The sequence below is a fragment of the Dolichospermum heterosporum TAC447 genome, assembly GCF_024584745.1.
Classification (GTDB): domain Bacteria; phylum Cyanobacteriota; class Cyanobacteriia; order Cyanobacteriales; family Nostocaceae; genus Dolichospermum; species Dolichospermum heterosporum.
Genome location: NZ_CP099464.1, coordinates 3,767,501 through 3,825,171, shown reverse-complemented (window position 1 = coordinate 3,825,171; position 57,671 = coordinate 3,767,501). Strand labels below are relative to the sequence as shown.

The following is a 57,671-nucleotide window of genomic DNA, read 5'->3' as shown; positions in this document are numbered from 1 at the left end:
ATATTCAACATAGCCGTTGACAAAATATAAGATTAATTAAAAAGACAATCATTAATTATGCGTATTTTATTCCTAATGCCCTATTGCCCTGCTCCTGCTAACTCAGGCAACAAAAATTTGACTTTTAATCTTCTTAAATATGTCACCAATCATGCGAGTTGCGATCTGGTCATGTTAGTTGAAGAGGGAGAAAATCAAGAAACGGTTCGAGCTAAAGTAACTAAGGAGTTTCCTCAAACAGCTAATATTTGGATTTTTTCAAAAGATCATGGTTCTCGTTCCTTATGGAAAAGACTACAAGCAATTCTGCAAGGATATCACCCAGCAATTGGGCGATATAGTAGCCAGAAATTAGAAATTTGGCTAACTCAACATATGGAAAATAATTCTTATGATTTAATTCATATAGATATGTTTTATATGGTTCAATATGTAAAGTTTCTACAATCGCTTCCGACTTTACTAATTAGTTCTGATGCTTACTCTATGGCATCTATTAGTGCTAGATTAGCATCTAAAAACTGGCTGAAAAAGCTTTCTTTTTGGATTCAAGAGATTTTACTAAAAAATTATGAGATAAATGAATATAGTAAAATAGATACAGTTTGCTTAGTTTCAGAAATAGATCGAAAATATCTGTCCGCACTATCACCCAGATTATCTTTAAAAAAGATCGGAATCGCGGTCGGTGAAGAATATACTATAAATAAGCCTCGTTCCTTTCCAATCAGCGATAAATCTCATCCCAATATTCTTTGTGCTGGGGTTATTTCTATTTCACATATTGCGGTAGGATTTGTGGAATTTTTAGACAACTGCTATTCTGAAATTGCTAGTAAATTTCCTGGTATTACTTTTACCATACTTGGTAAAAATCCAGATCGAAAACTTATGGATAGGCTTCAGGAGTTTCCACTTGTAAAATATATCGAATATGTAGAAGATTACGCTTCTTTTTTGCAACAAGATTGGGTCTATATCTATCCGCAAAGATGCGGCTCTGGTTTGCAGACAAAAGTTCAACAAGCTATGGCTGTAGGACTACCAGTTATAGGTTTTCCGCAAGCATTTGGTGGATTTGAAGTTGATAATGGCAAACAAGGCTATGTTTGTCATTCAACGGAGGAAATGACTGAGAGAGTTATTGAACTTTTGTCTGACAGACATTTAAGAGAAACTATCGGTAACGCTGCGGCAGAGTACATTAGAGAATCATTCTCAATCGAAAAAATTGGCAGTGAGATGCTCAATACTTACAGTGAAACTATGAGTCGTCATTCTACACTTGTTCCATTGTGAAAGACTAGTACAGCACGGATTATGAAGTTCTGCCGGAAATATCGGAGACTTTTATTTACATTGCCATGATCCGGCTCATGGTGCGGCGACTGGCATAAATTTTGACCCCTCAAAACTTTTCAAACACCTTCTAACAATGATTAAGCTCTATTCTAATAGAATTAAACAAGATTTTGAAAAAGCACAAGGATATTTTAATCACTTAAATACTCTAGATTTTTCGGCAATATCCAGTATTCAGTTAGCTAAAATTCAATTAGTCTGGGAAGATTGTGTGTCTGACGTTCCTTATTATCGGGAATTAGTCGAAAAAGGTAATGCTCCTCCCAAAATTTACTCATGGGATGATTTTTATGCGATTCCAGTTCTAGATCGTGTGACTATTAAAAATAATCAAGAAAAATTTCATAGATTATCAAAATCTCCAGATTCCTATGTATCAACAACGGGTTCGACTGGTCAACCAGTCCAAATTGGTATATGGAAATCGGAATATGTTCCTCTGCGTATAGCGAAATTAGTACCTTGGATTCAGGTTGGTTATACTCTTAATAGCCCGATTTATTTAATCTGGGGACACGCTCATCTACTGGGTACTGGTTGGCACAGATACTGGAACCATTCAGTGAGGAAGTTAAAAGATTGGTTTTTGAACTATTATCGAGTTGATGCTTATACGTTAGACAAAATCAAAGCCAAACAAATTGCCCAAGACATTATTCGCAGAAAACCAAGTGGAATCATTGGCTATGCAGCCATTCTTGATTTATTATGTCGGTATACTCAAGAGTATCATGATGAACTTCGTCGTGTTGGTTTAAAGTTTGTCATGAGTTGTGCTGAACCACCGCCTCGTGAAGACACATTTGATCTTCTCCGTAGTGTATTTAATTGTTCAATCTTACAAGAGTTTGGTGGTGTTGATTTTGGCCACGTAGGATTTAAAATTAATGATGCTCCTTATACATTATTTCCTGACCTCAATATATTAGAAGCTGAATCAGGAATTGAAGATAATGAAGCTGGTTCGGCACTGGTAACTACTCTATATCGTCGTTATGTGCCATTGATTCGTTACCGTCAAGGAGATATTTTGACAGGAGTAGTTCGTAATCAGAATGGTTTAATTGTGTCGTTTGAAGAACAAATTGGACGCATTAACGATATGTTTTTTTTGTCTGATGGAACTAGCATTCATAGTGTAGCACTTCTGCATTGCTTTAAGGAAGAAAAATCTATTTTTAATGTCCAGTTAATTCTTTCAGATAATGGTCATGAGTTTTCTCTAATTGCCAAGGAGCCGCTTATTCCTCAAATTGAACAAAATATTAGGCAAAAACTGCAACAAATTCATCCAACATTAAAAAATGTTCCGTTTAAATATGTTATGGATTTATCCACCAATCGAGCGGGTAAACGCAGATGGATAGTAGATAAACGAAACTTAACTTCAAATAGTCAGAGTAAAAAATAGGGACAAAGAAGCCCCCGAAGCAAAAAATGTTACCACAATCATATCAAACAATTTTCCGAAAGCATTTGAGTGAACAGCAGTATTTGACATTAGAGATATTGTTGTTATTAATACAGGCTCATCGCCAAGTAAAACTGTCAAAATTGGCCAGCTTGTTTCCCCAACCAATTAAATATGAAAGCAGGAAACGTAATCTACAAAGATTTTTAGGAATAGGTAAACCCTGCGTAAAATTATTATGGTTTCCATTGATAAAATATTGGATTAGACAATCGTTAACACCAAAACAACTGAATCGAGAACAGCGCCGTTATTTTCATAAAAAACAGTATCAAAAATATGGTTATTGGATGGTAGCACTGGATAGAACACAGTGGAAGGAGCGAAATATATTTATGGTGACATTGGTATGGGGTACTCATGCCCTACCACTATATTGGGAAACATTAAATCATGTCGGAAATAGTAATTTACAAACACAGAAAAGATTAATAAAGACGGCAATAAAGTTGTTAAAAAAATGTCGAATTGTGGTGTTAGCAGACAGAGAATTTCATAAGTACCCACGTCAAAGTGATTTTAGCTTTGCTCTCTACGGACAACTATGGATTTATGGTATGGAATTATGGGCTGATTTAGCTCTGAATTTAATCAATCTCAAGCCTCATAAACGCCTCTTTTTTCAACGGGGCTTTCAGGCTCTATCCCTTATGAAACAAGCTCTTTAGCCGCCTTGTCACCCGTTAAGGTTTCCTTATTTAATTATGCCTACAGGAAAACACATTCTGATTAATCTATGAAAATTTTAATTGTTATTCCCGCTTTGGGGAATGTTTATGGTGGACCATCCAAAATTGTTCTTGAATTAGCAGAATCTATTGGTAAATTAGGTGTTAATGTTGATGTCGTAGCTACGAATGCCAACGGAGAAAAAACTTTAGATGTGGATCTTAATCAGTGGATTACACAAAACCATTATAGAGTCAGATATTTTTCCTACTTAGATTTTATAGATTATAAGTTGACTTTATCAATGAGTAAATGGTTATTTAACAATGTATCTAGTTATAATTTAGTGCATACTCATGCTATTTTTTCCTATCCGGTTCTTGTTGCTTATTGGATGTGTCAACTACACAAAATTCCTTATATTGCTACAACTCATGGAATGTTAGAACCTTGGGCTTTAGCTTATAAAAGTTGCAAGAAAAAGCTTTATTTTAATTGGTTAGAAAAACCTGCCTTACAAAAAGCTAGTGCTATACAAATGTCAGCTTCCACAGAAACAGAAGGAATCAAAAACCTCCATTTAAAGCCACCTTTAGTGATTGTTCCCAACGGAATTCATAGAGAAGATTTTGCCTCTCTTCCCGACCCAGAAATTTTTTATCAGCAATTTCCAGAAACTAAAAATAAAAGATTAATTATATTTTTAGGACGCATTGATCCCAAAAAAGGATTAGATTTATTAGCACCAGCCTTTGCCCAAGCACATCAGAAATTTCCTGATACACATTTAATCATTGCAGGTCCCGATAATACCGGATTTTTACCCACTGCACAAAGCTACTTTATCAAAGCAGGTTGTAGCCATGCTGTCACCTTTACGGGAATGTTGACAGGTAATATCAAATATGCAGCCTTAGCAGCAGCTACAATCTATGTTGCCCCTTCCTATTCTGAAGGTTTTAGTATGTCAGTATTAGAAGGAATGGCTGCGGGTTTACCCTGTGTCATTACCACTGGTTGTAATTTTCCCGAAGCGGGTGAAGCTGAAGCTGCTATAATTGTGAACATTGATGTTGGTAGCATAGCTAAGGCTATAATTCAACTTCTAGAAGATGATCAACAGGCCAAGAATCTGGGCGATTCCTACGGAGCGCTTCGCTATCGCGCCCGGCAGTTTATATTAGATAATTATACATGGGATAAAATAGCATTAAAAATGGTTTCCGTGTATGAAGATATACAGCATTTACCGATCTTATGAAGTACAAATATTAATAATAAAACTCTTGTGGTGCGGGCATCTTGCCCGCACAAAGTATACTTCACTCAAGCTCAACTTGCTGTAGTTTTCAGATCCCCGACTTCTTTTTAAACTTGTAAATAAATTAAATGATGAATTAAGACCAAAATTCACCAACAGTGGCAAAATTAAACTTTTTTAAATTTAGTCTATAGATAAAAATGAAAATATTAGTTGTTATTCCAGCTTTAGGAGAAATCTATGGTGGACCATCCAAAAGTGTTCTGAGTTTAACAAAAGCAATTGGCAAAAGTGGAGTTAGTATTGATATCATCACTACTAATGCTAACGGATCTAAAACGCTAGATGTTCCCCTATTGGTTTGGATTCAAGAAGAAAATTATCGCATCCAATATTTTCCTTATTGGAATTTTTTAGATTATAAATTTACTTGGTCTTTAACTAGTTGGTTGTTTCAGAATGTTACTAACTATGATTTAGTGCATACTAATGCTATTTTTTCTTATCCAGTTTTACCCGCCTACTGGTCATGTCAAATGGCGAAAATTCCTTACATTGTAACTCCACGAGGAATGTTAGAACCTTGGGCTTTAGCTTATAAAAGTTGCAAGAAAAAGCTTTATTTTAATTGGTTAGAAAAACCTGCCTTACAAAAAGCTAGTGCTATACAAATGTTAGCTTCCACAGAAGCAGAAGGAATCAAAAACCTCCATTTAAAGCCACCTTTAGTGATTGTTCCCAACGGAATTCATAGAGAAGATTTTGCCTCTCTTCCCGACCCAGAAATTTTTTATCAGCAATTTCCAGAAACTAAAAATAAAAGATTAATTATATTTTTAGGACGCATTGATCCCAAAAAAGGATTAGATTTATTAGCACCAGCCTTTGCCCAAGCACATCAGAAATTTCCTGATACACATTTAATCATTGCAGGTCCCGATAATACCGGATTTTTACCCACTGCACAAAGCTACTTTATCAAAGCAGGTTGTAGCCATGCTGTCACCTTTACGGGAATGTTGACAGGTAATATCAAATATGCAGCCTTAGCAGCAGCTACAATCTATGTTGCCCCTTCCTATTCTGAAGGTTTTAGTATGTCAGTATTAGAAGGAATGGCTGCGGGTTTACCCTGTGTCATTACCACTGGTTGTAATTTTCCCGAAGCGGGTGAAGCTGAAGCTGCTATAATTGTGAACATTGATGTTGGTAGCATAGCTAAGGCTATAATTCAACTTCTAGAAGATGATCAACAGGCCAAGAATCTGGGCGATTCCTACGGAGCGCTTCGCTATCGCGCCCGGCAGTTTATATTAGATAATTATACATGGGATAAAATAGCATTAAAAATGGTTTCCGTGTATGAAGATATACAGCATTTACCGATCTTATGAAGTACAAATATTAATAATAAAACTCTTGTGGTGCGGGCATCTTGCCCGCACAAAGTATACTTCACTCAAGCTCAACTTGCTGTAGTTTTCAGATCCCCGACTTCTTTTTAAACTTGTAAATAAATTAAATGATGAATTAAGACCAAAATTCACCAACAGTGGCAAAATTAAACTTTTTTAAATTTAGTCTATAGATAAAAATGAAAATATTAGTTGTTATTCCAGCTTTAGGAGAAATCTATGGTGGACCATCCAAAAGTGTTCTGAGTTTAACAAAAGCAATTGGCAAAAGTGGAGTTAGTATTGATATCATCACTACTAATGCTAACGGATCTAAAACGCTAGATGTTCCCCTATTGGTTTGGATTCAAGAAGAAAATTATCGCATCCAATATTTTCCTTATTGGAATTTTTTAGATTATAAATTTACTTGGTCTTTAACTAGTTGGTTGTTTCAGAATGTTACTAACTATGATTTAGTGCATACTAATGCTATTTTTTCTTATCCAGTTTTACCCGCCTACTGGTCATGTCAAATGGCGAAAATTCCTTACATTGTAACTCCACGAGGAATGTTAGAACCTTGGGCTTTAGCTTATAAAAGTTGCAAGAAAAAGCTTTATTTTAATTGGTTAGGAAAACCTGCCTTACAAAAAGCTAGTGCTATACAAATGTTAGCTTCCACAGAAGCAGAAGGAATCAAAAACCTCCATTTAAAGCCACCTTTAGTGATTGTTCCCAACGGAATTCATAGAGAAGATTTTGCCTCTCTTCCCGACCCAGAAATTTTTTATCAGCAATTTCCAGAAACTAAAAATAAAAGATTAATTATATTTTTAGGACGCATTGATCCCAAAAAAGGATTAGATTTATTAGCACCAGCCTTTGCCCAAGCACATCAGAAATTTCCTGATACACATTTAATCATTGCAGGTCCCGATAATACCGGATTTTTACCCACTGCACAAAGCTACTTTATCAAAGCAGGTTGTAGCCATGCTGTCACCTTTACGGGAATGTTGACAGGTAATATCAAATATGCAGCCTTAGCAGCAGCTACAATCTATGTTGCCCCTTCCTATTCTGAAGGTTTTAGTATGTCAGTATTAGAAGGAATGGCTGCGGGTTTACCCTGTGTCATTACCACTGGTTGTAATTTTCCCGAAGCGGGTGAAGCTGAAGCTGCTATAATTGTGAACATTGATGTTGGTAGCATAGCTAAGGCTATAATTCAACTTCTAGAAGATGATCAACAGGCCAAGAATCTGGGCGATTCCTACGGAGCGCTTCGCTATCGCGCCCGGCAGTTTTTATTAGATAATTATACATGGGATAAAATATCATTAAAAATGATCTCTGTTTATGAAAATATCATTCAAGGTAATAAACATTTATAGACGAGAATTCCTACATGAGGAACGTCTCTACACCCAAATTCATACTTGGTTTCAGCAACGCCATTAAATGCAGTACAGCTTAAAAAGCGATCGCTCTGGTTTCTCGACTATTGAAAAAACGATTTGGAAAAATAGAGCGATTTCTAGGTCGCGCTTCGCTATCGCAGCTATAATACTATAATAGAGTAAACAATACTTAGGTGCTTTCATGAACACCATTAATGCTCTTTACGAACAAGATTATTTCCTTTGGCTGGAAGAAACCTATAAACTACTAGAAAATAATCGCATTGAGGAATTAGATTTTTTACATTTAAAGGAGGAAATTCTCAGTTTGGGTAATGAACAAAGGCGGAAAGTTGACAGTTACCTGCGTCAATTGCTCATTCACTTATTGTTGTATAAGTATTGGAACTCTGAAAAAGAATACTGTGCCAAAGGTTGGCAAAATGAAATTGATAACTTTCGATTTGAGCTTGAGTTATTGTTAAAGTCTAAAACGTTGTATAACTATTTCTTGCAAGAAATTGCAGAAATTTATGTTAAAGCCAGAAGACAGGCCATCAAAAAAAGTGAATTACCTGCTCATCTTTTTCCTGAAAGTTGTCCGTTTTCTGCCGATGATCTACTCGATCCAGAATTTATTCCCGATTAAAATTAGTGATGTCCCTGTGAAATTTCTATAATAATGCTTCTCAAAAATGGGCGATTCCTACGGATCGCTTCGCTATCGCGCCCGGCAGTTTATATTAATGTAAGTTGCTAGTTAGGTAAATTGTCAGAAATGGCTAACGCCACGCTTCGCTATCAGGATGTCAAGGATTAAAGGATGAACAGGATGAAACCAGAGTTTTTATTACCAATATACCTAGTATATGGAAGGAATTGAATATTAATGACTTAACTATTAAGTAGAGGGAGGCAAGAACAATGACTGTAGCTCTAGACAAAACCATAATCTATCCTGACAGTGATGGTCAGCCCATGGCAGATAACACCAAGCAATTTCGCTGGATTGTCCTGATTAAAGAAAATCTCGACTCCCTCTTTGCCAATGACGAGACCGTTTTTGTGGCAGGAGATTTGCTGTGGTATCCCGTTGAAGGTCGTCCCGATATTCGTGTCGCCCCCGATGTCCTCGTGGCCTTTGGCCGACCCAAAGGCGATCGCGGGTCATACCGACAATGGCAAGAAGAGAATATTGCCCCTCAAGTAGTGTTTGAGATTTTGTCTCCAGGCAATACCCTCAAAGAAATGAGCCGTAAATTGCTATTCTATAACCGCTATGATGTGGAAGAATACTATATATATAACCCAGACTCTAATGAATTGATGGGTTTTACCAGAGCCAACGAAGAACTCATGTCCATTGAAAACATGGATCATTGGCTGAGTCCTCGTTTGGGTATTCGGTTTGAACTAACAGCGTCAACTCTAAATATTTATGATCATCAAGGCAATCTCTTCTTATCTCCGTTAGAACTACGCAAAAGCCTTGAACAGGAAAAATCTAGGGCAGAACAGGAAAAAGCCAGGGCTGATTGTCTAGCCGCCAAGCTGAAAGAATTAGGTATAGATCCTGACACTCTGATACCATAGGAGCAATTCATAAAACCTCGCGGTAAGGTAAGAAGAAGCCAGGGAATTAATTCCCTGTCTAATAGCTGAAGTCGGTTAAAACCGACTGGTTTTGATAGCGTAGCGTGGCGTAATCCATATTTCCGGGCTAATAAGTAAAGTTTACTAAAGTAACCTGGGGATTTTTAGTCATCAAAAGACAACTTTTGCTAAGTAGTGAGACAGAATTAGTTACACAATGTCATTGGGAATGGAACGAAGTGAAATCAAGCAATCGCCAGGGTTGTGATTGCTTCCCTTCGCTCGCAATGACTGTAAATATTTTTGTCCAATTACCTATTAGACTGGGAATTGATTCCCAGGCGGGCTATGGGTTTTACGTTAAGTTGACACCAATGACACCGTAGCCAAAGCATCGGGGGATTAAGAGGGGTAGAAACAGGTAATTTGACGATGGCAATGAAACACAGGAGATAATGAATCATGTATCAAAGTGAAGCACCTCCGCAGAAAAACCTGCCCACCATGTATGATTTACCCAGTGAGGATATTGATGAAGAATTAGACTCCACAATTCATCCCCGTCCACCCTGGGAAACCATGCCCACCATGTATGATTTACCTAGTGAAAATCCAGAGGAGCCAGGTTTGCCAGACGAATTTCATGACTTTCAACCGCAATTATTACGGGAAACCTGTCAATCTCCCGTTTATCCCCAAGAGGAAATGTTCATTGGTACGGATTTAAACTTATACTATGATGGTCGTCATTATTCATGGTATAAAAGACCTGATTGGTTTTTAGTCTTAGGTGTAGCTGCTTCCGAAAAACAAGAAGATATGCGGTTGAGTTATGTAGTTTGGCAGGAAGTAGTAGCTCCATTTTTAATAGTGGAATTATTATCGCCAGGTACAGAAGCAGAAGATTTAGGACAAACATTAAGAAGTGCGAATAAACCACCGACAAAATGGCAAGCCTATGAACAGTATTTGCGATCGCCCTATTATGTGATCTTTGATAGATATGAAAATCGCCTCCGAGTATTTCAATTACGTGGCACAAAATATCAAGCAGTGGAACTGGTAGAACCAAAATTCTGGTTTCCTGAATTGGAATTAGGAGTAGGAGTTTGGTCAGGAAAATATCAGGATACAGAAGGTTTGTGGCTACGTTGGTATAATCAAGATGGTGATTGGATTCCTACTTTTGCGGAAAGAGCAGAACAGGAGAAACAACGAGCAGAACAGGAAAAACAACGAGCAGACAAACTAGCTGAGAAATTGCGGGCTTTGGGGGTGAATTTAGATGAAATTTAAAGAAAATTAACCGAAAAAAGTATTTCTGCTTGGCGATCGCATTCGTCAAATAGGGATATTATGGAAAAAAACACCCTAATTAAGTAATTGGACAAAAATATTTACAGTCATTGCGAGCGAAGGGAAGCAATCACAACCCTGGCGATTGCTTCATTTCACTTCGTTCCATTCCCAATGACATTGTGTAATTAATTCTGTCTGACTACTTATCTTCCAAACCAATGTCAAATATCAATTAGGGGCGATCGCCGCTACAATTGAAAACTTCTTAGATCATCCTCAAGAATCGAAGGAAATGGGCGATTGCGCCCGGCAGTTTATACTAGATAATTATACATGGGATAAAATAGCATCAAAGATGGTCTCTGTTTACGAAAATATCATTCAAAGTTATAATTTATGGGGCATTCCAGGCAATGAAGCACAGGAGATAATGAATCATGTATCAAGGTGAAGCACCTCCCCAGAAAAACCTGCCCACCATGTATGATTTACCCAGTGAGGATATTGATGAAGAATTAGACTCCACAATTCATCCCCGTCCACCCTGGGAAACCATGCCCACCATGTATGATTTACCTAGTGAAAATCCAGAGGAGCCAGGTTTGCCAGACGAATTTCATGACTTTCAACCGCAATTATTACGGGAAACCTGTCAGTCTCCCATTTATCCCAGGGAGGAAATGTTCATTGGTACGGATTTAAACTTATACTATGATGTGCGCCATTTTGCATGGTATAAAAGACCTGATTGGTTTTTAGTCTTAGGTGTGGCTGCTTCCGAAAAACAAGAAGATATGCGGTTGAGTTATGTAATTTGGCAAGAAGGATTAGCTCCATTTTTAATAGTAGAATTATTATCACCAGGTACAGAAGCAGAAGACTTAGGACAAACATTAAGAAGCGCGAATAAACCGCCGACAAAATGGCAAGCTTATGAACAGTATTTGCGATCGCCCTATTATGTGATCTTTGATAGATATGAAAATCGCCTTCGAGTATTTCAATTACGTGGCACAAAATATCAAGCAGTGGAACTGGTAGAACCAAAATTCTGGTTTCCTGAATTGGAATTAGGAGTAGGAGTTTGGTCAGGAAAATATCAGGATACAGAAGGTTTGTGGCTACGTTGGTATAATCAAGATGGTGATTGGATTCCTACTTTTGCGGAAAGAGCAGAACAGGAAAAACAACGAGCAGAACAGGAAAAACAACGAGCAGAACAGGAGAAACAACGGGCAGAACAGGAAAAACAACGAGCAGACAAACTAGCTGAGAAATTGCGGGCTTTGGGGGTGAGTTTAGATGAAATTTAAAGAAAATTAACCGAAAAAAGTATTTCTGCTTGGCGATCGCATTCGTCAAGCAAGAGATTATGGAAAAAAACACCCTAATTAAGTAATTGGACAAAAATATTTACAGTCATTGCGAGCGAAGGGAAGCAATCACAACCCTGGCGATTGCTTCATTTCACTTCGTTCCATTCCCAATGACATTGTGTAATTAATTCTGTCTGACTACTTATCTTCCAAACCGATGTCAAATATCAATTAGGGGCGATCGCCGCTACAATTGAAAACTTCTTAGATCATCCTCAAGAATCGAAGGTTCTTTTTAGGAACTACGGTCGGTCAGAAACGGTAAGTTCTACCGAGATTGTCTGTGGAGCGGGCAAACAAGATTGGAAGTCATTCTAAGACCGCGATGAAGCAGGAAATAAACACTAAGATTATCGCTGTCCAGGTGTGTCTAGACTTTGGTAATTTTGGGTAAGTTTTATAGCCCACATTCCGCAGATGTGACCTAGATTATTGGGATTTTTGAAAAATTTCAGCCAGGAAAATTTTATCTACCTAATTTTCTGGTTGAGTTTAACTTTATTTGCCAAAAAATAGAACATATTAAGTAACTTCATTTTACGAGGTTTTAAAATATATTCTCTCTCTATATTGAATTAGTAATTTCGGGTAAAATAAACATGACAATTACAGCTAAGAATATTTACATCCTCGCTAAAAATTTCTATTTACTAATTTTACCCTTGAACTATCTACATCTTTTTGTTCAAATAAACCACATCAAATAATTAGATAATATTTACTACAACTCTTTCCTAAATACCTGACAATCTTTTCACGTTCCTCTGTAAAATTGCTCATTTGTTTTTGTCCATTTATGACTACCAAATGTACAGCTTGAAACATCTGAAATACCCACCTCATTGTCGGTTTATTTGTGATTTTATTGACTTGATTTCTAATCCCGTCATCGAATTTAGCTAATTCTTGCCTTAACTTTCTTTGTGCAAGATTATAGACTAACAAACACAATCCCATAATCATTGCTATTGCTTCTACTCTTTCAGGAGTTTTGACAAATACGCTGGATGTAAAAAACAAGGGGTCTTTCAAAAATCTAAATCCTCTTTCGTTAGATTGTTGGGATTTATATTCTTCTAATACTTGCTCATCACTCAATTCATTTTTATCTAAGATATTTGTTGCTAATATAAATCTCCCTGCTTTAATTTTTTCAGTTTCTATTACTTCTTCTCTCGTTTCTATTTGACTTTTAACTTGATATTTTATTTGACTTGGTTCGGTCAATTTACTTGGTCTACCTGCTGTTTTATATTCAGATTTTTTTAAATACTCAATTTCTTTTATTTGGTGATATTTCCAGGATTTTGATAGCTTTTCTATTGCTACTTTTGCGTCTGCTTGACAAGCAAATTCTTGCCTGGATAGTTGACTGAGTGCGGCTTTTGCTTTTGATTCTTGTTTTTTGACTTGTTTTTCTACCTGTTGGATACTTGATTTTTTTCTTAATTCACTTTCGACGATTATCCATCTTTGTTTTATGTCTGCATATTCTGATTCTTTGGCTGCTATTTTATAGCCTGATATTTGACTATCTTTCCATTCTGATTCTTTTATATCTACGATTTTATTTTTTGCTTCCTTGATACTTAGTGGTACTCTTGTTATCCATTTCAATTCTCTCATTGCTGCTAAGTTTTCTGCTGTATATAAGGCACTATCTGCTACACTTATGCCCTCAAATGTCCATTGTTTTTTAAATTCTTTTAATCTTTCTACGAATACACTTTTATCATCTACGTTTCCTGAGTCTACTTTTAAATATAATGGGATATCTCCATCTCCTGTTACTATCATGTCTATGATAAATTGTTTGAGGTCTGGTCTTTTATCTCTTGAGTATCCATGAACTATTTCTATTCCTTTCATCTCTGGTTCTCTTTCTATTTTATTCTCTCCTGTTTCTTGCTTTGTTTCATCTCTTTCTTCGCTTTCTTTTTTGTACTCTCCTTCTACACTCATTGAAGTCCCATCTAAATGAATACTATCCATTTCTACTTTGAATTTATGGGCTGCTTTTATGGCTACTGCTGTAAATATTTTTGTTGTTCCTATTTGATGATATTTGTCTAGTTCTCTTCCTAGTTTGTCATCGTTTAAATGTGATGGTAATACTCCTTCTCCTATTAAATGTTCTGTTGGTTTTCCTACAAAAAATTCCTCAAATAGATATAATGGGGCGCTTAAAAAGCCCAATCCATTTAAGATCATTGCTTTTATTACTTGTCCTGGGTTGAGGGTTTCTTTTGTTTTTATTCCAACTATTTTATTCACTTCTTCTACTAATTCCATCTCGTCTATTATTCCCGCTACTATTCCTAAATGGTCTATATTTAGGATTTCCATGGCTTTTTTTGACTCTTTCATGGTTTCCCCCCTCTCTATTTGATTACACTATTTTAACAAATAAAAGCCTGAAATCTTTGCTCGGCAATCTTTTCAGGCTTTACTTTCTCTAAATTTTTAATTCCTAAATTTGCTTTAGTATCTGCGGAATGTGGGTTATAGAACGGTGAGGTTAAATATGGAACTTTACAAATAATTAGGGCTTGCTGATAGCGTAGTGTTAGCCATATTTCAGGAGGTAGGGGCGCAGTCCTGCGCCCCTACCTCCTGATAGCGCAGCGTGGCGTTAGCCATATTTCTAGCTCTCACAGACAACTTTTTCAGAAAACCCTATCCTATATAGCCCACATTCCGCACCCCAACTGTCACAGGAGTGGAATTACATAGGCAAGAAATAAAATTGAGAATAAAAAATAACATATTATCGAGAAAATACATTGGCAAAAAAGAAAAACACCAAAAATGGCATCAAAACCCATTGTCAATAAGGAGCAACAAGAATGAACACCACCCAGAGGGAGAAAAAGATAAATAAATGAAGATATTCAAGATACAGATTATAAGTTAGACTAATAAATTGAAGTAAAAAACGAAATTATAGACATAGTAAAATAGAGCAATAAATCAAACAGATTAGCTCCTAAATCTGATATTAATTAAATTAATGGAGAGAAGAATTAAGTGGCTAATTGATAGTAATGAAAACAATCATCTGGTAAAAGATTCAGAATAAAATCCCTATCTTGAGTCCAATTAGAGACGTGTTGTTCGTTGTTATATTCAACTAAATGAATACACTGAAAGCATTGAAAAATCCAGCGTAAAGTAGGACGGTCAGTTGCTTTACCTAATTGATTTTTAATTGTTGATTTAGAATCTTTCAGAGCATTTCTAATTTGACGTTGAGCCAAAGTATAAACCAGTAGACATAAACCCATAATCATTCCCAGAGACTCTATTCTCTCAGGACTTTTGAGAAAAATACTGTCTGCAAAAAATAATGGGTCTTTAAGAAAACCGAACCCCCGCTCACAAGACTGTTGAGCTTTATATTCACTCAGCATGGAATCATTGCTAAGTTCATTTGAATCTAAAACATTCGTAGCAATAATAAAACGTCCTGCACTCAGCAATTCTGTATTAATTTTACTTTCATTTTCGGAAACTGTAGCTGATATTTGGTAAGATATTTCTTCTGAAGAATCTTTTGTCTTAAATTTGATTTGAGTAACCAAAATTTCGTTAATTTGATGATATTTGAATTGTTTTGATAATTTTGATAATGCCTTGATAGCATCAGCCTCACAAGCAAATCTCTCTTGTGATAACTTTTTCAAATCTTTCACAGCTTTTGATTCTGCTTTGGTAATTTTTTGTCTGAGCTTACGCAGGTCTGATTCTCTTCTTTCTTGACTTTGCACTACTAACCATCTTTGTTCTATCCCTGCATAATTTTCGGTTTTTGATGCTAATTTATATCCTGGTATTGTACTATCAATAAATTCTGATTCTGGTAATGTTGATATTAATGATTTTGCTGCTTTTATGCTTAATGGTACTCGACATAACCAACGTAATTCTGACATCATTTTCAGGTTTGATTCTGTATATAAAGCAGCGTCAGCAACGATGAGACTATTAACTTCTAATTGTTTTTGATATTCTACTGCTATTTGACCAAAGCATGATGAATCTGTTTGGTTTCCTGATGCTAGTTTTAAAAATATTGGTATGTCTCCATCTCCTGAACATATCATTTCTATGATGAATTGTTTTAAATCTGGTCTATGGTCACGGGAATAACCGTAGGTGATGGTTATCTCTTTTGGTGATTTTACTGCTAATTCTTCTAATTCTTGGTTATTTCCTACTTTTTGATTCTCAAATATTACTTCTGGTAAACTTGTATTATATTGCCCATGCACGTGTATTGATGATGAGTCTAAATGCGAGGTTGACAGTGATACTCCAAATTTTTGTGCTGCTTTTAAGGCTATGATAAAAAATAGTGTATCCAATCCTTTGATAAATAGTTTATCCATAACTCTCCCCAGTTTATCGTCGTTGAGATATTCTGGTTTTACTCCTGCTCCTATTAGATGTTCACAGGCGATTGTTTCAAAATATTGGGGAAACATATATAAGGGTTTCGATACAAATCCTAACCCGTTTATTATCATGGCTTTTACTACTTGACCTGCACTTACTTTCTCGTCTTTTTCAACTCCTATTAATTCATTTATTATTTCTACTATTCCGATTGAATCTATCATCCCTGCTACTATCCCTAGATGATCTATGTTTTGAATTTCTATTTCTTGGGGTTTTAATTTCACAACAGATTCCTCTACTTGTTCTATTGTGATTCTCTCATTTCTTGCTTTTGTGAACAATTAATTTTTTAATCATATCGAATTTTCTCTTTCTTTCAGTCCCGTTACGAAGTTCCACTTTCTCACTCCATGCCCAGCTTAATGCTACTTACTATCATTAAGCCTCTTACCCTTCGAATGATTTTTAGTTATTATGTACTACTCGCTAGGCTTTTTTGATATGTGACAGTTCAGGGTGCGGAATGTGGGATATAGAGTTGTGGCTAAACAATAATGACAGAAAACATCACCACGGAAAACAGCAATCAAACTCTAGAACAAAGAAAACAAGAGGCATTACAAACTGCCGCAAAATGTCGGCAAATTCTCCTAGAAAATGGAGCAGAAGAGGTAATATTATTTGGTTCTTTATCAGGAGAAAGTCCTTGGCATTGGCAATCTGATTTAGATTTGGCTGTGAGAGGAATGTCAGAAAAACAACAGTGGGAAGCCTATTCTCTTCTAGAAAAAATCACACCTAATTGGTTGAAAATAGATTTAGTAGCATTAGAAGAAATCCCAGATTTTGTCCGTTCTCGCATTCTCAAAGAAAAACCCATGCCTACTAATAAATATTTAGCCCTAAAAACCCGTATTGAAGATGAGATGATAGCTTTAGAGCAGAATTGTCAAGCTATGAAAACTCCTTTAGAACAAAGTGATAATGTCCCAGAAATCTTTATCACTCCCACATTATCCAGCTATATTTGTGATTTTTACACAGCTTGTGAGCGAATTAGCGAAAGAGTGGCTGTGACTTTAGATGGGGGAATGCCAAAAGCGGAAAATTGGCATGAACAACTATTGTTACAAATGGCAGAAATTGGTGGAGAAAATCGTCCTCCCTTATGGCAAGGTTCACTATTATTACAATTAAATGATTATCGCAAGTTTAGACATTTAGCACGGCATAATTATAATCTGCAACTGCGAAAAGAAAGAGTATTAGAATTAGCCCAACAAACAGAAGTAATTATAACAAAAATCCAACAGGCGATCGCTCTTTTTAATCAATAGACATCTCCGAAAATTAAATGTGCGTCGTTTGAACCCCTTGTAGAGACGTTCCATGGAACGTCTCTACAATATCTTTACCGGAGAAGTCTAATGGCTAGAATCTCAAGTAAGAGACTTGTAAATTACTCCACTTAGTCCCCGATGCTTTGGGGGAAACAAGAATTTAGTCTACTTCAGTAGACTTGAGCTATTAGACAGGGAATTAATTCCCTGGCTGGCGGATTATGGGATAATCAGAAAGATGTGAAGAAAAGACAAACATAGACCATTGTAGCAAAAATTCAAGAAGCGATCGCTCTTTTTAATCAATAGACATCTCTGAAAATTAAATGTGCGTCGTTTGAACCCCTTGTAGAGACGTTCCATGGAACATCTCTACAATCTTTACCGGAGAAGTCTAATGGCTAGAATCTCAAGTAAGAGACTTGTAAATTACTCCACTTAGTCCCCGATGCTTTGGGGGAAACAAGAATTTAGTCTACTTCAGTAGACTTGAGCTATTAGACAGGGAATTAATTCCCTGGCTGGCGGATTATGGGATAATCAGAAAGATGTGAAGAAAAGACAAACATAGACCATTGTAGCAAAAATTCAAGAAGCGATCGCTCTTTTTAATCAATAGACATCTCTGAAAATTAAATGTGCGTCGTTTGAACCCCTTGTAGAGACGTTCCATGGAACATCTCTACAATCTTTACCGGAGAAGTCTAATGGCTAGAATCTCAAGTAAGAGACTTGTAAATTACTCCACTTAGTCCCCGATGCTTTGGGGGAAACAAGAATTTAGTCTACTTCAGTAGACTTGAGCTATTAGACAGGGAATTAATTCCCTGGCTGGCGGATTATGGGATAATCAGAAAGATGTGAAGAAAAGACAAACATAGACCATTGTAGCAAAAATTCAAGAAGCGATCGCTCTTTTTAATCAATGGCTAGAATCTCAACTAAATGCAACCAATAAACAATATAATAAATTAACACTGTTAGCGATCGCTCTTGACTATGACAGTTCTACAACTTTGTCCCCCCAATACTCTACCTCGAATCACCTGGGAAAAACTACCAGCAGATTTTCCCCTACCAGATGAACCCGTGGAAAATAACCTCCAACCCCTTCTCGCTGCTGCTTTAAGAGAGTCCCTAGAATTAGCGGGTTTAATTCTAGAATCAATGCTGATTGCCTCCAATTTTGGTCTATGTGCCACAGTGAATGACAAAAGCATCGTCAAAGCACCTGATTGGGTTTACGTGCCTTCTGTCCATCCTCTACCTCCAGGAGAAATCCGTCGTAGTTACACTCCTCATAGCGAAGGAGAAAAACCAGCCATTGTCATGGAATTTATATCTGCAACAGAAGGAACAGAATATTCCATTAATCCCCATTTTCCCTATGGAAAGTGGCACTTTTATGAACAAATTTTAAAAGTTCCCACTTATGTGATTTTCCATCCCCAAATTGGAATTTTAGAAGTTCATAATTTGGTTAATGGTAAATACCAGCAAGAATCTCCAGATGAAAATCAGCGCTTTTGGATAGAAGCTTTAGACCTATTCTTGGGTGTATGGATAGGGAAAAAAGCCGAATTTCAGGGTTATTGGTTACGATGGTGGGATAAATCTGGAAATTTATTACTCTGGGGAAGTGAATTAGTTAATCAAGAACGTCAAAGAACAGAACAAGAACGTCAAAGAGCAAAACAGGCAGAACAAAAAGCTGCTAAACTAGCTGAAAGACTGCAAGCAATGGGGATTAATTTAGAAGATATTTAAGAAACGAACCTTTTAGTAAAGAAGAAACCTTGGATACTGAGTATCTACGATAAACTGTTGTTGAGAAACCTAAAAAAGACTTAAAATTTATGAATCAGCATAACTTAGCTTATACATCTGATAATCCTAAATTAGATTATCGCGTGATCATCAAAAAAATATTAAACGGTAATTTTGGGTATATTTTTGGCAGATTTTATATAGTCAGAAAATATTATTCTCAATTCAAAAGAATAAAGCAACTTTTTCAAAAAAATAAGATTGAGAATAGTTTGAAGTTTGAAACTCAAATATTAAATTGCTCTAATCTTGATCCACAAGGAATAGCTAGTTACATTAAAAATAACTCATATTACGACCAACTTGAGCTAAATCAACAATCAGTTGCATCTATAGTAGCAGCCGCCAAGACAGAAAACCTGATTGCGACTGGAAATGGTTTATCTTTTACTTATGATGAATATCAGTATCAGATCAAACAAGATCATAAAATTGCAATGGCTAATTTAGATCAACCTCTAAAAATAAAAGAAATACACAAACTTAGGTATGATAGTCAATTATTAGATATTTCATCGCAATACCTTGGTTACTTTCCCACTAACTGTGATGTCAGATTGTGGTGGAGTTTTGCAAATACATTATCCCCAGAAGCAAGACGTAGCCAGCATCAAACCATTGACTATCATTATGACATACATGGATTTAACTTTTTCTATGTTTCTTTTTATCTCACCGATGTAGATATTAAAAGTGGCGCACATATTCTTGTTAAAGGGAGTCATGTAAGTAAAAAGATGTTTATGCTTTTACGTAGTGCGCGTCTTCCTGAAGAGGTAATTCATCAAAACTATTCTCCAACAGACATTATTACAATTCAAGGTAAAGCAGGAAAATGTTTTCTTGAGGATGCTTCCTGTTACCATAAAGCTTTAGCACCCATTGAACATGATCGTTTATTTCTACAACTGAGGTATTTTTAATATGTTAGTAACTAAACTGGGTTTTGGCTGTGCTTCAATTTTAGGTAAAATTGACAAAAAGAATAGCCTTTATGCTCTTAAATTAGCACACGAAGCAGGTATTAACTATTTTGATATAGCCCGTTCTTATGGTTGGGGTGAAGCAGAATCCCTATTGGGAAATTTCTTAATACAAGAGAAAATTTCTAGAGAAAATGTAGAAATTACAACTAAATTTGGTTTGAGTCCACGTAACAATAAATTTATCAGAATAGCTAAGACATTAGCAAGAAATATTGTCAATTATATTCCCCAATCTCAAACAATAGTCAAGTCTGCGGCTGGTCAGGTTTCACCTAAGATAGACTTTACAGTCAAAAATGCAACTATTAGCTTAAATACCAGTTTAAAATCTTTGCGTACTGATTATATTGATAATATATTATTTCACGGTTATGACTTTGAAAACAAATCAGATGACATCTTTGAAGTGATTGAATTTTTAGAAGCACAAAAAAAATGTGGTAAGATTAGAAGTTATGGATTTGCTACATATCAATCAATAGAATTAGTAAATAACTTCTTCACATCTAAAAATATTAAGCCTGATATACTTCAAATAGCCTGTGGAGGAATTGGTAAGCATGATTCAATGACATTGAAAAATCTTGCTGATAAAGATATAAAAATTGTGATGTATTCTCCCTTTAGAATTGAACCGAGTATAGCATTGATATTTGAACAACTTAAGGATAAAGACCTCTATTCTGAAATTGAGTCTATATTTGGAAGAAAATTTATTCCACAAGAAAATATGCACCAAATTATATTATCATATTTTCAAAGAATTTATTCACCTTACGCAATTGTAATCAGTATGTTTAATCCTCAGCATATTAAAATCAACCAGCAAGCAGTTCAACAAGAAAAAATCAGTAAGGAACAATTTGAGTCTTTTGAAAGATTGCTTATTCTTCATAAGATCATTTGAATAATAGATTTTGATGTATAAATAACCCATCAAAAATTAGTTGATATAAATGCTTTGTTAAAACCTAAATATTTTCCATTTTCTCTAAGAATACTATGAAATCTATATTTTCCAGACTCGTTCAAAGCCCATACATCATAAATACAAGATCCTTTTTAAGGAAAAATAGTATTGGTAGAAAGTTTTTAGCATACCTATCTACTAAAATTAGTAAAGGATATGAGAGTAATTTTGAATCTGCTTTATTGAGATATATTAAAGCTGGTGATATCGTATGGGATATAGGAGCAAATATTGGATATTATACAGAACAAATATTGAGTCAAGTTGGAAACGAAGGTAAAGTTATAGCTTGTGAACCCTCACCTTTAAGCGCACAGTTGTGCAGAAAAATTCCTAATAAGGGAAACTTAATTGTGATCGAATCAGCATTAGGGAGTAAAACTGGAACTACATATTTTTCTGTTAATGATGATCCAACTTCCCCAACAAATAAATTATCAAATTCTGGTAAGACAAGTAATAGTATAGAAGTAGAAATTACTACTGGTGATAATATTTCTCAAGAATTAGGTTATACTCCTAATGTGATCAAAATAGACGTAGAAGGAGCAGAAATTGAGGTCCTTAGAGGTATGCAGAAAGTTTTAAATTCTTCAGATTTGAGGGCAATTTTTATTGAAGTACATTCTCAAATACTTGAACAGAATGGATATCATGATGCAATTAAGATAATAACTCAAATTTTAAATAATAATGGTTTTAATATTAACTGGACAGATTTTTCACATATTGAAGCCATTAGAAAATAACTTTGCTGGTAGATTTCCCTATCTTTGGAAAAGTATGTTGTGTTCTTGTAGTCCAAAATAACCTAAAAAATAATGTTATCTGTAATTATCTTAACTTACAACGAAGCAGCGAACTTACCCACTTGTTTAGCCAGTTTGCAATCCCTCAATGCAGAAATATTGATTATTGATTCTGGTAGCTCAGATAATACCATTGAAATTGCCAAGCAAGCTGGTTGTCAAGTTTTCAGTCATCCTTTTGAAAATTATGCCAAGCAACTAAATTGGGGTTTAGAAAATCTGCCAATTTCCACACCTTGGATCATGCGTCTTGATGCTGATGAACGTCTTACCCCTGAACTCGTTAAAGAATTAAAAAAGATTTTACCCCAAACGCCAGAGCAAATAACTGGCTACCAAGTTAAACGGCGCGTATTTTTCATGGGACGATGGATTCGTCATGGTGGTTATTATCCCACTTGGTTATTGAGGGTTTGGCGTACAGGTTTGGGTACTTGCGAACAGCGTTGGATGGATGAGCATATTATTCTCTCCCAAGGAGAAACCGCTGATCTAAAATACGATATCATTGACGAAAATCAAAAAGGCTTAACCTTCTGGACAGACAAGCATAACCGTTATGCAGATCGAGAAGTTAAAGACTTACTAGGGATGATGGTAGATGAACAGGATAATGTATTAAATACAAATCAATTGTCCCAAGCTAGTCAACGTAGGTGGGTAAAGAAAAATTTTTATGGGCGATTCGCCTCTTTTTTTCCGAGCCTTTCTTTACTTTTTGATGCGCTACATTATCGGACTAGGCTTTTTAGATGGTACTCAAGGTCTGATTTTTCATTTTCTCCAGGGTTTTTGGTATCGCTTTTTAGTAGATGCTAAGTTATACGAAATTAGAAGGAGTCAACAATCCTCTCCCGGATGAGTTTTGGCTAGGTGAAGGATGAACCTATTACTAGATACCCATTCTTTCATTTGGTGCGGCATCTGTCCAGATAAACTTTCTACAAGAGCCACTAGTAGTCTGTCAACCCGAAAATGACGGGTGAAGGCAAGCAGGGGGAGAAGAGAGGCACCGGGGGTAGGGGAGGGAAGAACAGAAATTTTTTTCCGATCATTACCCGTCAAAATAAATTTGACGAACTACTAGCCTGATTTTAGACCGAAGCAATTCCAAGGGTTGTGATTGCTTCCCTTCGCTCGCAATGACTGTAAATATTTTTGTCCAATTTAAAATCCGTGAAATCAGCTCAATCCGTCTAATCCGTGATTCAGACATTTTTCCCCGCGATCGCCCTCGCAAAGGCAAAATCCTCCCACCTTTAATAATCTTCATCTATTGTCTCATTCTCAAAGGCAGTATTCTCGACGGTTGGCATGGATGGTATTATACATTTTTTGAGAGTTTTAGCAGAACTATTGCTGAGTATACATATAATAGAAGCAGAGAAAATAGATAATTAATTGGCTCAAATAACCTGCTCTTTATTACTAGGAATTAATCTGATGGTAAATACACTGGTTTTTGAAGTTTCCCAAGAAGAAGACGGCGGATTTGTTACTGAATGTCTCACCGAAGACATTTTTACCCAAGGAGATTCTTGGGAAGAACTCAAAGCCAATATTCGAGAAGCTGTTAAAGCTTTTTACTTTGAAGAATCAATTTTGCCAATTATACACTTATACTCAAAACGGCTTGATTGTTTGATTCTAAACGTAGGGGTTTAGCACTGCTAAACCCCTACATATCTTGGTTATTTGTCATTTAGCAAAAGTTTAAATCTCACCCGTGTTTAGTATATAGGTACTAAAATCCGTGAAATCAGCGCAATCCGTCTAATCCGTGATTCAGACATTTTTACCCGCGTGTGGATTAGGTTGTTTGCTATGATAAAAGGTACTAAAATCCGTGAAATCAGCGCAATCCGTCTAATCCGTGATTCAGACATTTTTCCCCGCGATCGCCCTCGCAAAGGCAAAATCCTCCCACCTTTAATAATCTTCATCTAGAGACTTCCAAATAAAAAAATGTCCCAAAACTGATGCAGAAATTCTCTCTCTGTGTACTCTGTGCCTCTGTGGTTCGTTTCTTAGGATAATTTATTTCTTGGAAGTCTCCTATTGTCTCATCCGCAAAGGCGGTATTCTTGACAGACTATTAGTAGATTCTGACCATAAAAAATTCAGAAAGTAGGGGCGCAGGGTCTGCGCCCAGAAACGATTCATCAATAACAGCATGAAATTTTGGCATATTTTTTTTAATTGGAAGCCTCTAACTTACTTTAAGCGATCGCCCTCGCAAAGGCAAAATCCTCGCCCCTTTAATAATCTTCATCTATTGTCTCATCCGCAAATGCGCTATTCTTGACGGTTGGCATAGATGGTATTACACATTTTTTGAGAGTTTTAACAGAAATATTGCTGAGTATACATATAATAGAAGCAAATAAAATATACTGAAACAATTATTTATGCGTTTAGATAATTACACACTTGGAAACTATACACCCGGAGCGCCATACAGTCAACAAATTTTATGGTACTTCATTGGCTCACCCTTAGTGGAAAGTTATTGGCTGCCTATATCATCTATAAAAGTTTCGATACTGAGGCTGTTTGGTGCTACTATAGGTAAGAGTGTACGCATTAAGACACGAGTAAAAATTAAATTTCCCTGGCGCTTGAGCGTTGGTAATTACGTTTGGATTGGAGAAGATACCTGGATTGATAATCTAGCTAATGTTACCATCGAAAATCATGTGTGTTTGTCTCAGGGAGTTTATCTCTGTACTGGTAATCATAACTGGAATCACCCCAACTTTGAACTAATTCCTGGAGCTATTCATATTCAAGAGGGTAGTTGGATAGCGGCAAAATCAGTCATCGGACCTGGTGTTACTATTGGACGGGGAGCAGTTTTAGGATTGGGTAGTGTCACAGGAAAATCCTTAGAAGCGAATATCGTCTACTCAGGAAATCCGGCTAAACCAATCAAAAAAAGGACAGAATGGGAAAATTTGGCATCAGACACCACCAAAAATTAGCGGAGTGCGGGTTTTAAGTAATTGGACAAAAATATTTACAGTCATTGCGAGCGAAGGGAAGCAATCACAACCCTTGGAATTGCTTCATTTCACTTCGTTCCATTGCCAATGACATTGTGTAATTAATTCTGTCTCACTACTTAAGTCATACTTATTAGGGTATTGCATATCGTTATAATCAATAAATTTTAGTAGTTAGTGGTTATCAGCGTTTAAAATTGCTAAACTATGACTCATCCATGTAAAAAAAACAGTTGCACATTCTCGGTTATTCACCGCAAAAGAACCTATGCTTGACCAACTTACAAACGATAAAAACGCTCAGAATAATACCACTCCTGTTTCTACATTATTTCCCAATCCCACATTTTCCCAATTTTCAGAAGAGGCTAGTGATTTTAACCTCAAGTCCTTTCTTGGTCTTTTACAGCGCCGAGCGTTTGTCATCATGGGGGTTGCTTCCGTTGCTATGGGTGGTGTTATTTATACAACTTTTAACCAAGTACCAATTTATGAAGGCAACTTTCAAATCTTAGTTGAACCTGTTAATAGTGACTCTGAACTAGGGAAAATCGACGTGGGACTCGCTAATGCCCTTAGTCCAGATGGACTAGATTATGAGAGCCAAATTCAAGTTCTCCGAAGTCCAGAACTGCTGAGAGATTTTATTAAAGAAATACAAAAATCTGATCCTGATATTGATTATAAGACCATTTCGGAAGATTTAATGATTCGTCGCGTGGGGCAATCCAAAATAATCGAAGTTAACTACAGAAGTGATAATAACCAAAAAATTAAACTCATATTAGACCCTCTGGCTGATTTTTATTTAAAATATAGCCTCAACAAGCGACAAACAAAGCTCCGTCAGGGAGTTCAATTTGTGGATGCAAAACTACCTGAAATCCGAATTAGGCTAGGACAGTTGCAAAAAGAAATGCAAATGTTCCGCCAAAGATACAATTTTATTGATCCAGAAAACCAATCTGAAGTAGTTTCTTCGCAAATTCAATCTTTGACACAACAAAGACTAACTATAAATCAACAGTTAACCGCTGCCAGAGCTACTTATGAGAGGCTACAGAGACGTGAAGAACAGTTAGCAATTCTCAATACTGCCCCTCTTTATCAAACCCTAATTGGTCAACAACGCCAATTAGATATCCAGCTATCTGGAGAATTAACTCGGTTTCAACCAGATAACCCAGTTATCCGCACCTTAGAAGAAAAAAGATCCAACCTTTTACTTATTATTGAGGCAGAAGCAGCACGCACTATTAATATCAGAATATCTGAAGCTACGGATCTAATTAAGAAAATAGAAGTAGACAATCAATATATAGTACAAGCAGAAAAACAACTGCAATTGAAATTAGACCAGTTGCCAGTTTTGTCTCGGCAATATGCTGAAATCCTACGGAATTTAGAAATAGCCAATGAAAGTTTAAATCGCTTATTAGCTGCTCGTGAGCAATTGCAAATACAAGTAGCCCAAACAGAACTACCTTGGGAATTAATCCAAGCAGCTAATCAGGCTCTATATCCAGTTTCTCCAAATATTCCCGCCAACTTAATATTGGGATTTGTGGCTAGTTCCTTATTAGGACTAGGTGCTGCTTCTCTGAGAGAACAGACTGATAATACCTATCACAGCGTTGAAAATGTCCAGGATAAGATAGGACTGCCTTTATTAGGATCTCTTCCCTTTAATAAAAACCTAGTTCAGAATCCATCTTTAAACTTGATAAACAAAAATCAACAACCAGAAGTAGTTTTAGACCCTCTTCTCGTAAATGATGAACCAGCTAAAACTTCTGCTCGTAGACCTTCCCGATCAAGCTATTATTATGGACAGGGATCATTTTGGGAATCTTTACAAGTTTTATATAGTAATATTCAACTGCTTAATTCTGATAAACCAATTAGGTCTTTAGTTGTTTCTTCTGCTGTCCCTGGAGATGGTAAAAGTACGGTGGGATTTAGTCTGGCAAAAACAGCCGCGATTATGGGGAAAAAAGTATTACTTGTAGATTGTGACCTCCGCAAACCCAAGATTCACAAACTATCAAAATTAAATAATCTCTGGGGACTAAGTAGTTTAATTTCTTCAGATATAGATGTCAAGCAAGTAATTCAAGAAATGCCCGAACTTAAGGGTTTATCTGTGATTACGGCAGGTCCTGTACCACCTGATCCGGCGCGGTTACTCTCATCAGATAAAATGATTCAACTGATGGACTATTTCTCTGAGAATTTTGATTTAGTGATTTATGATACTCCTCCTTTGTCAGGATTAGTAGATGCTAGGCTAGTAGCAGTTAATACTGATGGTGTCATGTTAGTTATCAGAATTGATAAAACAGATAAATCAGTCGTCAAGCAACTTGTTGATACGCTAAAAGCATCTCCCATCAATTTACTAGGAACGGTAGTCAACGGCGAGAAATTCCGAGGACTGGGATATAACTATAATTACAGATATAGTTCATATTACTATACTAAGAGTAATAGTTAAACACGGGTGAGATTTAAACTTTTGCCAAAAACCCACAACCCAACTGGGAATTCATTCCCAGTCTCATAGCAAAAGTCATCTGAAGATGACTAAAAGAACTAGAAATTTTTCTCGTTTTTCTCGTTCCCATACTCTGTATGGGAATGGATTCTAGAAGGCTCTGCCTTCTATGATATTAGAGGCAGAGCCTCTGTAATAGCATTCCCAGTCAGAGACTGGGAACGAGATAAGTAATTGGACAAAAATATTTACAGTCATTGCGAGCGAAGGGAAGCAATCACGACCCTTGGAATTGCTTCATTTTTCTCGTTTTTCTCGTTCCCATACTCTGTATGGGAATGAATTCTAGAAGGCTCTGCCTTCTATGATATTAGAGGCAGAGCCTCTGTAATAACATTCCCAGTCAGAGACTGGGAACGAGATAAGTAATTGGACAAAAATATTTACAGTCATTGCGAGCGAAGGGAAGCAATCACGACCCTTGGAATTGCTTCATTTTTCTCGTTCCCATACTCTGTATGGGAATGAATTCTAGAAGGCTCTGCCTTCTATGATATTAGAGGCAGAGCCTCTGTAATAACATTCCCAGTCAGAGACTGGGAACGAGATAAGTAATTGGACAAAAATATTTACAGTCATTGCGAGCGAAGGGAAGCAATCACGACCCTTGGAATTGCTTCGTTTTTCTCGTTCCCATACTCTGTACGGGAATGAATTCTAGAAGGCTCTGCCTTCTATGATATTAGAGGCAGAGCCTCTGTAATAGCATTCCCAGTCAGAGACTGGGAACGAGATAAGTAATTGGACAAAAATATTTACAGTCATTGCGAGCGAAGGGAAGCAATCACGACCCTTGGAATTGCTTCATTTTTCTCGTTCCCATACTCTGTATGGGAATGAATTCTAGAAGGCTCTGCCTTCTATGATATTAGAGGCAGAGCCTCTGTAATAGCATTCCCAGTCAGAGACTGGGAACGAGATAAGTAATTGGACAAAAATATTTACAGTCATTGCGAGCGAAGGGAAGCAATCACAACCCTTGGAATTGCTTCATTTTTCTCGTTCCCATACTCTGTACGGGAATGAATTCTAGAAGGCTCTGCCTTCTATGATATTAGAGGCAGAGCCTCTGTAATAGCATTCCCAGTCAGAGACTGGGAACGAGATAAGTAATTGGACAAAAATATTTACAGTCATTGCGAGCGAAGGGAAGCAATCACGACCCTTGGAATTGCTTCATTTTTCTCGTTCCCATACTCTGTATGGGAATGAATTCTAGAAGGCTCTGCCTTCTATGATATTAGAGGCAGAGCCTCTGTAATAGCATTCCCAGTCAGAGACTGGGAACGAGATAAGTAATTGGACAAAAATATTTACAGTCATTGCGAGCGAAGGGAAGCAATCACGACCCTTGGAATTGCTTCATTTTTCTCGTTCCCATACAGAGTATGGGAACTAAATAAAGCCTTGACAAATATGGGCAGGAGGAGAATCGAACTCCTATGACCTCACGGCCGCCGCATTTTGAGTGCGGTGCGTCTACCAATTCCGCCACCCGCCCTTGGGTTTCACTTTACTATTATAGCCTATTTTTTTAGTTTGGCAATAGGTAATTAGATTTAATTTAGAAACTTTTTGGGAAATTTCCAGAAACGGATTCCTGTAAAATCTAAGTAGGTTGGCGTTGAAAATTGTCGTTATGGCAAGGCAAGAGTGAAGAGGGTTTGGGCGATTTTACATTTCTTTGCACAGTTTGGTTTTATTGTGTTCACCTACTTACCAATTCCGCCATCCGCCTGGGGATGGAGATTCACCTTTGTAATTAATCCCCTGATTTTGCACTAACTTTTGGTACTCTTGACTACTTGCCCAACGGTCAATTTCCCTGGCTCGTAGTACGGGGACAGGATGGCTTAATTGGGCTGTGCGGGCGGATTTGACCATTTCCCCCAATTCAGTTTTGCTAATGTCATCATAGGCGCGAGCTTGGTCTACAAAGGCATCTAAATTGAGTTGAGGCGCTAAACTGGGAGAACCACCTGCTAACTTCATTAATACTGACATGACAACTTTTGGGTTTTGGGTAGCTAACAAAGCGGCGCGATCGCAGGTAAACTCAGCACAGCGGACCCATTCTAATAATTGTGACTGGATAGCTTGAGCCAAGACAGCGCCGACATTTGGGACAATGGCAGCGGCTAAAATCAATAAATTCACGGGTGTTAAATACACACTATGATCACACTTGAGATGACCTAATTCATGGGCAATTACAGCCTGTATTTCTTCAGGTGTAAGAATCTCAATCAAGGATGTATGAATCACCACAAAAGGCTGATTACCTCGCATGGCAAAGGTATAAGCGTTGGGGGCTGGGTGTTGGCGCACATATAACTGAGGTGGATCAATATCCAGAATTTGACAAGCTTCCAATAGTAACTTGTGTAAATCAGGAAGTTGTTTTTCTCCTACCAAAATACTAGAAGCGATATTTTCCACATAAAAAACCTGTTCAGCCATTGGACCTAGCAAATTCCGCACCATCATATCTAAACCGGGAATTTGTTTGAGGGTTTTGGTGGCTTCCAAGTCCAGAGGATGACGGAATGAGTCTGCTTTTAAGCCTGTGAGTGAGGTTTTGAGTAAGGACATAGTATTTAAATTAATCAAAAAGTGAATTCCAATGTTTACAACATAACAAGTTTGGGTTGGGAGATAGCAAAACCCAAGATGATCGAGGATTTTGTTGGGTTTCCTTGCGTCAACCCAACTTACGATATGATGTTTATTTCTATACTTCTAACTAACTTGTGCTTCAGCAACACCTACGGGACAAGCTACGTTAGTACCACCTAAACCACAATAACCACCGGGGTTTTTGGCTAAATACTGCTGATGGTATTCTTCAGCATAATAAAATTCAGGTGCATCTAAGATCTCTGTGGTAATTTTATCATACCCAGCACCGTTGAGGGCTGATTGATAAGCGTTCTTTGATGCTTCCGCTAGTTGTTTTTGCTTTTGTGAATAAACGTAAATTCCTGAGCGGTATTGAGTACCGGCATCATTACCTTGACGCATCCCTTGGGTGGGGTTGTGGCTTTCCCAGAACACTTTCAATAGTTGGGAATAAGTAATAATTTTGGGGTCGAATACAACTAATACTACTTCATTGTGACCCGTCATGCCACTACATACTTCTTGATAGGTGGGGTTGGGTGTGTAACCAGCCGCATAACCTACCGCAGTGGTATAAACTCCTGGTTGTTGCCAAAATTTGCGTTCTGCTCCCCAAAAACAGCCTAAACCAAATATGGCGGTTTCTAACCCTGGGGGAAAAGGCGCTTTTAGAGGATTTTTATTAACGTAATGTTGTGCGGGTACTCGCATTACTTCTGCCCGTCCTGGTAAGGCTTGCTCTGGTGTAGGTATAGTTGACTTTTTACCAAATCCGAATATGCCCATTGTTTTTAATTTGTATTATGTATGATTGCTATTCTTCTTTATTGTAAAGATTTTTGTCGCTATTCCGGGTTGGGGTGAATAAATTTCATGGTGTTGTTGACGAATCATTGGCAGGGCGCAGGCCCTGCGCCCCTACTTTCTGAATTTTTCATGGTCACGTCAAATACTTCTGCAAAACATTGATTTATAGAATGTCGGACTTGGTTACAGGTGATGTCGGGAATCCATGCGGCTAAACTGCTGACTGGTTTATCAATAATGCCACAGGGAATAATTTGCTTGAATCCTGTCATGTCTGGACATACATTTAAGGAAAAGCCGTGCATGGTAATCCATTTACTCACTTTTATGCCGATAGCGGCAATTTTGTATCCTTCTAGCCAAACTCCAGTAAAACCAGGAATCCGTTCTCCCTTTAAGTCGTAATTTGCTAAAACGCGAATTAATACTTCCTCAAGTTGACGCAAGTACCAATGGAGGTCTTGGCGGTAATGACGCAAGTTTAAAATGGGATAACCTACCAATTGTCCTGGACAATGATATGTGACTTCGCCACCTCTTTCAATGCGATGCACGTCATAAGCACTTTTGTCAAGATTAAATTTTATAAATTCTGGGTTTGCTCCTGTCCCCAAGGTGTAAACGGGGGGATGTTCTAGTAAAATTAGGACATCATCTAGTTCTGGGTTGTGAATACGCTCTGCAACTAGCGATCGCTGCCACTGATGAGCGGTTTCATAAGGCATTACGCCAACATTATATAGTAAACAACTGTACGGGGTTGATTGAGTGCTAGGAATCATCAGTGCATAAGTAAGGGGGAAGAGGCAAGAGGGAAGACACCCGATAAGGGACTTCCAGGAAATAAATTATCCCAATAAATAAATGAACAAACGAACCACAGAGGCACAGAGAACACAGAGAGAGAAGAAATAGGGAGGGTTTTTGCGTTAGTTTTGGGACATTTTGTCAAGATTAAATTTTATAAATTCTGGGTTTGCTCCTGTCCCCAAGGTGTAAACGGGGGGATGTTCTAGTAAAATTAGGACATCATCTAGTTCTGGGTTGTGAATACGCTCTGCAACTAGCGATCGCTGCCACTGATGAGCGGTTTCATAAGGTATTACGCCAACACTATATAGTAAACAACTGTACGGGGTTGATTGAGTGCTAGGAATCATCAGTGCATAAGTAAGGGGGAAGAGGCAAGAGGGAAGACACCCGATAAGGGACTTCCAGGAAATAAATTATCCCAATAAATAAATGAACAAACGAACCACAGAGGCACAGAGAACACAGAGAGAGAAGAAATAGGGAGGGTTTTTGCGTTAGTTTTGGGACATTTTGTCAAGATTAAATTTTATAAATTCTGGGTTTGCTCCTGTCCCCAAGCTGTAAACGGGGGGATGTTCTAGTAAAATTAGGACATCATCTAGTTCTGGGTTGTGAATACGCTCTGCAACTAGCGATCGCTGCCACTGATGAGCGGTTTCATAAGGCATTACGCCAACATTATATAGTAAACAACTGTACGGGGTTAATTGAGTGCTAGGAATCATCAGTGAATAGGTGATAATATAAACCTAACCTCCCCCACCCCCCTTCCCTACCAGGGGAGTCAAAGCCTCTCCCCTGGTAGGGGAGAGGTTTGGAGAGAGGTTTTATATTTAATTGTGCCAAGCTACTTACCTCTCAATTCCCAAAAATATAGCGAACAAATGTCAAGCTATGCAAAGGATCTTAAAGGAATATCAAGGAAATATACTTTAGAACTCACAAAATGCTAGTTTAAATATATAACCTGAATGGGTGTTAGACAGAGGAGAGCATTCAGCTAAGACAATACCAACTAATTTACTGACTGGTGGCAACTTAAAAATTTATTTGTATCAATCAGGATCAAATTTCCCAAAAGGGTTGTATTCTCTATACAATAGTGAAAAAGACTGGGGGACGAAAAAAGGCGGGGACTCCTATTTTGGTAAAGTTCCATAGAAGTAGGCGTTTAAAAGGATCATATCTCAAAAAGCCTAATTCAATAGTTTTGCTTAGATAGCCAATTGCTTAACAACCAGTTGGGAAACAAGACGATAAATAAGCAAGCGCCAACTTGAAGATGCAAGAAGTGTTAAAAATGCTAAAAAACAATGTCTTAGGGATAGGTAACAATTTGTGTCGGTGGCAGTGATAGGCCTGACCGCAATTTCTATTCCTAACTGAAAACATCACATATAATATTGAGCGGGAGAGTTTACATGAAGCTTGTCATCCACGGTAAAAATATTGAAATCACTGATGCAATTCGTGAATATGTGCATCAAAAGATTGAAAAAGCAGTTAGTCACTTCCAGAACATCACCAATGAAGTGGATGTCCATTTAAGCGTAGCTCGCAATCCCCGAATAAGTACGAAGCAAGCAGCAGAAGTAACTATTTATGCTAATGGTAGTGTTATCCGTGCGGAGGAAAGCAGCGAAAGCTTATATGCAAGTATTGACCTAGTCGCAGATAAAATTGCTCGGCAATTGCGGAAATATAAGGAAAAAAGGCAGGATCATAAAACTCAACCTATATCAACTAACGAAGTAGTAGCGCCAGAGAATGTTGCAGCGGATTTAATAGGCGATCGCACTGCTGAATTACCCGAAGAGGTTGTTCGTACCAAATACTTCTCTATGCCGCCAATGACATTGGCTGAAGCGCAGGAACAACTACAATTGGTGGGTCATGACTTTTATATGTTTCATAATGCCGAAACAGGTGAGATTAACGTCATTTATGAACGTAATCACGGCGGTTATGGAGTCATTCAACCCCGCAATAACGGTCATTCTAACAGCAGAAATGGCAAATCAGCCCAAGCCAATGTTGGTATTCCCGAAAAATCTCACTCCAAATAAAGTCTGATTAAATTCTTTATATGTAGAGACGTTTCATGAAACGTCTCTACTAAGTAATTGGACAAAAATATTTACAGTCATTGCGAGGGAAGGGAAGCAATCACCCAATTTTGTGGGATGGGCATCCTGCCTGTCCTTGGTAATTAGCGGGCAATTCGTCCCGCACCACAAGAAACTTTTGGGGATTTTTTTAATTGGAAGTCCCTAAAGCAAAAGCTTAATGGTGTCAACTTAATCTCAAATCCCTACCACATCTCGTTCCTAGTCTCTGACTAGGAATGCAGTTAATAAGGCTCTGCCTCTAATAAGCTGTTACGCAGCTAAATTTGATAACCATAATTTACTTGAACTTTGTAGTGCGGGCATCTTGCCCCCTAGAATTATACAAACTAAATGCACAACAGCTTATCATTGAAGGCAGAGCCTTCTAGAATTCATTCCCAGTCAGAGACTGGGAACGAGATGAAAGAGAGTTAGATCTCCGACTTCTTAGAGAAGTCGGGGATCTTATTTTACTTATGATGCTAGTTGTTGCAGGGTTTTTAATGCTTCTTCAACGTGGCCTTTAAAGTTCAACATAGAATCAAATACATATTGAACAATACCATTTTGGTCAATTAGGTATGTAACTCGACCGGGAATAAAACCAAAAACGGCAGTTGCGCCATATTGTTTTCGGACTTTATCACCTTGATCACTTAAAAGTGTAAAAGGTAAATTGTATTTATTTGCAAACCTTTGATGAGATTCCCTAGAGTCACCACTCACACCAATAACTTCAGCACCAGCGGCTTGAAACACTTCATATTGATCTCGAAAAGCGCAAGATTCTACAGTGCATCCTGGTGTATCATCCTTGGGATAAAAATAGAGGACAACGGATTTTTGACCCCGAAAATCTGCCAAACTGACATTTTTGCCATTTTGGGCAGGTAGACTAAAATTAGGGGCGGTATCTCCAACTTTGATAGACATATTAAAAAAATTCAAAATTCCAACATTACTTAATAAAAGTTTACCTCGTAACCTAGCTTCTAGAATTTTCCTTGATAAAGTGCATCGAGAGGAGTAAGGTAAGATTCTCAAATAGATTATTCTGCTTATGCGTCTGAGTTCACTTGATGTGTTTCGTGGTATCACCATTGCAGCGATGATTCTCGCTAATATGGCCGGAGTTGCAGATGATGTTTATCCTTCTCTCAGTCATGCCCAATGGCACGGTTGTACACCTACTGATTTAATATTTCCCTGCTTTTTATTCATTGTCGGTGTAGCAATGACGTTTTCTTTAGCAAAATATACCGCAGATAACAAACCTACTCAAGGAGTTTATTTACGCATCCTGCGCCGGACTGCGATTCTATTTATATTGGGTTTAGTATTAAATGGTTTTTGGAATCAAGGTGTTTGGACTTTTGATTTAAGTAGTATCCGCTTGATGGGGATATTACAACGGATTGCTTTAACTTATCTTTTTGCATCTTTAATAGTTTTAAAATTACCTCGCAAAAGTCAATGGTTAGTAGCAGGAGGCTTACTAATTGCTTATTGGTTAACAATGATGTATGTTCCTGTTCCTGATTATGGTGCGGGAGTGCTGACGCGAGAAGGTAATTTTGGTGCATTTATTGATAGATTGATTATTCCCAAAGCACATTTGTATAAAGGTGATGGGTTTAATTTTATGGGAGACCCAGAAGGACTTTTCAGCACTATTCCGGCAATAGTTAGCGTTTTGGCTGGTTATTTTACGGGGCAATGGATTAAAGATAAAAAACAGGCTAGTTCACAAACTAGCATGGATTTAGTATTGTTTGGTTTGTGTTGTTTGGTAATTGCAATTATTTGGGATGTGTCATTTCCCATTAATAAGAAAATTTGGACAAGTTCCTATGTTTTATTTACCTCTGGTTGGGCGTTAATGTTATTAGCAGCTTGTTATGAGTTGATAGAGGTGAGGCTAATTAAACGCTGGAGTAAGCCTTTTGAGATCATGGGATTAAATGCGATCGCTCTTTTTGTAGCTTCTGTATTCTTAATTAAAATCATAGCCAAAACTCAACTGGGTACAGGTGAAACTGCTGTTAGTATCTATAATTGGATTTACAAAAATATCTTTGCATCTTGGGCAGGAAATTTCAATGGCTCATTTTTGTTTGCATTTGTCACCTTGTTATTTTGGTATGGTGTGGCTGTCTTAATGTATCAGAAACGCTGGTTTATTAAAGTGTAAATAAAATTCTGCTGGGACAGGCATATTAACCAAAGATCAGATCCCCGACTTCTTAAAGAAGTCGGGGATCTGATTTCAAATTAAGCTAAATTAGATTAACAAAATAACCATGAAGGAGAAATAAACTATGTCAGCGAGAAAACCTAGTATTTTGGTGACAGGGGGAGCAGGATATATTGGTTCTCATACAGTGTTAGCACTCAAGCAAGCTGGTTATGAGGTAGTCATCCTGGATAATTTGGTGTATGGACATCGGGATTTGGTAGAAGAGGTTTTAGAGGTAGAATTGATTGAAGGGGATACGAGCGATCGCACTTTATTAGATAATCTTTTTCAGAGTCGCCATTTTGCCGCAGTTATGCACTTTTCCGCCTATGCTTATGTAGGTGAATCTGTCACTGACCCAGCTAAATATTACCGGAATAATGTTTTAGGAACGTTGACATTATTAGAGTCAATGTTAGCAGCTTCAATTCATAAATTCGTCTTTTCTTCCACCTGTGCCACCTATGGTGTACCGAATTTTATTCCGATTACGGAAGATCATCCCCAAAATCCCATTAATCCCTATGGGGCAACTAAATTAATGGTAGAAAGGATATTAACTGATTTTGATGTGGCATACAATTTTAAATCAGTACGTTTCCGCTATTTTAATGCTGCCGGTGCTAACCCTGAAGGATTATTAGGAGAAGATCACCATCCCGAAACCCATTTAATCCCTTTAGTGTTACAAACAGCATTAGGTCAACGGGAAGCTATTAGCATTTTTGGGACTGATTATCCTACTCCTGACGGTACTTGTATTCGGGATTATATTCATGTTAATGATTTAGCCGATGCCCATATTTTAGGACTAGAATATTTATTAAATGGTGGTGAAAGCGAAGTTTTTAACTTAGGTAATGGTAACGGTTTTTCAGTTAGAGAAGTGATTGCTGCGGCAGAAGATGTCACAGGTATGGTAATATCAGTCAAAGAATGCGATCGCCGTCCCGGAGATCCTCCAGCCCTAATTGGTACAAGCGAAAAAGCTCAGAAAATCTTAAATTGGCAACCTCAATATCCAGGTATTAAAGATATCGTCTCTCACGCTTGGCAATGGCATCAACAAAGGCATAAATAAAAACCCTAAGAGGTTGTTTGAAAACTTTTTCGTGTGGGATCTGACACCCGCAGATCCCCCTAAATCCCCCTTGAAAAGGGGGACTTTAAGGAATTTAGCCCCCCTTTGTAAGGGCTTTGTAAGGGGGGTTGGGGGGATCTCGATTAATTCTGATACTTTTCAAACATCCTCTAAGGGAGAAATATGAAAATGGTTCAATCTATTGCGGCCAAGGATGTGACGCTAGGGGAATTAAAGCAAAATTTTGGCATTCAAATCGTTCAAGATGCTACTTTTTTTCCTGAGTGGTTGGATGGGCTTGAGGCTTTGAACAAAGAAGATCAACATTTATTAGATCGGGTGAAGGCTAATTTTTTAGAATTGATGGATGATCCGCCAATGCTAGAAAATACGGTGAAGATGGTGGTACTTGCGCCCTTGTTAGATTTAGCTGGTTTTTATCATAAACCGTTTAGGATTGAAACAGAAACGGGTGTGGCTTTAGAAATGGAGGATGAAGGAACGATTATTCGGGGGCGGATTGATGTTTTGGTGTTAAAAAATCGGCTTTGGTTGTTGGTAATTGAATCAAAACGGAGTGATTTTGCGGTGACACGCGCAATTCCTCAAGCTTTGGCTTATATGTTGGGTAATGAGGAAACTGTGCTACCAACCTTTGGCATGATTACCAATGGTAATGAATTTTTATTTTTAAAGGTATTGGAACATAAATATGCTAATTCACGGCTGTTTTCTTTGGTAAATCCTGATAATGAGCTTTATAGTGTATTACAGGTATTAAAACGTTTGGGAACGGAGGCAGTCGCGTTCAGCCAGACATAGGAATATTCTGGACCTAAAATTAGAGAACAAGTTGCTGCAATTATTATGGAGTTTTTAGTCCGGTTACGTTCAAAGTCTCCTGGTTGGCAACCAGGAAAAAAGCGTCACCGTAAAAACCGCTATCCCATTGTTAAAAAAACAGTATCACGACCACCTAAAGAACCATCTGTTGCTGTTTAATACCTAAGAGGATGTTTTAAAAGTATTAGATGAAACCGATAATCTCCAAAAACCTAACCCCCCTGCCCCCTTCCCTACGAGGGAAGGGGGTTTTCAAAGCCTCTCCCCGCTTCGGGGAGAGGTTTGGAGAGGGGTTTGTTTATACATTAAAAACTTCTCAAACACCCTCTAAGAAGTCGGGTATCTTGTTGGTAAACAAGTCCCTTCTCCTTCACAAGGGGGTAAAATAGTAAAATGACAGATGCTGCTGTTATTGTCCCCAAAATAACTATCACGAAAATATATGACAACCAACCCACCAATTCTCACTTATACTCTGGAAGAAATATTATCTCGTTTGGATCAAAAGATAGAGAAGCAATTTACCGAAGTCAACCAAAAAATGGATCGGCAATTTACCGAAGTCAATCAAAAACTAGAAACTATTGATGGTAGACTAAATAAACTGGAAATTGGACAAGCAGAACTATCAGGGGAAATTAAAACCTTAGATAAAAAACTATCAGGGGAAATTAAAAGCCTAGATGAAAAACTATCAGGGGAAATTAAAACCCTAGAAGAAAAACTATCAGGGGAAATTAAAACCCTAGAAGAAAAAGTTATTGGTATTGATAAAAGGCTAGATAACCAAGAATTTATTAATCGCGGAGTTCTAGTAGCAGTGATTATTGCCTTAATTAGTGGAGTAGTCAAACTCTTCGGTTTCTTTCCCACTGGTAAAATCTGAAAACCTTAATTGTTAGTAAAATGGCGGACGCTGCTGTTATTGTCCATCAAGCAAATACCACTAAAATATATGACAACCAACCCACCAATTCTCACCTATACTCTCGAAGAAATATTATCTCGTTTGGATCAAAAGATAGAGAAGCAATTTACCGAAGTCAACCAAAAAATAGATCGGCAATTTACTGAAGTCAATCAAAAAATGGATCGGCAATTTACTGAAGTCAACCAAAAAATGGAGAAGCAATTTGCTGAAGTCAACCAAAAAATGGAGAAGCAATTTGCTGAAGTCAATCAAAAAATGGAGAAGCAATTTGTTGAAGTCAATCACAAGTTTACTGAAGTCAACAAAAAACTAGAAATTATTGATGGTAGACTGAATAAACTGGAAATTGGACAGGCAGAACTATCAGGGGAAATTAAAACCTTAGATGAAAAACTATCAGGGGAAATTAAAACCCTAGAAGAAAAAGTTATTGGTATTGATAAAAGACTAGATAACCAAGAATTTATTAATCGCGGAGTTCTAGTAGCAGTGATTATTGCCTTAATTAGTGGAGTAGTCAAACTCTTCGGTTTCTTTCCCACCGGTAAAATCTGAAAACCTTAATTGTTAGTAAAATGGCGGACGCTGCTGTTATTGTCCATCAAGCAAATACCACTAAAATATATGACAACCAACCCACCAATTCTCACCTATACTCTCGAAGAAATATTATCTCGTTTGGATCAAAAGATAGAGAAGCAATTTACCGAAGTCAACCAAAAAATAGATCGGCAATTTGCTGAAGTCAACCAAAAAATGGAGAAGCAATTTGCTGAAGTCAATCAAAAAATGGAGAAGCAATTTGTTGAAGTCAATCACAAGTTTACTGAAGTCAACAAAAAACTAGAAATTATTGATGGTAGACTGAATAAACTGGAAATTGGACAGGCAGAACTATCAGGGGAAATTAAAACCTTAGATGAAAAACTATCAGGGGAAATTAAAACCCTAGAAGAAAAAGTTATTGGTATTGATAAAAGGCTAGATAACCAAGAATTTATTAATCGCGGAGTTCTAGTAGCAGTGATTATTGCCTTAATTAGTGGAGTAGTCAAACTCTTCGGTTTCTTTCCCACTGGTAAAATCTGAAAACCCTAATTGTATACAAAACTCATTTTCAGTCATAGAAAATATGAAAAGCAAAATTGCGAAAATTATACCCTTCTTCTGTTGCTTTACCCTTGGTTTTACCCCATGGTAGCCTATGGTCAATTATCTGTTTATCCTTTAACAATTCAACGCAAAGCAGAATCAGGACAAGCTAGTACAAAACGGCGTAAATAAACCAACCATTCTAAATCCTCCAAAAGCCTATGCTGTCTTCATTTTGACTTTTGACTTTTGACTTCCGCCTTGCGGTACTAGGGGAGTGATTGAAATCTGGTATTGGTTTGGAATTAAATTTAAAACTACCGAATCCTTAATTGATCCTAAAACCCTTTTTCCCCTGCTCCCTGTTTTAGAGGTTGTTTGAAAAGTCATGATTACTGTATCAAATGTTTTACCCCTCCCTAACCCTCCCCTTATAAAGGGGAGGGTTAGGGATTTTTATTGTTTTCCCCCTTTCTTTACAAGGGGAAAGGGGAGTCAAAGCCTCTCCAGTATTAAATATTATTCCTTTTCCCTCTCCTCTTAGGAGAGGGTTAGGGAGAGGTGCAAAGGAGAGGTTTACCAGAGGGGTTTCATATTTAATTGTGCCAAAAAAACAAGATCCCCGACTTCTTTAAGAAGTCGGGGATCTATTTCTGGAGATAGTAAGTTTGCACAAGTTGTAAATTTAACCAGCTAACTGTCCTGATGTGACACATTTGAGACTGAAATAGCAAGTAACTATAGCATTTCTCCATTTACAGTAGTCGGCTTTGACTTCTTTTCGCTGCTATAGCAACTATAAGGCTAGAAACTGATGAAAAAAGTTAATATCTACCGCTTTTGTAATTACGCTTTAATGAGTTTAATTTCTTGCAGTTTAGTCTTGAATCAGATTGCTCCAGCTTCACCTCAAACAGTTTCTCTAACTAACACCACATTTGCACCTGCTACTAACTTAATTTGGCCTACTCAGGGTGTGCTTTCTCAAGGTTTCCGTAAATATCAACATGAGGGAATTGATATTGCGGGTGCAAAAGGGACTCCGATTTTGGCTGCTGCGGCTGGTACAGTTGTCAAAGCTAGTTGGGATGATTGGGGATTAGGTAATTTTATCGAAATTAAACATCTTAATGGCAATGTGACGGTTTACGGACATAATAGCCGCTTATTGGTCAGTAAAGGTCAACAGGTCAAACAAGGTCAAATTATTGCCGAAATGGGTTCAACAGGCAATAGCACCGCCCCTCATTTGCATTTTGAATTTTATGCAGATGGTCGTTTAGCTAGTAATCCTCTCAGTTTATTACCGTCCGCCGCGATCGCAAAAACACCAGTAAATCAACCAGTTACCCGAACTCCACAACCAGTTTCACCTATAAGTAATCATGCTGATTGTCATGGGACTACAATTATGAATGGGGAGACGGCAACAGTCAGTATAAAAGTTTGCGAAGAAAATGGTCAGTTATTTTATTTAGGGAAATTGAAACAGGAACCCAGTCAAGTTTTAAAAATTCGGGCTTGGAAAGTTGATAATAACAAATATCAGGCAGAAAATGGTACTTTTTCCTACTTAATCAGCCCAGAAAAAATAGAAATTTGGCGCAATGGTAGTCCAATTCGTGCAGATAGTTTTCTCACTTCTCGTGGTTTAGGGAAATAAAAATACTAACCTCTTTATGTAATTGATGATTTCATTACAAATACCTGATGTGACAGTTCAAATGGCGGAATATAGCAGCCAACATATTGTGCTAAAGAAGTATAAAATCAATAAAGATTAAAACTAGACAAAAGTATCGTAAAAGTTCACATAAAGGAGCAGGTGATTATGGAATATTTGGCTTATTCATATATGTATATAGAAAATGAACAACCAAATGAAAATTTGGCCTTAAATTTTCCCAAATCGTCATTTAATTGGCGGAAAATTTTTAAATCTTCGGCATGGTTAACTTTGGCTGGTGTGACTATATTACTAGCTACAGTGACTCAAATGCAGTTTGCTTCCGCAGAATATGTCAGCACAAATGGAAATTGTCTTTATATTCGTACCGGACCTAGCACTGCAAATTCATCTGTAGCTTGTGTCCGCAATGGTTCATATATTGGTGAAACAGGCAGTGTCAGAAATGGATTTGCGAGAATTTCTTCGGGACGTTACCGAGGATACTATGCTGCTGAAAGATGGATTGGTAATACTCCTGGCTATTCTCACCGCAGATATCGTTCTGGATACGGTGTTGGGGGTAGGGTGACGGTAGGATATGGCTCAAGAGGTGAACGAGTTAGAGAAATTCAAAGAGCTTTAGGGATTAGAGTTGATGGTGTTTACGGCTCACGCACCATTAACGCAATTCGTCACTTTCAAAGACGTAACGGACTGCATGTAGATGGCGTTGTTGGTTATCAAACTCGGAGAGCTTTAGGTATTTAGAAACTGTTTATACTCAAAACGGTTGAGACATGGACTTTTACAAAATCACGAAAAACCTAGATTTGTAGGGGTTTAGCACTGCTAAACCCCTACCCACAGAATCAAATTATTAAGCCGTGTTGAGTATAATCAGGAATGAGGGGTATAATGTACCTTTATATACCTGCAACCTGCTGTAACTAAAGTTGTTTTTCTGTTCGCCGTTGCTGGTAATTTTTAACAATTTCTAGGATGCGTTCTGCTGCATGGCCATCGCCAAAGGGATTAATGGCGGTGGCTATTTTCGTGTAAGCGTCGGGATTGCTGAGTAGTTCACTAGCGGCTGTGACAATATTTGCGGTTTGTGTACCTACGAGTTTGGCTGTTCCGGCGGTAACAGCTTCTGGTCTTTCTGTCGTATCTCTGAGAACTAAGACTGGTTTACCCAGACTGGGGGCTTCTTCTTGTAAGCCACCGGAATCTGTTAAGATTAAATGCGATCGCTCAATAGCTCCCACTAATTCAGCATAATCCAAGGGTTCTGTTAGGAAAATGCGGGAATGACTCCCTAACAACTTTTGTAGTGGTTCTCTAACTGTGGGATTTTTATGTAATGGCAGTAATAAGGCTGTATCAGGAAATTGCTCTAAAATTTGTAAAAAACTTTGAGCGATATCTTGCAGCGGTGATCCCCAATTTTCCCGTCTATGAACTGTTGCCAATATTGTCCTATATTTATGCCAATCTAACCCAGGTATATTGCAAACTGGTTTTTTTGCAGCCACATTTAACAAGGCATCAATTACAGTATTTCCTGTTAAGTGAATTTCTCCTAATACCCCAGAATTTTGTAAGTTTTCTACAGCCAAAGTAGTCGGCGCAAAATGTAATTGTGTCAGTTGGGAAATCAACCTTCTATTAGCTTCTTCGGGAAAAGGATTAAATAAATCATCAGTCCTTAAACCCGCTTCCACATGACCCACAGGGATTTTTTGATAAAAAGCTGCCAAGGTGGCGGCAAAGGCTGTTGTTGTATCTCCTTGGACAATTACAAAATCTAATTTTTGAGCTTGAAATAATGCTTCTAAACCCTGTAAACTTCGACAAGTAATATCATTAAGAGATTGTTGTCGCTGCATAATCTCTAAATTCCAATCAGCTTTGAGTTTGAACAATTGCATTACTTGTTCAACCATTTCTCGATGTTGTCCTGTGAGAATTACCTGCAATTCAAAATCTGGAGAATTTTGAAAAACTTGAATTACTGGTGCTAGTTTAATAGCTTCGGGACGAGTTCCTAAAATAATGCCAATGCGGTGTTGATTAGTCATTAGTCAAATAATTAGAATTTACTTTTAATTTTGCTAGACAGTAATTAATTTTTTACCCAATTATACCAAATTGTTTTTACTTTCCTTCACACATTTCGGTTATACCCAACACGGCTTAATTATTTGATTCTCCGGGTAGGGGTAAGAGGTTGTTTGAAAAGTATTAGATGAAACCGATAATCTCCAGAAACCTAACCCCCCCTTCTCTAGGGGACTTCCAAGAAATAAATTATCCTGATTAACGAACCACAGAGGCGCAGAGGACACAGAGGAATAAGGGTTTGAGAGATTTTTGCGTTAGGTGGTTGAGTATTTTTTTATTTGGAAGTCCCTAGGAGGGAATGGGGGTTTCAAAGCCTCTCCCCGCTTCGGGGAGAGGTTTACCAGAGGGGTTTATTTATACATTAAAGGCTTTTCAAACATCCTCTAAGGGAACACCAAAAAATAAATTACCCAATTTTGTGGGATAGGCATCCTACCTGTCCTTGATGATTAAGCAGGTTTCCATGTCCCGTGGAAACTGTGGGGGATAACGCTGGGTAATCCCAGTTTACAAATAGGTTCTTCATTTAACCTATCACTCGCAAAGACCCAAACCTCGCTACTATGGGTATCACCATCATAAACCACAGTTAACACCCAACCTTGTTCCGAGCTTTGCGGATTTTGGACATAAATAGGTTCGGAAGGATAGCGATTTTCTCCTATGTTTGCTTGTGTTAAAGTTCCAGTTTGGTGATCAAAACAAGCAATACTATTTAAGATTTCCTTACCAACATCTGTCCCTGGTTGGAATCCTGACATATAGGTATAACGAGAAAATTGACCTGTATTTTGTGGAGGAACACTAGGAAACTCACAATGTTGATTTGAAAGTTGTTCAATTTTAATTACCTTGCCAGTTAAAGGATTGAGTCGAACTTGTGAAAATGTACTATTGGCAATTGTATGAGTTTCCCCTGTAGCTACTTCCCGTAAATATTCATTAGTTTGAAAATCTTCATAACGGGCAATATCTACAATTACCGCGCCACTATTATCTACATAACCATTCGCAAAATGCCACTGAAACCAAGATTCAGTTTCTCCTTCACTGACTAAAGATAAAGTTTCTCTGTCAAAGACTATAATCTGAGTTCCCAATTCAGGATGCCATTCTAGAGAATCACTATAATTACTTGTTCCTACTAAAACTGGCCAAAGATTTAACTTCACTGGCGAAATAAAAAAGATTAGATACTGTCCTGCTAAAACAAAATCATGTATGAGTGGTACACCTTCTAATTGATATGTTCCTGTGCGGATAATTTTACCAGTCAAGTCACTTTTATAAACATTAATTGTGGCATTTAATCCAGGAGTTACACCAAAATTAAAAATTTCCCCTGTATTTGCATCCCGCTTATAATGGGCAGAATAACTTAATTCCTTGGTTAAACTGCCTAAATCATCTTCACCACAAGTTTCTAAAGTTTGCAAATCTAAAGCATAAGGTTTACCACCTTCCCACAATGCCAAAAGTTTATTAGGTAATGCCAAAACTGAAGTATTCGCCGCATTTTTTATGGGTTTGATCCATTGATTCCAGATAATTCCTGGTGCAGTCATGCCATAATTACCATAAAGCAATTTACCCGCAGCAGTTTCTTCTTGATAACCTATGGTTTGCACATAGCGATAAACTGCAAATGTTTCTGCATTGGTAAAATTAACCGCCAGAATTGCCCCATCTCCATCAAACCAATGTCCCACTGGCATACCATTTCGTTCTAGTCGTGCTGGTCCATTCCGGTACAGTGTACCCCGTAAACCATCGGGGATTGTACCTGCGAGAATAGGTAATTGAGTGGCAGGAAATTCTGTTGCTGGTTGAGATATGGCTCTAGACCATGCTTTTTTGGTTGACTTTTGATCAATTGTTTGCATATAGGATTTATTCTGTGAATAATAGGTTGTTGTCTCATGCTAATCGAATTTACCCTTCAAAGTTAAACAGGCTTAAGAGGATGTTTTAAAAGTATTAGATGAAACCGATAATCTCCAAAAACCTAACCCCCCTGCCCCCTTCCCTACGAGGGAAGGGGGTTTTCAAAGCCTCTCCCCGCTTCGGGGAGAGGTTTGGAGAGGGGTTTGTTTATACATTAAAAACTTCTCAAACACCCTCTAAGGGTTAAACCAGTGCTTTTAAGATAGTTACCGACCTCTAACATTGTCGTTCGCGCCAGCGTGCCGGAGGCATCTAGCTAACATTACCCCAGAAATGGGAGGCTCTTCGGATCTCTCCGGTAAAGATTGTAGAGACGTTCCATGGAACGTCTCTACAGGGGTTTCATGCCACGCATATTTAATTTTCACCAGATGTCTATTGAGTTAGGCTGTGCTTTTCTGTTACCTATGGCGACGATACTGGAAATTATTGTGTTCACCTACTTAACTAAAGAAATTCAAGTATTAGGTAAAAATTACAAAGACGAGAATTTTTAGGAATTGAACCTCCTCAAGATTTTGAAGAAGGATTTTTAAAATAATTGATTTATAATAAAAGACATAAAATGGACAATATACGATTTACTTTTATTGACCTTTTTGCTGGAATTGGTGGATTTAAAATGGCATTAAGTAATAATGCTGGTGATTGCGTAGGTTTTAGTGAAATAAATCAAGATGCAATCAATACATATTGTGATAACTTTCAAATTGATCCTAGTTCTAACTTAGGAGATATTACCAAAATCAAAGAATTACCACCTCACGATTTGTTAACTGCTGGAGTTCCTTGTCAAAGTTGGTCAATTGCAGGTAAAAATCTAGGTTTTGATGACGATAGAGGTCAGTTATGGAACGATACAATTTATTTACTTCAACAATCCCAACCAAAAGCATTTATTTTTGAGAATGTCAAAGGATTAGTAGACCCTCGTAATAAAAAAGCTTTATCTTATGTTTTAGAAAGAATTGAACAAGCAGGATATCATGCCAACTATTTTGTTATTAACTCCTTTGATTATGGTGTACCACAAAATAGGATTCGCATATATATAATTGGATTTCAGGAAAAAGACTATTTCCAAAAATTCAACTTACCAAAACCAACAGATAAAAAACTAAAACTTGGCGATATATTAGGTGTAACATCCCAAGGAAAACTAGATAATCAGATTATTCAGAGAGACATATTTGGTAATATTATTGAATCTAAAAGTATGAGTCTTTCCAATACCAACGGATTCAATGATTACTTTTTATTTAACGACTTGAGAAATGGTCATACAACAATACATTCCTGGGACATTATTGAAACCACTCAACGCCAGAAAGATATTTGTTTATTATTACTTAGAAACAGACGAAAAAGCAACTATGGAGAATTAGATGGAAATCCATTATCATTAGAACATTTTCAAAATCTAGATTCATCAATTAAACAAGAAGAAATTGATGAACTGGTGCAATTAGAAATCTTAAAATCTGAACAATATCGTTTTATTATCAAAAAGTATAATATTAAAGCTTTGACAAAGAATGAACAGACTTTGCTTTCATTCACCAATAATGCAGAAATAATTGTTGATAGTTTGAAAATTCAAAGAGTGTTTAAATTAGAAAAGATGTCAATTAAAAAAACAATTGAGTCTCTTCAAGAAAAAAATATTATTGAGTGTGCTGAAATTCGCTATGATTTTAAAAACACTAAAATAAGCACAGGATTATTTGGTGTAAGTCGGATCTTTTTACCAAGTTCTGATATTTTCCCAACTCTAGTTGCCAGCGACACAAATGACTTTATAACTTTAAAGACAATCGAAGCAACAAATCATCATGATTTCAAAAACAAATTCATCAAAGAAGTTTATGAATCAAGAGAGTTTAGAAAAATTACTAAACGCGAGGCTTGTTTAATACAGGGATTTCCTCAAGATTTTAAATTACCAGAGTTAAGACCAAGATGGATGAAACTAATTGGAAATAGTGTTTCAGTTCCCGTAATTGATAAATTGTGCAAAGCTATTGTTGAAACTGGTGTCTTTGAAAATTAAGATAAGTTAAGCAACCCCATAAAAACCCCATTATGTTCACTGAAACTACCTTCACAAATTGGATAACTTGCCCTCAACCCAATCCCCATGCCAAAGTACGCCTATTTTGCTTTGCTTATGCCGGTGGTAGTGCTACGATTTTTCGGACATGGGCTGATGATTTACCAGCAACTATTGAATTATGCCCCATAGAAATTCCCGGAAGAGGCAAACAAATCAAATCACCTCCATACACAAAAATTCAACCTCTAGTTCCAGCAATAGCTACCAATATCATTCCCTATCTAGATAAACCCTATGCTTTCATCGGTTACAGTATGGGTGCATTAATTAGTTTTGAGTTAATTAGGCTACTGCGCTCTAAATATAATTTTCACCCTTCACATTTTTTTGTTGCTGCTCATCAAGCCCCACAATTATCTGCTGAAAAACCGCCAATTTCTCAATTACCAGATACCGATTTTTTAGCCAAAATATCCCAATTGAATGGAACTCCCCAAGAAGTGCTAAACAATGCCGACTTGATGCAGATATTTTTACCGATTATCCGCGCTGATTTTACAGTTTTGGAATCCTATATTTATACTCCCCAACCTCCTTTAGATTGTCCTATTACTGCTTTCGGTGGTTTACAAGACCCAAGAGTTAGTTATACTGCCATTGCTGCATGGGAAAAACAAACTGTCGCCCCTTTTTTATTACAAATGATAGATGGTGATCATTTTTTTATCAACACTGCTAAGACTACTTTACTTAACCATCTAATTCAATCCCTCCAATCCTATTTCTAATTTATCTTCTAAAACATGAAAAATATACCTAGTGATGGGGGAATCATTACCGAATCTATACTATTCAAAATAATTGAGGATTTATATAGTACGGTTATCACGACGATCATATCTATAAAACCGAACTGTAATCAATTGATTTTCTGGTGCTACTATTTAATTGGGAAGCTAAAGATTAAGCTTCAAGAAGTTAAAGGTTAGAAGTTTTACCAGTAGTATTATTGTTTACCAAGTCAGAAGCTTAAGATTCAGTCTCACCAAATCAGAAAGTCCAATAGTGAATTTTTGAGGAGATAGATATGACACTTGTACGTTGGAATCCTTTACGGGAAATAGAACGCTGGGAACCATTCCCTGAAATGGGTATTATCCGTCAGCAAATGGATCGTTTGTTTGAGCAATTATTACCACCCGACGGAGGGGAAAAAATAGGATTGACTTTTATTCCTCCTGCCGAAATTGCGGAAACCGATAGTGATTTGAAGTTGAAAGTCGAAATACCAGGCTTGGATGCGAAGGATCTTAATGTTGAGGTCACTCCTGAGTCGGTTTCTATTAGCGGCGAGCGCAAATCGGAAACAACAACAGAAGCGGAAGGCATGACTCGCTCAGAGTTTCGTTATGGCAAGTTCCAACGGATAATCGCCTTGCCTGCGGTCGTGGATAATGAGAAGGTCGTAGCAGAATATAAGAATGGAATTCTCCATTTGACCATTCCTAAAGCCGAATCAGAAAAACACAGGGCTGTGAAGGTTAGTCTCGGCTAATGGTTTTTGGTTGAAATGAAGTAGTAAGGGTCAGTAACCCAGCCCTAAAGGGACTGGGCTTGCAAGAGTAATCAAGCAAGCCGTACTGACCAGACCACCCTAAGAGACTTGCCCTTCGACTTCGTTCAGAGCAAGTCTCTTGGGGTAGCCGTTATTTGAGTCACGACACCTCGGAAGGCGTAGCCCCTTTGGGGTTCAGCAGTCGCTCATGGGGGAAACTCCCAAGACCGCGCTGCTTCACTAGTTCCCCGCTCTGTCATTTGCAATCAATTCATCCTTCATTTTTTTGTGGCAAGTGGGAGGGATAATAATTCATGATTAATGGTTTATATTCTAAAAATATGTTTCTAATTACATAGTTAATTCTCAAGATAGATGCTAAAGAGCATTTTTATATTTATGAGTTATGGGGACAAAAATCTAGCCTATATCCTTTTCTTACTTTTATGTAAGATATGAGCAAATATATCTCAGTCGCTGTTAATATATCGGAAATAGCAGTTTGTATCTTTGACCTAGATAGGAGGTTTCAATTTTTGAGAAAACTTCTACAAAAACACACACTGATACAGTTTCATTTGCTTGAATAGCTATATAAAGAGGATTGAGATTGGCAATTATTAATTATGGCAACCAAAGTAATTGATGTTAGAGAATATACTGTCCGAGCGCACAAAAGACTGATTCATACACGAGTTTTCCACTTTGTTTGTAAAGAATGTAATCAGGCTACAAAGCGGGAAACTTTCGGAACTCGCCCTTTATATTGTGAAAGTTGTCGTCCTCCCCAACCTCCTAAAAAATCACTCCAGGTATCTACACCAAGCAAACCTAGAGCCATGACTTACACCAGCAATATAGATTTAGGTTGAGTGAATTGCTGTCAACCACCCATCACTTCCATTCGGGTAAGTGAGGGCTTGTAAAAGCCTAGTTGGACTCAGTTCTTAACGGAACTACGTTAGAGGTAAGAGTTAAAGACCTACCAGGGGATGCGTAGCTAGTTCCCTGCTCTAGAACTTCAAAGTTAAACAGGCTTAAGGGTTAAACCAGTGCTTTTAAGATAGTTACCGACCTCTAACATTGTCGTTCGCGCGTGCCGGAGGCATCTAGCTAACATTACCCGCAAGGAGGCTCTTTGGAGCAAAATATTATGTCCAAAGTATTTGTTTTAGACACTGAAAAAAGACCACTAGACCCAATTAATCCAGCACAGGCTAGACAACTATTAAGAAACAAAAAAGCAGCAATATTTAGACAGTTTCCGTTCACAATTATTCTCAAAAAATCCTGTCCTGACTCCCCAGGTTCAAATTTGTTAATGGTTTTCAAACCGGAGACATTGTGAAAGCTGTTGTCACAAAAGGTAAAAAGATTGGGGCATATATCGGACGAGTAGCGGTGAGGACTAGCGGTAGTTTCAATATCTCAACAATATCTGGACTGATTCAAGGTATCTCTTACAAATACTGTAAATCAATTCACAAAAAGGACGGTTACGAATATGGAAAATCAAAGATTTATTAATTGCTCAACTGTCCCTTTCATTATTTGTGCTGGCGCACAAAATTACTCAAGGGACTTTTCACAATTAACCCTCCATTCCTCCCATCACCAAACTGAGTACAGTTTTGGTGGGGGTCTCCTGGAGGTTTAGATGAATTCTCAAGGACAATTACAAGCACCACCCGAAGTATTTATTGCGCCATTGTTGGAATTACGAGATTACTATGGGAGTCTCGCCCAAAAGTACCAACGTCTATTCATAGAGGCGCGATCGCAATTAGATAATGTAGAATCCTTGTTATCTACATGGTCTTATACTGATGACAACGAACAAGTTGAGGCTGACGAAGAAGATTCACTATTGTTGTTGTCTTCTAATCACAGTTCCAATCTGGAACATTTGCAGCCCCTAGAGTCAGAAATTCCTAAATCAGACCCTTTCAAAGTCAACCATTCCCTCTCTGAAGTTAAAGACTCAAACAATCTTTCCTATCAGCGTCGTCACTATGTTGGTAAGGGGGAAGATGTTCCCATGCTCTCTCACTATGGAAATATGACTCGCATGGAAGCACTCAAAAAGCTATTGGGAGAATATGTGGGAACTGTCTGTCACATAGATTTTATCGTGCGATCGCTCTATGGTGATTTAGAGTCTACTATTTTCAAAGTCGTTAAAGGTAGAGTCCAATCATCTCTGACCCAAGGGAGGGAAAGTGGTTATTGGTCAGCGATTCCCAATGAACCGGGCTGTTATAGCTTAGATCTAAATTCACTAGGTCCAATTCAAGGTAGGGGAATATCTAGGGGGATCAAATCCACCAAAACCAACAAACATTTCCTCAGACCCCAAACGAAAGTAGTACCGATGTTGGCACAATTTGATGGTCAATTTTTAATTGATGCTCTGACCTTATTTCTAGAACAAAATGCGGGACGAATTTTCAATGTGAATGAGATAGTCAATGGCATTTATGGATATCTAGACCCAGAGGAAGTCAGAGAGGTTAAAAATAAGGTTCTCAATGAACTATCTAGGGGTCATCGCACAGGCCGATTTGTCAGAGTTCCTCACCAAATTGGTCTATATACTTGGGATATAAATATGATCGCCAAAAAATAACACAAAAAAGGTGCGTTACAACTTGTTAACGCACCTGTTTAGAAAATGGAGAGGGGGGGATTCGAACCCCCGAAGGGATATAATCCCTTAACAGATTAGCAATCTGCCGCTTTCGACCACTCAGCCACCTCTCCAGTTCATGAGTAATAATCGTAGCAGAAGTTTTTGAGTCTGTCAATAGTCATTTTCCAAATAAATTCAATGACCAATGACCGGGAATTTTAGATTTTAGATTTTAGATTTTAGATTTTAGATTTTAGATTAAAAAAAGTTGGTACAGGACTTAGTCCTCTACTAACGGAAAAATCATAAATCCCAAACCCAAGATTTTCGAGCTTCTACACTTTAGGGTGGAGTCAATCCAAAATCCAAAATCGTCAATCCAAAATTGCCTGACCAATAACCAATCTATAAAACTTGCGATCGCATCCAAGCTGCTGGCAAGGTGCGTAACTTTTTCCATTGGGGAACATAAGCTCGCTGACTGAACACATCATAATCATTGCGCTCAATCACCTCTAAAATCTGCTCATATAGCATAGATGCAGACCAAACAGGCCACCGAGCATCAGCAGCCAGGTAACTAATACCCTTATCTGCTTGGATGTAAAATTTACGGGCGCGGTCAATTTGAAACCGCATGAGTGAACGCCAGCGGTCATCCACTACGCCGCGAATACATTCTTCCTCGGTGTAATTAAATTTGGCTAAATCTTCTAGGGGAAGATAGATTCTGCCTCGACGGGCATCTTCACCAACATCACGGAGAATATTGGTAAGTTGATTAGCAATCCCCAAGGCGATCGCCTCTTCTATAGGAAGATAGGGCTGTTGGTTTTGATGCCAAGGGGCTGTATAGATACTATTATCTATCCCCATAATCGTCGTTGACATCAAACCCACAGTTCCCGCTACTCGGTAGCAGTAGAGGTATAAGTCCTCAAAAGTTGCATAGCGACTGCGATACAAGTCCATCCGCTGACCGGCGATCATATCCCGAAAGGGTTGAATGTCTAGCGGAAAGCGTTGGAGGGTATCTACTAACGCTACATCATAATTATCCAATGGGCATCCCGCAAAAATGGATTCCAGTTGACTTTCCCATAGTTCTAGGGTTTCTGGGGTGGTGATAGCAGATGCCGGACCATCCACTAACTCATCTGTACGGCGACACCAGGCATAAATTGCCCAGACAGATTGACGCTTGGCCGGACTCATCAGCATTGTACCTAAATAAAAAGTTTTAGCGTACTTAGCCGTGAGTTCCCGGCAAAGGGTATATGACTCATCTATAGAAACCAGCGTTTTCATGCGCGGGGGGGAATCAGGCAGTTGCAGCATTCGTGGCGGGCGGTCGTGTTGGCGTTTGCAGGTTAGAGGAATTTGCTACCGTCAGCGCTTGAAATATCGCCTGCGCTGTTAGTTTACCAGAAAGTACAGCCCCTTCCATACTGGCGAGATAGCGTTGCATTGTATAATCCCCAGTCAGATAGAAGTTAGAAATGGGGGTTTGCTGTGAAGGGCGGTACTGTTGGCGACCTGGAGTAGCTTTGTAAACTGAACGCGGTGTTTTCACCACATGATATTTCAGTATTTTAGTCGGATTATCTCCCCCAAAGTGCTGGGGAAAAAGTTTTTCTAACTCAGTAATAGTTGCAGCAACGATTTCTGCATCGGATTTAGATATCCACTCTTTGGCTGGCGCTAGAACCAATTCCAACATGGAACGGTCAGGATTGGCATATTCACGGCAAGTATTACTCATATCAGCATAAACGCTGAGGAGTGGAGAACGGGAAAATAGCAGATGATCAATATCTGTTAATTTGCGATCAAACCAGATATGAACATTAATCACTGGTACACCTTCCAAACCCTCCAATTTTTGGAAAAACTCCATTGCTTTCCAAGAACTTGGCAAAATCGGCTTTAAAGGATCAACTGGCAGGGCAGATACATAGGTATCCGCTGTAAATATTTCATCCTCTGCCCCGTTTAAGCCCCGCAGCAGGAATCCTTTTACAGTTCCATCCTCATTGAGTAAAATCTCTTTCAATGGTGCATTCAGGCGCACCTCGCCACCGCGTTCAGTGATGTGGTCAATGATTGGCTGACACAACCTTTCTGTGGGTGAACCGTCCAGGAAAGCCATTTTTGAGCCGTTTTTCTCTTGGAGAAAGCGATTCAATGCCGTTAAGAGGACGGTGGCGGAAATTTCGTCTGGATCAATGAAGTTCAAGGCTTTAGACATAGCAATGAATACTTCTTTTTCCACTCTGGGGGGAACGTTTTGTTTTTGCAGCCACTCCCGGAAAGAATATTTGTCCATTTCTTCGACATACTTCTGCCCCTGGAGAATGGCAGGTAGTAAACCAATCCCAAAACTGATTTTCTCCGGCCAGGTCAGCATATCGTTGTTTCTCAGAATTGCCACCATACCATTGATAGGTGCTGGCAAATCTGGAAAATCGAATCGGCTATAAGTCCCCGGAGCTTCAGGCTGATTGAAGATCATTGTGTGTTCTTTCCACTGCAATCGATCTTCAATGTTCAATTCTTTGAATAACTGCAACATATTGGGATAAGCCCCAAAAAAAATGTGCAGTCCTGTTTCGTACCAGTCACCATCAGCATCTTTCCACGCAGCCACTTTTCCTCCCACTACGTCTCGGCGTTCCAAAACGATAGGTGTGTGACCTAGATCGGTAAGATATTTTGCACAGGAAAGTCCTGCTAGACCCGCTCCCGCGATTGCTACGCGCATTTAAACCTACTATTATTCAATATTTTTTAACTGTTTTGTCGTTCTCATTATACGTTGCAATCCTTTACATTTGGCACGGTAGGTCTGATTGCTTCCCAAAAAATTCCCCAAATTTCCCCCTAACTATGTAATTTACCTTAGTCTTCGCTCCAGGAATAAACACGAAATTTTTTCCGTGATAAATATTTAGTGTAGTTTAGGACTCATTTTAAATCAGTGTATATTTTTGCTTAACTGCCTATCATCAATACAAAAAATGGCTTTCTTGCTCAGTGTTTATACGTGAAAAATGTATGTCTAATAGTAAAGTAAATAGCAAATAAAAATTGTATTCATAAGCAAAAATAATCGAATATTAGTAATACTTCAAAACTAGATTTAAAACTTTTATTTATTTAGATCTCCATTACGGTATATGATGATCCCAGACAGTTTAATCATGATCAAATCTGAAAACGCATAGAAATTATGTAATTCCAAAAAAATTTGTTCTTTGTTTAATAGAACTTTTTTCTATTCAACCTGGAGATTATTTCTCTAGGAATTGTGCATCTATCTGGAGAATAAATAAACTATGATATCAATGGGAATACTATGGGTGACATCCTTTACAGGTGGTGCTTTGGCGTTGACAGCAAATTTACCACTGGGTTTAATAGCTGCATTTTCTCCAATCCAACTTCCAGCCAACTTAATTAAGCCGCAATCCCAATTTCTGACGATCGCTCAACAACATAAAAATGTTTGGCAAAAAACCTTAATATCAAAAACTGCTTTCACATTTGACTGGATAAATAGGCAATTATCATCCTACAGAAATAAGTCTATCGCTGTAGCTTCAATAAGCTTGAAGCCAAAAGAAACGCGATTTTGTTCCTCTGTGCCAGAAAATATAGCTGCACAACCTCACTTGAAAAATGCTACTAACTTTTTACCAATAGTTACACAAGTTAGTATTCCCAAGGTAGATTTATCATCTTCTACTGTTGTGCGATCGCTCCAAAGTTTCTTTAATGTCATCCGCAATCCAGTCGATCCAAATGGAAGTTATGATTACTCACCAGTATTGATTTTTAAGCGGAATCCATCCAGTTATGAAGTATGGGTTAATAACAGTTTTGTTGCCAGACTACCTGATCGAATTACAGCCAAAGCATTACAAAGACGCTTACAGCAATTAACAAAAATGCCTGCTGTACAACCTACACAATTACAACCAGGCTTAGTAGATAAAACTCCTTCCATGATGGTAGGTAATCGGTTACTATTTGCAATAGATCAAAAACTCTCTCAGCAAATTGGTCGCAGCGGTCATATTTTGGCAATGGAATGGACTAATAATTTGCGAATAGCACTCCATACCAAACCACTGACATTGGTACAAGGACAAATGGAAATGTATGGATTACAGTCCTCAACCACAAAACTTTCTGGTATAGCTTCTTGGTATGGTGGCTATTTTCACGGTCGCTTAACCGCAAATGGTGAGATATATGATCAAGATGATTTTACTGTTGCCCATCGGACTCTACCTTTTAATACCTTCTTAAAAGTCACCAATTTAGAAAACAATAAATCCGTGATTGTCCGCGTTAATGATCGTGGTCCGTATATTTTACCCAGAAGCCTGGATTTATCTCGAACAGCGGCTCGTTGTATCGGTAGTGAACATACTGGAGTCGTAGCTTATCAGGCTGTGATTTTACAACAAAATTTCCCAACAATGACCTTGAAACCATCTCAACCAAAAACTGAAAATATGGCTAATGCTAAAAGTGAGTTATTAGTTTCCAATTTTTAGGGAACACCAAAAAATAAATTACCCAATTTTGTGGGATGGGCATCCTGCCCGTCCTTGATGATTAGCAGGCAATTCGTCCCGCACCACAAGAAATTTTTGGGTATTTTTTTAATTGGAAGTCCCTTAGTGGCAGGATCAGGGCTGTTTCATTCTAAAATCTGACATTTTATGTATTCACGAGAATGCTTGAACTTTGTAGTGCGGGCATCTTGCCCGCTAGAATTATACAAACTAAATGCACAACAGCTTATCTCACGACGGCTGAAAATACCTAAATTTGTTGCTTAAATCTAGAATGAAATAACCCTGCTGGAAGGATAAAGTAGAAAAGGCTTTATCCTTTATTGATATCAAACTAATTATGTCAATATCCCAACTATCACAAAGCTTTGGTAATCATCTAATTCTGGGTATTTCCGGGACAAGTTTAAATGATGATGATAAACGGGCGTTAAATGAATTAAAACCCATTGGTGTCATCTTTTTTGCCAAAAACTTTCTTGACGGTGTAAAATATCCAGTTTGGTTAGAACAGTTTAAAAACCTCATTGATGAAGTTCGCCAATATACTGAGCGTGACTCCATATTTACTACTTTAGATCATGAAGGTGGGCGGGTTGTGCGGACACCTTTACCAATTACCCGCTTTCCTCAAGCTTATTTATTACAGTCCCATGCTTATGAAGTTGCCAAAGCCACAGCACTAGAATTAAAATCTCTGGGAATTAATCTTTCCTGGTCCCCAGTTGCCGATATTTTCTCTAATCCCCAAAACCCGATTATTGGCGCTCGTGCGTTCGGAATTACACCAGAAACCACTAGTGAAGCCGTGGGAGAATATTACCGAGGATTACGGGAAGAAGGGATTTTAGGTGCTGCTAAACACTTTCCTGG

General features: G+C 37.8%; 49 protein-coding genes, 2 tRNA genes and 4 pseudogenes (1 of these 55 cut by a window edge). 40 read left to right on the top strand and 15 right to left on the bottom strand.

All coding sequences use genetic code 11. From position 1 onward, the window contains the following. Nucleotides 1-57: 57 nt before the first annotated feature. The 10 genes from NG743_RS17070 (at nt 58) to NG743_RS17025 (ending at nt 11,765) form a co-directional block, all read left to right on the top strand. The gene (locus NG743_RS17070; RefSeq protein WP_257120510.1) at nt 58-1,299 is read left to right on the top strand and encodes a glycosyltransferase family 4 protein; all 1,242 of its coding nucleotides are present in this window, start codon (nt 58-60) and stop codon (nt 1,297-1,299) included. A gap of 136 nt (nt 1,300-1,435) precedes the next feature. Continuing rightward, a complete protein-coding gene (locus NG743_RS17065; protein ID WP_257120509.1) occupies nt 1,436-2,773 on the top strand; it encodes a phenylacetate--CoA ligase family protein in 1,338 nt (445 codons plus the stop codon). Nucleotides 2,774-2,799: 26 nt separating this feature from the next. Then, entirely contained in the window at nt 2,800-3,501 is a 702-nt protein-coding gene (locus NG743_RS17060) for a hypothetical protein (RefSeq protein WP_257120508.1), read from the top strand. A gap of 68 nt (nt 3,502-3,569) precedes the next feature. Beyond that, nucleotides 3,570-4,763 carry a glycosyltransferase gene (locus NG743_RS17055; protein WP_257120507.1) on the top strand — a complete coding sequence of 398 codons (1,194 nt, stop codon included), beginning with the start codon at nt 3,570-3,572 and terminating at the stop codon, nt 4,761-4,763. 200 nt (nt 4,764-4,963) lie between these two features. Then, the gene (locus tag NG743_RS17050; RefSeq protein WP_257120506.1) at nt 4,964-6,157 is read left to right on the top strand and encodes a glycosyltransferase; all 1,194 of its coding nucleotides are present in this window, start codon (nt 4,964-4,966) and stop codon (nt 6,155-6,157) included. Nucleotides 6,158-6,357: 200 nt separating this feature from the next. Further along, complete coding sequence (locus NG743_RS17045; RefSeq protein ID WP_257120505.1) at nt 6,358-7,554, top strand: glycosyltransferase; 1,197 nt, start codon at nt 6,358-6,360, stop codon at nt 7,552-7,554. Nucleotides 7,555-7,762: 208 nt separating this feature from the next. Next, nucleotides 7,763-8,209, top strand: coding sequence for a DUF29 domain-containing protein (locus tag NG743_RS17040; RefSeq protein ID WP_027402573.1), 447 nt, complete (start codon nt 7,763-7,765; stop codon nt 8,207-8,209). Nucleotides 8,210-8,484: 275 nt separating this feature from the next. Continuing rightward, nucleotides 8,485-9,153, top strand: coding sequence for a Uma2 family endonuclease (locus NG743_RS17035; RefSeq protein WP_257120504.1), 669 nt, complete (start codon nt 8,485-8,487; stop codon nt 9,151-9,153). Between the two features lie 462 nt (nt 9,154-9,615). Next, nucleotides 9,616-10,449: a Uma2 family endonuclease gene (locus tag NG743_RS17030; RefSeq protein WP_257120503.1), complete on the top strand. Its 834-nt coding sequence runs from the start codon at nt 9,616-9,618 to the stop codon at nt 10,447-10,449. A gap of 440 nt (nt 10,450-10,889) precedes the next feature. Next, nucleotides 10,890-11,765, top strand: a complete 876-nt coding sequence (locus NG743_RS17025; protein ID WP_257120502.1) for a Uma2 family endonuclease — start codon at nt 10,890-10,892, stop codon at nt 11,763-11,765. 762 nt (nt 11,766-12,527) lie between these two features. Here the strand turns inward: NG743_RS17025 and NG743_RS17020 are convergent. Continuing rightward, nucleotides 12,528-14,195 carry an IS1634 family transposase gene (locus NG743_RS17020; RefSeq protein ID WP_257120501.1) on the bottom strand — a complete coding sequence of 556 codons (1,668 nt, stop codon included), beginning with the start codon at nt 14,193-14,195 and terminating at the stop codon, nt 12,528-12,530. Between the two features lie 656 nt (nt 14,196-14,851). Further along, the gene (locus NG743_RS17015) at nt 14,852-16,447 is read right to left on the bottom strand and encodes an IS1634 family transposase (protein ID WP_257122116.1); all 1,596 of its coding nucleotides are present in this window, start codon (nt 16,445-16,447) and stop codon (nt 14,852-14,854) included. A 333-nt stretch (nt 16,448-16,780) separates the two neighbouring features. On the opposite strand from NG743_RS17015, the gene NG743_RS17010 reads away from it, so the two are divergent. From NG743_RS17010 to NG743_RS16975, 8 genes and pseudogenes are all read left to right on the top strand, one after another. After that, a complete protein-coding gene (locus NG743_RS17010) occupies nt 16,781-17,563 on the top strand; it encodes a nucleotidyltransferase family protein (protein ID WP_257120500.1) in 783 nt (260 codons plus the stop codon). 1,002 nt (nt 17,564-18,565) lie between these two features. Next, nucleotides 18,566-19,333, top strand: coding sequence for a Uma2 family endonuclease (locus tag NG743_RS17005; protein ID WP_257120499.1), 768 nt, complete (start codon nt 18,566-18,568; stop codon nt 19,331-19,333). Nucleotides 19,334-19,422: 89 nt separating this feature from the next. After that, nucleotides 19,423-20,316, top strand: coding sequence for a phytanoyl-CoA dioxygenase family protein (locus NG743_RS17000; RefSeq protein ID WP_257120497.1), 894 nt, complete (start codon nt 19,423-19,425; stop codon nt 20,314-20,316). Nucleotide 20,317: 1 nt separating this feature from the next. Beyond that, a complete protein-coding gene (locus NG743_RS16995; RefSeq protein WP_257120496.1) occupies nt 20,318-21,286 on the top strand; it encodes an aldo/keto reductase in 969 nt (322 codons plus the stop codon). Nucleotides 21,287-21,381: 95 nt separating this feature from the next. Next, entirely contained in the window at nt 21,382-22,098 is a 717-nt protein-coding gene (locus tag NG743_RS16990; protein ID WP_257120495.1) for an FkbM family methyltransferase, read from the top strand. 72 nt (nt 22,099-22,170) lie between these two features. Further along, on the top strand, nt 22,171-22,977 hold the full coding sequence (locus tag NG743_RS16985; RefSeq protein ID WP_257120494.1) for a glycosyltransferase family 2 protein: 807 nt from the start codon (nt 22,171-22,173) through the stop codon (nt 22,975-22,977). A 407-nt stretch (nt 22,978-23,384) separates the two neighbouring features. Further along, nucleotides 23,385-23,559: pseudogene (locus tag NG743_RS16980) on the top strand (glycosyltransferase family 2 protein); the annotation flags it as partial. 42 nt (nt 23,560-23,601) lie between these two features. Next, entirely contained in the window at nt 23,602-23,823 is a 222-nt protein-coding gene (locus NG743_RS16975; protein ID WP_027402582.1) for a type II toxin-antitoxin system HicB family antitoxin, read from the top strand. Nucleotides 23,824-23,888: 65 nt separating this feature from the next. Here NG743_RS16975 and NG743_RS16970 read toward each other — a convergent pair whose 3' ends face one another. Further along, nucleotides 23,889-24,101: a hypothetical protein gene (locus tag NG743_RS16970; protein WP_257120492.1), complete on the bottom strand. Its 213-nt coding sequence runs from the start codon at nt 24,099-24,101 to the stop codon at nt 23,889-23,891. 465 nt (nt 24,102-24,566) lie between these two features. On the opposite strand from NG743_RS16970, the gene NG743_RS16960 reads away from it, so the two are divergent. Together NG743_RS16960 and NG743_RS16955 are read left to right on the top strand one after the other, a co-directional pair. Beyond that, on the top strand, nt 24,567-25,139 hold the full coding sequence (locus NG743_RS16960; protein WP_257120491.1) for a WcaF family extracellular polysaccharide biosynthesis acetyltransferase: 573 nt from the start codon (nt 24,567-24,569) through the stop codon (nt 25,137-25,139). Nucleotides 25,140-25,428: 289 nt separating this feature from the next. Next, entirely contained in the window at nt 25,429-27,654 is a 2,226-nt protein-coding gene (locus tag NG743_RS16955) for a GumC family protein (RefSeq protein ID WP_257120490.1), read from the top strand. A 1,477-nt stretch (nt 27,655-29,131) separates the two neighbouring features. Here NG743_RS16955 and NG743_RS16950 read toward each other — a convergent pair. The 6 genes and pseudogenes from NG743_RS16950 to NG743_RS16925 form a co-directional block, all read right to left on the bottom strand. Next, nucleotides 29,132-29,215: transfer RNA gene (locus NG743_RS16950), tRNA-Leu, on the bottom strand. Between the two features lie 215 nt (nt 29,216-29,430). Continuing rightward, nucleotides 29,431-30,306, bottom strand: a complete 876-nt coding sequence (locus NG743_RS16945; protein ID WP_027402585.1) for a M48 family metallopeptidase — start codon at nt 30,304-30,306, stop codon at nt 29,431-29,433. Nucleotides 30,307-30,453: 147 nt separating this feature from the next. Next, on the bottom strand, nt 30,454-31,119 hold the full coding sequence (gene msrA / locus NG743_RS16940) for a peptide-methionine (S)-S-oxide reductase MsrA (protein ID WP_027402586.1): 666 nt from the start codon (nt 31,117-31,119) through the stop codon (nt 30,454-30,456). A gap of 104 nt (nt 31,120-31,223) precedes the next feature. Next, the gene (lipB, locus tag NG743_RS16935) at nt 31,224-31,922 is read right to left on the bottom strand and encodes a lipoyl(octanoyl) transferase LipB (RefSeq protein ID WP_027402587.1); all 699 of its coding nucleotides are present in this window, start codon (nt 31,920-31,922) and stop codon (nt 31,224-31,226) included. 162 nt (nt 31,923-32,084) lie between these two features. Beyond that, a pseudogene (locus tag NG743_RS16930) lies at nt 32,085-32,300 on the bottom strand (lipoyl(octanoyl) transferase LipB); the annotation flags it as partial. Between the two features lie 162 nt (nt 32,301-32,462). Continuing rightward, nucleotides 32,463-32,678, bottom strand: a pseudogene (locus NG743_RS16925) (lipoyl(octanoyl) transferase LipB); the annotation flags it as partial. A 696-nt stretch (nt 32,679-33,374) separates the two neighbouring features. On the opposite strand from NG743_RS16925, the gene hpf reads away from it, so the two are divergent. After that, entirely contained in the window at nt 33,375-34,019 is a 645-nt protein-coding gene (gene hpf, locus NG743_RS16920) for a ribosome hibernation-promoting factor, HPF/YfiA family (RefSeq protein WP_027402588.1), read from the top strand. A gap of 516 nt (nt 34,020-34,535) precedes the next feature. On the opposite strand, the gene NG743_RS16915 is transcribed toward hpf, so the two are convergent. After that, nucleotides 34,536-34,994 (bottom strand): peroxiredoxin, encoded by a 459-nt coding sequence (locus tag NG743_RS16915; RefSeq protein WP_257120489.1) that lies wholly within the window; start codon nt 34,992-34,994, stop codon nt 34,536-34,538. Between the two features lie 127 nt (nt 34,995-35,121). Here NG743_RS16915 and NG743_RS16910 point away from each other — a divergent pair, with 127 nt between their 5' ends. The 9 genes from NG743_RS16910 (at nt 35,122) to NG743_RS16870 (ending at nt 42,681) form a co-directional block, all read left to right on the top strand. After that, entirely contained in the window at nt 35,122-36,252 is a 1,131-nt protein-coding gene (locus tag NG743_RS16910; RefSeq protein WP_027402590.1) for an acyltransferase family protein, read from the top strand. Between the two features lie 127 nt (nt 36,253-36,379). Continuing rightward, on the top strand, nt 36,380-37,378 hold the full coding sequence (gene galE, locus NG743_RS16905) for a UDP-glucose 4-epimerase GalE (RefSeq protein WP_193893452.1): 999 nt from the start codon (nt 36,380-36,382) through the stop codon (nt 37,376-37,378). A 189-nt stretch (nt 37,379-37,567) separates the two neighbouring features. Beyond that, the gene (locus NG743_RS16900; RefSeq protein ID WP_027402592.1) at nt 37,568-38,200 is read left to right on the top strand and encodes a type I restriction enzyme HsdR N-terminal domain-containing protein; all 633 of its coding nucleotides are present in this window, start codon (nt 37,568-37,570) and stop codon (nt 38,198-38,200) included. A gap of 45 nt (nt 38,201-38,245) precedes the next feature. Beyond that, nucleotides 38,246-38,380 carry a hypothetical protein gene (locus NG743_RS16895; protein WP_257120487.1) on the top strand — a complete coding sequence of 45 codons (135 nt, stop codon included), beginning with the start codon at nt 38,246-38,248 and terminating at the stop codon, nt 38,378-38,380. Nucleotides 38,381-38,663: 283 nt separating this feature from the next. Next, the gene (locus tag NG743_RS16890; protein WP_080683804.1) at nt 38,664-39,107 is read left to right on the top strand and encodes a DUF4164 domain-containing protein; all 444 of its coding nucleotides are present in this window, start codon (nt 38,664-38,666) and stop codon (nt 39,105-39,107) included. 69 nt (nt 39,108-39,176) lie between these two features. Continuing rightward, on the top strand, nt 39,177-39,707 hold the full coding sequence (locus NG743_RS16885) for a hypothetical protein (protein WP_257120485.1): 531 nt from the start codon (nt 39,177-39,179) through the stop codon (nt 39,705-39,707). A 69-nt stretch (nt 39,708-39,776) separates the two neighbouring features. Beyond that, nucleotides 39,777-40,241: a hypothetical protein gene (locus tag NG743_RS16880; protein ID WP_257120484.1), complete on the top strand. Its 465-nt coding sequence runs from the start codon at nt 39,777-39,779 to the stop codon at nt 40,239-40,241. A gap of 817 nt (nt 40,242-41,058) precedes the next feature. Further along, the gene (locus tag NG743_RS16875) at nt 41,059-41,907 is read left to right on the top strand and encodes a M23 family metallopeptidase (protein WP_193964064.1); all 849 of its coding nucleotides are present in this window, start codon (nt 41,059-41,061) and stop codon (nt 41,905-41,907) included. A 168-nt stretch (nt 41,908-42,075) separates the two neighbouring features. Further along, nucleotides 42,076-42,681: a peptidoglycan-binding domain-containing protein gene (locus NG743_RS16870; protein WP_257120483.1), complete on the top strand. Its 606-nt coding sequence runs from the start codon at nt 42,076-42,078 to the stop codon at nt 42,679-42,681. A 179-nt stretch (nt 42,682-42,860) separates the two neighbouring features. On the opposite strand, the gene wecB is transcribed toward NG743_RS16870, so the two are convergent. Together wecB and NG743_RS16860 are read right to left on the bottom strand one after the other, a co-directional pair. After that, nucleotides 42,861-43,991, bottom strand: coding sequence for a non-hydrolyzing UDP-N-acetylglucosamine 2-epimerase (gene wecB / locus NG743_RS16865; RefSeq protein WP_027402596.1), 1,131 nt, complete (start codon nt 43,989-43,991; stop codon nt 42,861-42,863). A gap of 492 nt (nt 43,992-44,483) precedes the next feature. Beyond that, entirely contained in the window at nt 44,484-45,917 is a 1,434-nt protein-coding gene (locus NG743_RS16860; protein ID WP_193964070.1) for a carotenoid oxygenase family protein, read from the bottom strand. A gap of 405 nt (nt 45,918-46,322) precedes the next feature. On the opposite strand from NG743_RS16860, the gene NG743_RS16855 reads away from it, so the two are divergent. The 8 genes and pseudogenes from NG743_RS16855 to NG743_RS16820 all read left to right on the top strand — a co-directional run bounded on the left by NG743_RS16855 (nt 46,323) and on the right by NG743_RS16820 (nt 52,212). Then, entirely contained in the window at nt 46,323-46,475 is a 153-nt protein-coding gene (locus NG743_RS16855; RefSeq protein ID WP_257120482.1) for a hypothetical protein, read from the top strand. Between the two features lie 44 nt (nt 46,476-46,519). After that, nucleotides 46,520-48,028: a DNA cytosine methyltransferase gene (locus tag NG743_RS16850; protein WP_257120481.1), complete on the top strand. Its 1,509-nt coding sequence runs from the start codon at nt 46,520-46,522 to the stop codon at nt 48,026-48,028. A gap of 32 nt (nt 48,029-48,060) precedes the next feature. Further along, entirely contained in the window at nt 48,061-48,819 is a 759-nt protein-coding gene (locus tag NG743_RS16845; protein ID WP_257120480.1) for a thioesterase II family protein, read from the top strand. Between the two features lie 299 nt (nt 48,820-49,118). Further along, complete coding sequence (locus NG743_RS16840) at nt 49,119-49,586, top strand: Hsp20/alpha crystallin family protein (protein ID WP_027402602.1); 468 nt, start codon at nt 49,119-49,121, stop codon at nt 49,584-49,586. A gap of 626 nt (nt 49,587-50,212) precedes the next feature. Then, nucleotides 50,213-50,458 carry a hypothetical protein gene (locus NG743_RS16835; RefSeq protein WP_035082434.1) on the top strand — a complete coding sequence of 82 codons (246 nt, stop codon included), beginning with the start codon at nt 50,213-50,215 and terminating at the stop codon, nt 50,456-50,458. Between the two features lie 281 nt (nt 50,459-50,739). After that, on the top strand, nt 50,740-50,934 hold the full coding sequence (locus tag NG743_RS16830; protein ID WP_027402603.1) for an RRXRR domain-containing protein: 195 nt from the start codon (nt 50,740-50,742) through the stop codon (nt 50,932-50,934). Next, nucleotides 50,886-51,113: pseudogene (locus tag NG743_RS16825) on the top strand (RNA-guided endonuclease IscB); the annotation flags it as partial. The gene NG743_RS16830 and the pseudogene NG743_RS16825, both read left to right, overlap by 49 nt. A 130-nt stretch (nt 51,114-51,243) precedes the next feature. Beyond that, complete coding sequence (locus NG743_RS16820) at nt 51,244-52,212, top strand: hypothetical protein (RefSeq protein WP_257120478.1); 969 nt, start codon at nt 51,244-51,246, stop codon at nt 52,210-52,212. Between the two features lie 46 nt (nt 52,213-52,258). On the opposite strand, the gene NG743_RS16815 is transcribed toward NG743_RS16820, so the two are convergent. The 3 genes from NG743_RS16815 to pds all read right to left on the bottom strand — a co-directional run bounded on the left by NG743_RS16815 (nt 52,259) and on the right by pds (nt 54,976). Continuing rightward, a tRNA-Ser gene (locus NG743_RS16815) sits at nt 52,259-52,346 on the bottom strand. Between the two features lie 274 nt (nt 52,347-52,620). Then, on the bottom strand, nt 52,621-53,553 hold the full coding sequence (gene crtB, locus NG743_RS16810; protein ID WP_027402605.1) for a 15-cis-phytoene synthase CrtB: 933 nt from the start codon (nt 53,551-53,553) through the stop codon (nt 52,621-52,623). Then, a complete protein-coding gene (pds, locus tag NG743_RS16805; protein WP_027402606.1) occupies nt 53,537-54,976 on the bottom strand; it encodes a 15-cis-phytoene desaturase in 1,440 nt (479 codons plus the stop codon). The genes crtB and pds overlap by 17 nt, the downstream gene beginning before the upstream one ends. Before the next feature lie 583 nt (nt 54,977-55,559). On the opposite strand from pds, the gene NG743_RS16800 reads away from it, so the two are divergent. Together NG743_RS16800 and nagZ are read left to right on the top strand one after the other, a co-directional pair. After that, complete coding sequence (locus NG743_RS16800) at nt 55,560-56,777, top strand: septal ring lytic transglycosylase RlpA family protein (RefSeq protein ID WP_051424337.1); 1,218 nt, start codon at nt 55,560-55,562, stop codon at nt 56,775-56,777. A 361-nt stretch (nt 56,778-57,138) separates the two neighbouring features. Continuing rightward, nucleotides 57,139-57,671, top strand: partial view of a beta-N-acetylhexosaminidase gene (gene nagZ, locus NG743_RS16795; protein WP_027402608.1) — the 5' portion only. 553 nt of this gene lie beyond the right edge of the window; the window shows 533 of its 1,086 coding nt (coding positions 1-533); it begins with the start codon at nt 57,139-57,141; the stop codon falls past the right edge of the window.

Excerpts from the sequence above, each read along its gene's own strand:
- NG743_RS17070 (WP_257120510.1), top strand. The coding sequence starts at position 58 with ATGCGTATTTTATTCCTAATGCCCTATTGCCCTGCTCCTGCTAACTCA.
- NG743_RS17065 (WP_257120509.1), top strand. The coding sequence starts at position 1,436 with ATGATTAAGCTCTATTCTAATAGAATTAAACAAGATTTTGAAAAAGCA.
- NG743_RS17060 (WP_257120508.1), top strand. The coding sequence starts at position 2,800 with ATGTTACCACAATCATATCAAACAATTTTCCGAAAGCATTTGAGTGAA.
- NG743_RS17055 (WP_257120507.1), top strand. The coding sequence starts at position 3,570 with ATGAAAATTTTAATTGTTATTCCCGCTTTGGGGAATGTTTATGGTGGA.
- NG743_RS17050 (WP_257120506.1), top strand. The coding sequence starts at position 4,964 with ATGAAAATATTAGTTGTTATTCCAGCTTTAGGAGAAATCTATGGTGGA.
- NG743_RS17045 (WP_257120505.1), top strand. The coding sequence starts at position 6,358 with ATGAAAATATTAGTTGTTATTCCAGCTTTAGGAGAAATCTATGGTGGA.
- NG743_RS17040 (WP_027402573.1), top strand. The coding sequence starts at position 7,763 with ATGAACACCATTAATGCTCTTTACGAACAAGATTATTTCCTTTGGCTG.
- NG743_RS17035 (WP_257120504.1), top strand. The coding sequence starts at position 8,485 with ATGACTGTAGCTCTAGACAAAACCATAATCTATCCTGACAGTGATGGT.
- NG743_RS17030 (WP_257120503.1), top strand. The coding sequence starts at position 9,616 with ATGTATCAAAGTGAAGCACCTCCGCAGAAAAACCTGCCCACCATGTAT.
- NG743_RS17025 (WP_257120502.1), top strand. The coding sequence starts at position 10,890 with ATGTATCAAGGTGAAGCACCTCCCCAGAAAAACCTGCCCACCATGTAT.
- NG743_RS17020 (WP_257120501.1), bottom strand. The coding sequence starts at position 14,195 with ATGAAAGAGTCAAAAAAAGCCATGGAAATCCTAAATATAGACCATTTA.
- NG743_RS17015 (WP_257122116.1), bottom strand. The coding sequence starts at position 16,447 with ATGATAGATTCAATCGGAATAGTAGAAATAATAAATGAATTAATAGGA.
- NG743_RS17010 (WP_257120500.1), top strand. The coding sequence starts at position 16,781 with ATGACAGAAAACATCACCACGGAAAACAGCAATCAAACTCTAGAACAA.
- NG743_RS17005 (WP_257120499.1), top strand. The coding sequence starts at position 18,566 with ATGACAGTTCTACAACTTTGTCCCCCCAATACTCTACCTCGAATCACC.
- NG743_RS17000 (WP_257120497.1), top strand. The coding sequence starts at position 19,423 with ATGAATCAGCATAACTTAGCTTATACATCTGATAATCCTAAATTAGAT.
- NG743_RS16995 (WP_257120496.1), top strand. The coding sequence starts at position 20,318 with ATGTTAGTAACTAAACTGGGTTTTGGCTGTGCTTCAATTTTAGGTAAA.
- NG743_RS16990 (WP_257120495.1), top strand. The coding sequence starts at position 21,382 with ATGAAATCTATATTTTCCAGACTCGTTCAAAGCCCATACATCATAAAT.
- NG743_RS16985 (WP_257120494.1), top strand. The coding sequence starts at position 22,171 with ATGTTATCTGTAATTATCTTAACTTACAACGAAGCAGCGAACTTACCC.
- NG743_RS16975 (WP_027402582.1), top strand. The coding sequence starts at position 23,602 with ATGGTAAATACACTGGTTTTTGAAGTTTCCCAAGAAGAAGACGGCGGA.
- NG743_RS16970 (WP_257120492.1), bottom strand. The coding sequence starts at position 24,101 with ATGAAGATTATTAAAGGTGGGAGGATTTTGCCTTTGCGAGGGCGATCG.
- NG743_RS16960 (WP_257120491.1), top strand. The coding sequence starts at position 24,567 with ATGCGTTTAGATAATTACACACTTGGAAACTATACACCCGGAGCGCCA.
- NG743_RS16955 (WP_257120490.1), top strand. The coding sequence starts at position 25,429 with ATGCTTGACCAACTTACAAACGATAAAAACGCTCAGAATAATACCACT.
- NG743_RS16945 (WP_027402585.1), bottom strand. The coding sequence starts at position 30,306 with ATGTCCTTACTCAAAACCTCACTCACAGGCTTAAAAGCAGACTCATTC.
- msrA (WP_027402586.1), bottom strand. The coding sequence starts at position 31,119 with ATGGGCATATTCGGATTTGGTAAAAAGTCAACTATACCTACACCAGAG.
- lipB (WP_027402587.1), bottom strand. The coding sequence starts at position 31,922 with ATGATTCCTAGCACTCAATCAACCCCGTACAGTTGTTTACTATATAAT.
- hpf (WP_027402588.1), top strand. The coding sequence starts at position 33,375 with ATGAAGCTTGTCATCCACGGTAAAAATATTGAAATCACTGATGCAATT.
- NG743_RS16915 (WP_257120489.1), bottom strand. The coding sequence starts at position 34,994 with ATGTCTATCAAAGTTGGAGATACCGCCCCTAATTTTAGTCTACCTGCC.
- NG743_RS16910 (WP_027402590.1), top strand. The coding sequence starts at position 35,122 with ATGCGTCTGAGTTCACTTGATGTGTTTCGTGGTATCACCATTGCAGCG.
- galE (WP_193893452.1), top strand. The coding sequence starts at position 36,380 with ATGTCAGCGAGAAAACCTAGTATTTTGGTGACAGGGGGAGCAGGATAT.
- NG743_RS16900 (WP_027402592.1), top strand. The coding sequence starts at position 37,568 with ATGGTTCAATCTATTGCGGCCAAGGATGTGACGCTAGGGGAATTAAAG.
- NG743_RS16895 (WP_257120487.1), top strand. The coding sequence starts at position 38,246 with ATGGAGTTTTTAGTCCGGTTACGTTCAAAGTCTCCTGGTTGGCAACCA.
- NG743_RS16890 (WP_080683804.1), top strand. The coding sequence starts at position 38,664 with ATGACAACCAACCCACCAATTCTCACTTATACTCTGGAAGAAATATTA.
- NG743_RS16885 (WP_257120485.1), top strand. The coding sequence starts at position 39,177 with ATGACAACCAACCCACCAATTCTCACCTATACTCTCGAAGAAATATTA.
- NG743_RS16880 (WP_257120484.1), top strand. The coding sequence starts at position 39,777 with ATGACAACCAACCCACCAATTCTCACCTATACTCTCGAAGAAATATTA.
- NG743_RS16875 (WP_193964064.1), top strand. The coding sequence starts at position 41,059 with ATGAAAAAAGTTAATATCTACCGCTTTTGTAATTACGCTTTAATGAGT.
- NG743_RS16870 (WP_257120483.1), top strand. The coding sequence starts at position 42,076 with ATGGAATATTTGGCTTATTCATATATGTATATAGAAAATGAACAACCA.
- wecB (WP_027402596.1), bottom strand. The coding sequence starts at position 43,991 with ATGACTAATCAACACCGCATTGGCATTATTTTAGGAACTCGTCCCGAA.
- NG743_RS16860 (WP_193964070.1), bottom strand. The coding sequence starts at position 45,917 with ATGCAAACAATTGATCAAAAGTCAACCAAAAAAGCATGGTCTAGAGCC.
- NG743_RS16855 (WP_257120482.1), top strand. The coding sequence starts at position 46,323 with ATGCCACGCATATTTAATTTTCACCAGATGTCTATTGAGTTAGGCTGT.
- NG743_RS16845 (WP_257120480.1), top strand. The coding sequence starts at position 48,061 with ATGTTCACTGAAACTACCTTCACAAATTGGATAACTTGCCCTCAACCC.
- NG743_RS16840 (WP_027402602.1), top strand. The coding sequence starts at position 49,119 with ATGACACTTGTACGTTGGAATCCTTTACGGGAAATAGAACGCTGGGAA.
- NG743_RS16835 (WP_035082434.1), top strand. The coding sequence starts at position 50,213 with ATGGCAACCAAAGTAATTGATGTTAGAGAATATACTGTCCGAGCGCAC.
- NG743_RS16830 (WP_027402603.1), top strand. The coding sequence starts at position 50,740 with ATGTCCAAAGTATTTGTTTTAGACACTGAAAAAAGACCACTAGACCCA.
- NG743_RS16820 (WP_257120478.1), top strand. The coding sequence starts at position 51,244 with ATGAATTCTCAAGGACAATTACAAGCACCACCCGAAGTATTTATTGCG.
- crtB (WP_027402605.1), bottom strand. The coding sequence starts at position 53,553 with ATGCTGCAACTGCCTGATTCCCCCCCGCGCATGAAAACGCTGGTTTCT.
- pds (WP_027402606.1), bottom strand. The coding sequence starts at position 54,976 with ATGCGCGTAGCAATCGCGGGAGCGGGTCTAGCAGGACTTTCCTGTGCA.
- NG743_RS16800 (WP_051424337.1), top strand. The coding sequence starts at position 55,560 with ATGGGAATACTATGGGTGACATCCTTTACAGGTGGTGCTTTGGCGTTG.